The sequence below is a fragment of the Pseudomonas sp. BYT-1 genome, assembly GCF_023611805.1.
Classification (GTDB): domain Bacteria; phylum Pseudomonadota; class Gammaproteobacteria; order Pseudomonadales; family Pseudomonadaceae; genus Aquipseudomonas; species Aquipseudomonas guariconensis.
In genome coordinates this window covers 114161-170070 of the sequence record NZ_CP072559.1, presented here as the reverse complement: position 1 = coordinate 170070, position 55910 = coordinate 114161, and the positions used below count along the sequence as shown (strand labels likewise).

55 protein-coding genes (2 of these 55 running past the window's edge) are annotated in these 55910 nt (G+C 62.6%); 22 read left to right on the top strand and 33 right to left on the bottom strand.

The features are described from left to right. The 6 genes from J5X93_RS00825 to J5X93_RS00800 all read left to right on the top strand — a co-directional run. Positions 1 to 423, top strand: the 3' end of a protein-coding gene (locus tag J5X93_RS00825; RefSeq protein WP_250034278.1) for a M16 family metallopeptidase. It extends 984 nt beyond the left edge of the window; the window shows 423 of its 1407 coding nt (coding positions 985-1407); the start codon falls outside the window, past its left edge; it ends in the stop codon at positions 421 to 423. A gap of 104 nt (positions 424 to 527) precedes the next feature. Beyond that, positions 528 to 1550, top strand: a complete 1023-nt coding sequence (locus J5X93_RS00820; RefSeq protein ID WP_043207757.1) for a DUF5924 family protein — start codon at positions 528 to 530, stop codon at positions 1548 to 1550. Positions 1551 to 1698: 148 nt separating this feature from the next. Then, entirely contained in the window at positions 1699 to 2832 is a 1134-nt protein-coding gene (locus J5X93_RS00815; protein ID WP_043207755.1) for an ABC transporter permease, read from the top strand. Next, the gene (locus tag J5X93_RS00810; RefSeq protein WP_182816882.1) at positions 2829 to 3623 is read left to right on the top strand and encodes an ABC transporter ATP-binding protein; all 795 of its coding nucleotides are present in this window, start codon (positions 2829 to 2831) and stop codon (positions 3621 to 3623) included. The genes J5X93_RS00815 and J5X93_RS00810 overlap by 4 nt, the downstream gene beginning before the upstream one ends. A gap of 3 nt (positions 3624 to 3626) precedes the next feature. Then, the gene (locus J5X93_RS00805) at positions 3627 to 4565 is read left to right on the top strand and encodes an MlaD family protein (protein WP_250034277.1); all 939 of its coding nucleotides are present in this window, start codon (positions 3627 to 3629) and stop codon (positions 4563 to 4565) included. Continuing rightward, complete coding sequence (locus J5X93_RS00800; protein ID WP_250034274.1) at positions 4562 to 5185, top strand: ABC-type transport auxiliary lipoprotein family protein; 624 nt, start codon at positions 4562 to 4564, stop codon at positions 5183 to 5185. Before J5X93_RS00805 ends, J5X93_RS00800 begins: the two co-directional genes overlap by 4 nt. Here J5X93_RS00800 and J5X93_RS00795 read toward each other — a convergent pair. The 6 genes from J5X93_RS00795 to J5X93_RS00770 form a co-directional block, all read right to left on the bottom strand. After that, positions 5167 to 6396 (bottom strand): spore maturation protein, encoded by a 1230-nt coding sequence (locus J5X93_RS00795; RefSeq protein WP_043207747.1) that lies wholly within the window; start codon positions 6394 to 6396, stop codon positions 5167 to 5169. The two genes, J5X93_RS00800 and J5X93_RS00795, sit on opposite strands and share 19 nt — an antisense overlap. Before the next feature lie 173 nt (positions 6397 to 6569). Continuing rightward, on the bottom strand, positions 6570 to 7922 hold the full coding sequence (gltP, locus tag J5X93_RS00790) for a glutamate/aspartate:proton symporter GltP (RefSeq protein ID WP_043207745.1): 1353 nt from the start codon (positions 7920 to 7922) through the stop codon (positions 6570 to 6572). A gap of 731 nt (positions 7923 to 8653) precedes the next feature. Further along, on the bottom strand, positions 8654 to 9124 hold the full coding sequence (locus tag J5X93_RS00785) for an inhibitor of vertebrate lysozyme family protein (RefSeq protein WP_043207743.1): 471 nt from the start codon (positions 9122 to 9124) through the stop codon (positions 8654 to 8656). Between the two features lie 2 nt (positions 9125 to 9126). After that, entirely contained in the window at positions 9127 to 9288 is a 162-nt protein-coding gene (locus tag J5X93_RS00780; RefSeq protein ID WP_003252966.1) for a DUF1328 domain-containing protein, read from the bottom strand. Between the two features lie 41 nt (positions 9289 to 9329). Next, positions 9330 to 9614, bottom strand: a complete 285-nt coding sequence (locus J5X93_RS00775) for a hypothetical protein (RefSeq protein WP_043207741.1) — start codon at positions 9612 to 9614, stop codon at positions 9330 to 9332. Positions 9615 to 9787: 173 nt separating this feature from the next. Continuing rightward, complete coding sequence (locus J5X93_RS00770; RefSeq protein WP_250034273.1) at positions 9788 to 10609, bottom strand: BON domain-containing protein; 822 nt, start codon at positions 10607 to 10609, stop codon at positions 9788 to 9790. Positions 10610 to 10822: 213 nt separating this feature from the next. On the opposite strand from J5X93_RS00770, the gene algB reads away from it, so the two are divergent. Beyond that, entirely contained in the window at positions 10823 to 12169 is a 1347-nt protein-coding gene (gene algB / locus J5X93_RS00765; protein ID WP_043207739.1) for a sigma-54-dependent response regulator transcription factor AlgB, read from the top strand. After that, positions 12166 to 13944, top strand: a complete 1779-nt coding sequence (locus J5X93_RS00760) for a KinB sensor domain-containing domain (protein WP_182942108.1) — start codon at positions 12166 to 12168, stop codon at positions 13942 to 13944. The genes algB and J5X93_RS00760 overlap by 4 nt, the downstream gene beginning before the upstream one ends. 116 nt (positions 13945 to 14060) lie before the next feature. Here J5X93_RS00760 and J5X93_RS00755 read toward each other — a convergent pair whose 3' ends face one another. From J5X93_RS00755 to J5X93_RS00720, 8 genes are all read right to left on the bottom strand, one after another. Next, a complete protein-coding gene (locus tag J5X93_RS00755; RefSeq protein ID WP_043207735.1) occupies positions 14061 to 15662 on the bottom strand; it encodes an EAL domain-containing protein in 1602 nt (533 codons plus the stop codon). Between the two features lie 101 nt (positions 15663 to 15763). Then, entirely contained in the window at positions 15764 to 16540 is a 777-nt protein-coding gene (locus J5X93_RS00750; protein ID WP_043207733.1) for an N-acetylmuramoyl-L-alanine amidase, read from the bottom strand. Between the two features lie 81 nt (positions 16541 to 16621). Next, the gene (locus tag J5X93_RS00745) at positions 16622 to 17017 is read right to left on the bottom strand and encodes a hypothetical protein (protein WP_052352394.1); all 396 of its coding nucleotides are present in this window, start codon (positions 17015 to 17017) and stop codon (positions 16622 to 16624) included. Positions 17018 to 17113: 96 nt separating this feature from the next. Next, positions 17114 to 19084, bottom strand: a complete 1971-nt coding sequence (locus tag J5X93_RS00740) for a GGDEF domain-containing protein (RefSeq protein WP_250034270.1) — start codon at positions 19082 to 19084, stop codon at positions 17114 to 17116. A 28-nt stretch (positions 19085 to 19112) separates the two neighbouring features. After that, positions 19113 to 19967, bottom strand: coding sequence for an endonuclease/exonuclease/phosphatase family protein (locus tag J5X93_RS00735; RefSeq protein ID WP_043207730.1), 855 nt, complete (start codon positions 19965 to 19967; stop codon positions 19113 to 19115). Positions 19968 to 19979: 12 nt separating this feature from the next. Continuing rightward, the gene (gene dsbA / locus J5X93_RS00730) at positions 19980 to 20612 is read right to left on the bottom strand and encodes a thiol:disulfide interchange protein DsbA (RefSeq protein WP_043207728.1); all 633 of its coding nucleotides are present in this window, start codon (positions 20610 to 20612) and stop codon (positions 19980 to 19982) included. Between the two features lie 186 nt (positions 20613 to 20798). After that, positions 20799 to 21416 carry a c-type cytochrome gene (locus J5X93_RS00725; RefSeq protein ID WP_043207726.1) on the bottom strand — a complete coding sequence of 206 codons (618 nt, stop codon included), beginning with the start codon at positions 21414 to 21416 and terminating at the stop codon, positions 20799 to 20801. A 31-nt stretch (positions 21417 to 21447) separates the two neighbouring features. Continuing rightward, on the bottom strand, positions 21448 to 21750 hold the full coding sequence (locus tag J5X93_RS00720) for a c-type cytochrome (protein ID WP_043207724.1): 303 nt from the start codon (positions 21748 to 21750) through the stop codon (positions 21448 to 21450). A gap of 208 nt (positions 21751 to 21958) precedes the next feature. Between J5X93_RS00720 and yihA the strand changes: the two genes are divergently transcribed. Next, a complete protein-coding gene (yihA, locus tag J5X93_RS00715) occupies positions 21959 to 22588 on the top strand; it encodes a ribosome biogenesis GTP-binding protein YihA/YsxC (protein WP_070575832.1) in 630 nt (209 codons plus the stop codon). Between the two features lie 378 nt (positions 22589 to 22966). On the opposite strand, the gene polA is transcribed toward yihA, so the two are convergent. Further along, positions 22967 to 25732, bottom strand: a complete 2766-nt coding sequence (gene polA / locus J5X93_RS00710; protein ID WP_182816869.1) for a DNA polymerase I — start codon at positions 25730 to 25732, stop codon at positions 22967 to 22969. Between the two features lie 75 nt (positions 25733 to 25807). On the opposite strand from polA, the gene J5X93_RS00705 reads away from it, so the two are divergent. Both J5X93_RS00705 and J5X93_RS00700 read left to right on the top strand, forming a co-directional pair. Beyond that, positions 25808 to 26095 (top strand): DUF2782 domain-containing protein, encoded by a 288-nt coding sequence (locus J5X93_RS00705; protein WP_043207720.1) that lies wholly within the window; start codon positions 25808 to 25810, stop codon positions 26093 to 26095. 69 nt (positions 26096 to 26164) lie between these two features. Then, a complete protein-coding gene (locus J5X93_RS00700) occupies positions 26165 to 27115 on the top strand; it encodes a homoserine kinase (RefSeq protein ID WP_043207718.1) in 951 nt (316 codons plus the stop codon). 112 nt (positions 27116 to 27227) lie between these two features. Here the strand turns inward: J5X93_RS00700 and J5X93_RS00695 are convergent, their stop codons facing one another. Then, positions 27228 to 28133 carry a zinc ABC transporter substrate-binding protein gene (locus tag J5X93_RS00695; RefSeq protein ID WP_090344078.1) on the bottom strand — a complete coding sequence of 302 codons (906 nt, stop codon included), beginning with the start codon at positions 28131 to 28133 and terminating at the stop codon, positions 27228 to 27230. Between the two features lie 66 nt (positions 28134 to 28199). On the opposite strand from J5X93_RS00695, the gene zur reads away from it, so the two are divergent. The 4 genes from zur (at position 28200) to J5X93_RS00675 (ending at position 31067) form a co-directional block, all read left to right on the top strand. Continuing rightward, positions 28200 to 28685: a zinc uptake transcriptional repressor Zur gene (zur, locus tag J5X93_RS00690; RefSeq protein ID WP_043207713.1), complete on the top strand. Its 486-nt coding sequence runs from the start codon at positions 28200 to 28202 to the stop codon at positions 28683 to 28685. Next, positions 28682 to 29455 (top strand): zinc ABC transporter ATP-binding protein ZnuC, encoded by a 774-nt coding sequence (znuC, locus tag J5X93_RS00685; RefSeq protein WP_043207710.1) that lies wholly within the window; start codon positions 28682 to 28684, stop codon positions 29453 to 29455. Before zur ends, znuC begins: the two co-directional genes overlap by 4 nt. After that, positions 29448 to 30230, top strand: coding sequence for a zinc ABC transporter permease subunit ZnuB (gene znuB / locus J5X93_RS00680; RefSeq protein WP_043207707.1), 783 nt, complete (start codon positions 29448 to 29450; stop codon positions 30228 to 30230). The genes znuC and znuB overlap by 8 nt, the downstream gene beginning before the upstream one ends. A gap of 129 nt (positions 30231 to 30359) precedes the next feature. After that, complete coding sequence (locus tag J5X93_RS00675; RefSeq protein WP_250034268.1) at positions 30360 to 31067, top strand: PA5502 family lipoprotein; 708 nt, start codon at positions 30360 to 30362, stop codon at positions 31065 to 31067. An 81-nt stretch (positions 31068 to 31148) separates the two neighbouring features. On the opposite strand, the gene katE is transcribed toward J5X93_RS00675, so the two are convergent. Beyond that, positions 31149 to 33308, bottom strand: a complete 2160-nt coding sequence (gene katE, locus J5X93_RS00670) for a catalase HPII (protein ID WP_284454594.1) — start codon at positions 33306 to 33308, stop codon at positions 31149 to 31151. Positions 33309 to 33514: 206 nt separating this feature from the next. Between katE and J5X93_RS00665 the strand changes: the two genes are divergently transcribed. The 3 genes from J5X93_RS00665 (at position 33515) to J5X93_RS00655 (ending at position 36028) form a co-directional block, all read left to right on the top strand. Continuing rightward, positions 33515 to 34522 (top strand): methionine ABC transporter ATP-binding protein, encoded by a 1008-nt coding sequence (locus tag J5X93_RS00665; protein WP_043207700.1) that lies wholly within the window; start codon positions 33515 to 33517, stop codon positions 34520 to 34522. Continuing rightward, complete coding sequence (locus J5X93_RS00660; RefSeq protein WP_043207697.1) at positions 34522 to 35193, top strand: methionine ABC transporter permease; 672 nt, start codon at positions 34522 to 34524, stop codon at positions 35191 to 35193. Before J5X93_RS00665 ends, J5X93_RS00660 begins: the two co-directional genes overlap by 1 nt. A gap of 64 nt (positions 35194 to 35257) precedes the next feature. Next, complete coding sequence (locus tag J5X93_RS00655) at positions 35258 to 36028, top strand: MetQ/NlpA family ABC transporter substrate-binding protein (RefSeq protein ID WP_250034264.1); 771 nt, start codon at positions 35258 to 35260, stop codon at positions 36026 to 36028. A 118-nt stretch (positions 36029 to 36146) separates the two neighbouring features. On the opposite strand, the gene J5X93_RS00650 is transcribed toward J5X93_RS00655, so the two are convergent. Genes J5X93_RS00650 through J5X93_RS00630 form a run of 5 tightly spaced genes read right to left on the bottom strand, consistent with a single transcriptional unit; the run spans position 36147 to position 40033 of the window. Beyond that, positions 36147 to 36779 (bottom strand): SCO family protein, encoded by a 633-nt coding sequence (locus tag J5X93_RS00650; RefSeq protein ID WP_070575736.1) that lies wholly within the window; start codon positions 36777 to 36779, stop codon positions 36147 to 36149. Further along, positions 36776 to 37675 (bottom strand): heme o synthase, encoded by a 900-nt coding sequence (gene cyoE, locus J5X93_RS00645; protein ID WP_250034262.1) that lies wholly within the window; start codon positions 37673 to 37675, stop codon positions 36776 to 36778. The genes J5X93_RS00650 and cyoE overlap by 4 nt, the downstream gene beginning before the upstream one ends. Beyond that, the gene (locus J5X93_RS00640) at positions 37660 to 38733 is read right to left on the bottom strand and encodes a COX15/CtaA family protein (protein ID WP_090344084.1); all 1074 of its coding nucleotides are present in this window, start codon (positions 38731 to 38733) and stop codon (positions 37660 to 37662) included. Before J5X93_RS00640 ends, cyoE begins: the two co-directional genes overlap by 16 nt. A gap of 9 nt (positions 38734 to 38742) precedes the next feature. Then, entirely contained in the window at positions 38743 to 39327 is a 585-nt protein-coding gene (locus tag J5X93_RS00635; RefSeq protein WP_102082105.1) for a PA_0111/PP_0108 family redox-active disulfide protein, read from the bottom strand. Beyond that, positions 39293 to 40033, bottom strand: coding sequence for an SURF1 family protein (locus J5X93_RS00630; RefSeq protein ID WP_043207683.1), 741 nt, complete (start codon positions 40031 to 40033; stop codon positions 39293 to 39295). The genes J5X93_RS00635 and J5X93_RS00630 overlap by 35 nt, the downstream gene beginning before the upstream one ends. A 63-nt stretch (positions 40034 to 40096) precedes the next feature. Here J5X93_RS00630 and J5X93_RS00625 point away from each other — a divergent pair, with 63 nt between their 5' ends. Beyond that, positions 40097 to 40300 (top strand): twin transmembrane helix small protein, encoded by a 204-nt coding sequence (locus J5X93_RS00625; protein ID WP_043207682.1) that lies wholly within the window; start codon positions 40097 to 40099, stop codon positions 40298 to 40300. A 57-nt stretch (positions 40301 to 40357) separates the two neighbouring features. On the opposite strand, the gene J5X93_RS00620 is transcribed toward J5X93_RS00625, so the two are convergent. Genes J5X93_RS00620 through coxB form a run of 4 tightly spaced genes read right to left on the bottom strand, consistent with a single transcriptional unit; the run spans position 40358 to position 44599 of the window. After that, positions 40358 to 41245 carry a cytochrome c oxidase subunit 3 gene (locus J5X93_RS00620; protein ID WP_043207681.1) on the bottom strand — a complete coding sequence of 296 codons (888 nt, stop codon included), beginning with the start codon at positions 41243 to 41245 and terminating at the stop codon, positions 40358 to 40360. A 16-nt stretch (positions 41246 to 41261) separates the two neighbouring features. Then, positions 41262 to 41828 carry a cytochrome c oxidase assembly protein gene (locus tag J5X93_RS00615; RefSeq protein ID WP_070575720.1) on the bottom strand — a complete coding sequence of 189 codons (567 nt, stop codon included), beginning with the start codon at positions 41826 to 41828 and terminating at the stop codon, positions 41262 to 41264. 10 nt (positions 41829 to 41838) lie between these two features. Continuing rightward, the gene (ctaD, locus tag J5X93_RS00610) at positions 41839 to 43428 is read right to left on the bottom strand and encodes a cytochrome c oxidase subunit I (RefSeq protein WP_043207679.1); all 1590 of its coding nucleotides are present in this window, start codon (positions 43426 to 43428) and stop codon (positions 41839 to 41841) included. 43 nt (positions 43429 to 43471) lie between these two features. Next, a complete protein-coding gene (gene coxB / locus J5X93_RS00605) occupies positions 43472 to 44599 on the bottom strand; it encodes a cytochrome c oxidase subunit II (RefSeq protein ID WP_043207676.1) in 1128 nt (375 codons plus the stop codon). 376 nt (positions 44600 to 44975) lie between these two features. On the opposite strand from coxB, the gene J5X93_RS00600 reads away from it, so the two are divergent. After that, on the top strand, positions 44976 to 45617 hold the full coding sequence (locus J5X93_RS00600; protein WP_043207674.1) for a hypothetical protein: 642 nt from the start codon (positions 44976 to 44978) through the stop codon (positions 45615 to 45617). Positions 45618 to 45676: 59 nt separating this feature from the next. Here J5X93_RS00600 and J5X93_RS00595 read toward each other — a convergent pair whose 3' ends face one another. The 6 genes from J5X93_RS00595 to prlC form a co-directional block, all read right to left on the bottom strand. After that, the gene (locus tag J5X93_RS00595; RefSeq protein WP_250034260.1) at positions 45677 to 47212 is read right to left on the bottom strand and encodes a SulP family inorganic anion transporter; all 1536 of its coding nucleotides are present in this window, start codon (positions 47210 to 47212) and stop codon (positions 45677 to 45679) included. Positions 47213 to 47398: 186 nt separating this feature from the next. Next, positions 47399 to 48118, bottom strand: a complete 720-nt coding sequence (locus J5X93_RS00590) for a carbonic anhydrase (RefSeq protein ID WP_043207671.1) — start codon at positions 48116 to 48118, stop codon at positions 47399 to 47401. A gap of 283 nt (positions 48119 to 48401) precedes the next feature. Beyond that, positions 48402 to 49460, bottom strand: coding sequence for a PA0069 family radical SAM protein (locus J5X93_RS00585; protein WP_043207668.1), 1059 nt, complete (start codon positions 49458 to 49460; stop codon positions 48402 to 48404). Positions 49461 to 49541: 81 nt separating this feature from the next. Then, positions 49542 to 51542, bottom strand: a complete 2001-nt coding sequence (locus J5X93_RS00580; RefSeq protein WP_250034258.1) for a M3 family metallopeptidase — start codon at positions 51540 to 51542, stop codon at positions 49542 to 49544. Positions 51543 to 51670: 128 nt separating this feature from the next. Further along, positions 51671 to 51952: a YheV family putative zinc ribbon protein gene (locus J5X93_RS00575; RefSeq protein WP_043207663.1), complete on the bottom strand. Its 282-nt coding sequence runs from the start codon at positions 51950 to 51952 to the stop codon at positions 51671 to 51673. Beyond that, a complete protein-coding gene (prlC, locus tag J5X93_RS00570; RefSeq protein ID WP_250034257.1) occupies positions 51949 to 54000 on the bottom strand; it encodes an oligopeptidase A in 2052 nt (683 codons plus the stop codon). The genes J5X93_RS00575 and prlC overlap by 4 nt, the downstream gene beginning before the upstream one ends. Positions 54001 to 54103: 103 nt before the next feature. Between prlC and J5X93_RS00565 the strand changes: the two genes are divergently transcribed. Both J5X93_RS00565 and J5X93_RS00560 read left to right on the top strand, forming a co-directional pair. Further along, positions 54104 to 54652, top strand: coding sequence for a gamma carbonic anhydrase family protein (locus tag J5X93_RS00565; RefSeq protein ID WP_043207659.1), 549 nt, complete (start codon positions 54104 to 54106; stop codon positions 54650 to 54652). Between the two features lie 103 nt (positions 54653 to 54755). Continuing rightward, positions 54756 to 55406 (top strand): HAD family hydrolase, encoded by a 651-nt coding sequence (locus J5X93_RS00560; RefSeq protein WP_043207657.1) that lies wholly within the window; start codon positions 54756 to 54758, stop codon positions 55404 to 55406. Between the two features lie 96 nt (positions 55407 to 55502). Here J5X93_RS00560 and J5X93_RS00555 read toward each other — a convergent pair whose 3' ends face one another. Next, on the bottom strand, positions 55503 to 55910 hold the 3' portion of the coding sequence (locus J5X93_RS00555; RefSeq protein ID WP_250034256.1) for an aminopeptidase. Its footprint extends 684 nt past the window's final position; only the last 408 of its 1092 coding nucleotides appear in the window; its start codon lies beyond the right edge, outside the window; its stop codon occupies positions 55503 to 55505.

Genomic DNA, 55910 nt, shown 5'->3' with positions numbered 1-55910 from the left:
CGACAGGATGTCGACCAGGCGATCAAGGTAATGGAGCAGTTGTTCGATCATCTGCGCAAGAACGGCCTGGACCCGGACACCTTCGCTCGCATCAAGGACGCAGCCATCGCCCGGGAAAGCTGGAGCACCCAGGGCAACAGCGCCTTGGCGGACTATTACTGGGGTGCGCTCAACGACTACAACGACGGGCGCTTCCGTGACCCGGCGCGCAAGCTGCGCCAGGTGAGCCTCAAGCAGGCCGATGCCGCCTTGCGCGCCTTACTCAAGGAGCCCGGCTATTTGCGCATCGAAAAGCCGCTGCTGGGCTTCGACGAACTCTATGGGCTACTCGCTTTGCTGCTGGGAGTAATCCTGGCCGTTGGTCTGCTGCGTCTGCGACGCCATCGGGCAGCTGAGCCCGACGACGCTACACGCAAGCCCTGATTTGGCAGTATCCTGCGGCATCATCTTGCCAGTTCCATCCTGTCGCGAGCTTTTACCGCGATAGGGCCTGCCTGGCCTCACTCACGTTCTTGTCTGTTGCGTCCATGCCCCCGATACCCCATTTCGTCATCCGCGTGATCGAGCTGCTCAAGCGCTACCCCGGCGTCATCGCGCTGGGCGGTTTCTTGTCCGGCATCGGCAGTTTCATCCTTGTCGATCGCCAGGCCAGCCTGGCCAGCTGGGTTGCCGTGCTCATGCTGGTCAGCTGGGTCTGGCTGATGCTGGAGAATACCCTGACGGGCTTGTTCGCTAAGGTGTTCAAGCGCGAGATCCCACAGCCGTTGCTGCGTTACGCGACACAGATGATCCACCAGGAGAGCCTGTTCTTCGTCCTGCCGTTCTTCTTCATCACCACCACCTGGAACAGCGGCCAGCTGGTGTTCACGGGCTTGCTCGGCGCGGCCGGCCTCATCTCGATCATCGACCCGCTGTACTACAAGTGGCTGGCGCCCCGACGCTGGCTGTTCCTGGCGTTGCACACCCTGACGCTGTTCGCCGCCTTGCTGACCGCGTTGCCGATCATCCTGCACCTGACGACCGCGCAAAGCTTCAAGCTGGCATTGATTGCCGCAATGGCGCTGTCGTTCCCGAGCCTGGCCAGCAGTTTCCCGATCAACAACTGGCGCCGCGCGGTGGCGTTGGTGCTGGTGACGCTGACGGTCGGCGGCGGCGGTTGGCTGTTGCGCTCCTGGGTACCTCCGGCGACCCTGTGGATGACTGAAGTGGCCGTCAGTACTGAAGTGCAGAACCGCCAGCCCGGCGACTCTCTCGAAGAAGTCCCCGTCAGTCGCATCCGTAGCGGTGGCCTGTACGCCTACACCGCCATCAACGCCCCGCGCGGCCTGAACGAGCGCATCTATCATGTGTGGCAGTTGAACGGCAAAGAAGTCGACCGCATCGCCCTGGACATCCACGGCGGGCGTAAGGAAGGCTATCGAGCCTGGACCCACAAGCAGAACTTCCCACCCAACCCGGTGGGCAAGTGGCAGGTGAGGGTACTGACCGAGGATGGCCAGGTGATTGGCGTGCTGCGCTTCAAGGTGCTCGACGACGCACCAGCCCAGTGATGCTTGGGCGCGACTGTCTCGTGTTGCCTTCACCGATATGTTCGCGGGTGAACCCGCGCCCCAGTGCCGGTGGCAAGCGACAGCCCAGCAGCCCCAGCCGCTCTGGTGCGCTATGATCTGAGTCGACGCCTCGCGCCCTGTCAGATGCATGGAGCCTATGACCACCCCCAGCGCTACCCTGGACACCAGCAGCCAACCGGCCTGCCTGCGCATCGCCGGTGATTGGACCTTGGCCCACTACGCCAGCCTCAAGCGCGAGAGCGAACGGTTGCGCTCACAGTATGGCGACGACACGATCGCCGATCTGAGCCAGCTGGGTCGACTCGACACCGCCGGCGCCTCGCTGCTGGCCGAGTTGCTCGGCTCCGAGCGCCTGTCGCATTGCACCCATGACCTCCCCGAAGCCAGCCGCGCCTTGCTAAAGAACGTCTACTGCTCGGTGCAGGACTACTGCATCCCGGTCAAGGAAGCCGAGCGCCCCGTCTTGCTGCTGTTGCTCGAGCGCATCGGCTGCGCCGTCGCCACCCTCTGGGAGGACACCCGGCAATTGCTCGGCTTTATCGGCCTGATCCTCGAGACGCTCGCTCGCAGGGCCTGGCAGCCTCACCGCTGGCGGGTCACGCCGGTGGTCGCGCACATCGAGCAGACCGGCCTGGACGCCGCACCGATCGTGGCACTGCTGACCTTCCTGGTGGGCGCGGTGGTGGCGTTTCTCGGCGCCACGGTACTGGCGGATTTCGGCGCTACGGTGTTCACCGTGGACCTGGTAGCGTTTTCCTTCCTGCGGGAGTTCGCCGTGCTGCTGACCGCCATTCTCATGGCCGGACGCACCGCCAGCGCCTTTACCGCACAGATCGGCTCGATGAAAGCCAATGAAGAAATCGATGCCATCCGCACCCTGGGGCTCAATCCCATCGAACTGCTGGTGGTGCCGCGGGTGCTCGCCTTGCTGATCTCCCTGCCGCTGTTGACCTTCGTCGCGATGATCTGCGGCATCGTCGGCGGCGCCGTGGTCTGTGCCCTGTCCTTGGATATCTCGCCAGCGATGTTCCTTTCGCTGCTGCAGAGCGACATCGGCGTGCAGCATTTCATCGTCGGCCTGGTCAAAGCACCGTTCTTCGCCTTCCTGATCGCCGCCATTGGCTGCCTGGAAGGCTTCAAGGTCAGCGGCAGCGCCGAATCGGTGGGGGCGCACACCACCTCCAGCGTGGTCCAGTCGATTTTCGTGGTGATCGTGCTCGATGCGGTGGCCGCACTGTTCTTCATGGAGATGGGCTGGTGAGTGGCGTACCAGACGCAGTGATCGAAGCCCGGGGGCTATGCAACCGATTCGGCACCCAGAGCGTGCACGAGAATCTCGACCTGGACCTGTACCGCGGCGAAATCCTCGCCGTGGTCGGTGGCTCGGGCAGCGGCAAGTCGGTGTTGCTGCGCAGCATCATCGGGCTGCGCCGGCCCAACGCAGGGCAGGTCAACGTATTCGGCCAGGACCTGGCCACCCTGAACAGCGAGCAGCGCTCCCTGGTGGAACGACGCTTCGGCGTGCTGTTCCAGAAGGGCGCGCTGTTTTCCTCGCTCACGGTCACCGAGAACGTGGCCTTGCCCTTGATCGAGCACGCCGGCCTCTCGCGCGCCGACGCAGAGCACCTGGCGGGGGTCAAGCTGGCCCTGGCCGGCCTGCCGATCTCCGCCGCCGACAAGTATCCGTCCTCGCTGTCCGGCGGCATGATCAAGCGCGCCGCCCTGGCCCGCGCCCTGGCGCTCGATCCGGACATCCTGTTCCTCGACGAGCCCACCGCCGGCCTCGACCCGATCGGTGCCGCCGCATTCGATCAATTGATCCTGACCCTGCGCGATGCCCTGGGCCTCTCGGTGTTCCTGATCACTCACGATCTGGACACGCTCTATACCATCACCGACCGGGTCGCGGTGCTGTCACAGAAAAAGGTCCTGGTGGCCGGCCCCCTGGCCCAGGTCGAGCAGACCGACGATCCCTGGATCCACGAATACTTTCACGGCCCGCGCGGGCGGGCGGCGGAACAGGCCGCCGCTGGCGCCGGGCAGGAGCGCTGAACAATGGAAACCCGAGCTCATCATGTTTTGATCGGCCTAGTCACCGTCCTGGTGGTGGCCGGCGCCATGCTGTTCGGCCTATGGCTGACCAAGTCGAGCGTCGATGACACCTTCAAAGACTACGAAGTGGTGTTCAACGAAGCGGTGTCCGGCCTGTCCCGGGGCAGCCCGGTGCAGTACAACGGCATCAAGGTCGGCGACGTCAGCAACCTGCGCCTGGACCCCAAAGATCCGCGCCGGGTTCTGGCCCGCATCCGCCTGAGCGCCGACACGCCGGTCAAGGAAGACACCCAGGCCAAGCTGACGCTGGCTGGCGTCACCGGCAACTCGTTCATCCAGCTCAGCGGTGGTACGCCGAAAAGCCCTGAGCTCAAGGGCAAGGACGGCAAACTGCCGGTGATCGTCGCCTCACCATCGCCCATCTCGCGCCTGCTCAACGACAGCAGTGACCTGGTGACCAACATCAACCTGCTGCTGCACAACGCCAACCAGATGTTCTCCGATGACAATATCGAGCGCCTGAGCAACACCCTGGCGAACCTGGAGCAGACCACCGGCACCTTCGCCAGCCACAAGGGCGGTATCAGCCAAGCCATCGATCAATTGGCCCAGCTCGGCAAACAGGCCAATGCCACCTTGGCCGAGACCCAGGCCTTGATGCGCAACGCCAACAGCCTGGTCGGCAGCGAAGGCAAGCAGGCCATCGACAGCGCTGAACAGGCCATGCAGTCGCTGGCCGAGAGTACCCAGACCATCAACCAGATGCTCAATGACAACCGCGAGGCCATCGACGGTGGCGCCCAGGGCCTGAATCAACTGGCGCCGGCCATCCGAGAACTGCGCGAAACCCTCAACGCGCTCAAGGGCATATCCCGGCGTCTGGAGGCCGACCCGAGCGGCTATCTGCTGGGCCGAGACAACAACAAGGAGTTCCAGCCATGAGACCGACGCTGCGCCTTCTGGCTTGGGCCGCCACCTTGAGCCTGGCCACCGCCTGTTCGATCCTGCCCAAGACCGAGCCGGTGGACACCTATCGCCTGCCCGTGAACCAACCCAGCCGAACCGCCAGCGCGCTGGACTGGTCGTTGCGTCTGAACAAGCCCCTGGCCAGTGAGGTCTTGGCCACACCCCGTATCGCAGTGATCCCCCAGGGCGATGTGATCAGCAGCTACAAGGGCGCACGCTGGAGCGATCCAGCGCCCTTGCTGATACGCAACCGCTTGCTCGACGGTTTCCAGCGCGACGGACGGGTGCAGCGCCTGAGCGCCGATGACAGCAACCTGCAGGCCGATTACGAGCTGGCCGGCGAGTTGCAGGCATTCCAGAGCGAGTACCGTGCACAGGACACGGTGGAGGTGGTGGTGCGCTATGACGCGCGCCTGGTGGACGGACGCAGCCAGCGCATCCTTGCCAGCCATCGCTTCGAAGTGCGCCAGCCGCTGGCCGACAAACAGGTGTCAGCGGTAGTGGCGGGGTTCGGCAATGCCAGCGACCAGCTGGTAGGGCAAGTGGTGAACTGGACCGTCACCCAGGCCGGCCAGGGTCAGGCGAAGAACCAGTAGCAGACCAAAATCGCCGCGATCACCCCGGACAGCTCGGCGAGCAGGGCGCACCCCACGGCGTGCCGCACCCGCTGGATGCCCACCGCGCCGAAGTACACCGCCAGCACATAGAAGGTCGTCTCGGTGCTGCCCTGCACCGTCGCCGCCACTAGGGCAGGGAAGCTGTCGACGCCGTGGGTCTGCATGGTCTCGATCAGCATGGCGCGTGCCGCGCTGCCAGAGAACGGCTTGACCAGCGCCGTGGGCAGACCCTCGACGAAACGGGTGTCCAGGCCGATCCACTCTACTGTGTGGCGAATGCCATCCAGCGCCAACTCGAGGGCGCCGGACGCACGCAGCACACCGACCGCGCACAGCATGGCGACCAAGTAGGGCAGCAAGCCCTTGGCCACATCGAAACCTTCCTTGGCGCCCTCGACGAAGGCCTCGTAGACCTTGACCCGCCTCAGCGCACCAATGACCAGGAACAGAATGATCACGCCGAACAATGTCAAGTTGCCCAGGATCGACGACAGACTGGCCAGCGCCGTTGCCGAGAGGGTGCCGAGAAAAGCCATGAACGCCCCCAGCAACAAGGCGCCGGGCACCAGGTAGGCGAGCACCACCGGGTCCCACAGGCGCAGGCGCTGCATGACTGCCACCGAGAGCAGGCCGACCAGGGTCGAAGCACTGGTGGCCAGCAAGATCGGCAGGAACACCAAGGTCGGGTCCATGGCCCCTTGCTGGGCGCGGTACATGAAGATCGTCACCGGCAACAAGGTCAGGGACGAGGCATTGAGCACCAGGAACAGGATCTGCGCATTGCTCGCGGTGGTGCTGCTGGGGTTGAGCTCCTGCAGGGCGCGCATGGCCTTCAGGCCGATGGGTGTTGCCGCGTTGTCCAGGCCCAGGCCGTTGGCGGCGAAGTTCATGGTGATCAGGCCTAGGGCAGGGTGCCCAGGCGGCACTTCCGGCATCAGGCGAGCGAACAAGGGCCCCAGGACCTTGGCCAGCCACTCTACGATACCGGCCTGTTCGGCGATTTTCAGGAAGCCCAGCCAGAGAGTGAGGGTACCGAACAGCAGGACCATGACCTCCACCGACAGCTTGGCCATGGCGAAGATGCTCTCGACCATCGCCGCGAAGATGCCGGCATTGCCGCCCACCAGCCATTGGGCCAGGGCGCTGACCGCCGCCACCAGGAAAAAGCCGAGCCAAAGGCCGTTGAGCATCCGTGTGTTCCCCCTGAAAAATGCCCGAATGATAGCGTATCGCGCCAGTGGGCTGGAGCCAGGGCCAGGGCTTTGCCCTGGTCCACGGGTCAATCCGCTCCGGCAAAGCCCTGACAGATTGCCAGGCAACAAAAAGCCCCGATCGAGTCGGGGCTTTTTTTCAGCATGTGTGCTTAGTGGTTCTGCTGCACGGCCTTGGCAGGCTCGCTTGCAGTCGCAACCACGGCGTCATGCTTGTGGCCGGCCAGCAGCGAGCTGTAGTAGCGCTCGCCCTTGGCGGCGTCGTACATGCCTTCCCAACGGGCGATGACCAGGGCGGCCAAGGCATTGCCGATCACGTTCAGGGCGGTGCGGGCCATGTCCATGATGCGGTCGACACCGGCGATGAATGCCAGACCTTCCAGCGGAATGCCCACACTGCCCAAGGTCGCCAGCAAGACCACGAAGGAAACACCCGGCACACCGGCGATGCCCTTGGAGGTGACCATCAGGGTCAGCACCAGCAGCAGTTGCTGACTCCAGGACAGGTCGATGCCGTACAGCTGGGCAATGAAGATCGCAGCAATGCTCTGGTACAGGGTCGAGCCGTCGAGGTTGAAGGAGTAACCGGTCGGCACCACGAAACTGCAGATCGATTTCGGCGCGCCATAGGCTTCCATCTTCTCGATCACGCGCGGCAGGACGGTCTCGGAGCTGGAAGTGGAGTAAGCCAGGATCAGCTCGTCTTTCATGATGCGCATGATCTTGATGACCGAGAAGCCGAACAGGCGGGCAACCAGGCCCAGCACCATGAAGGCGAAGAAGGCGATGGCGAAGTACACCAGCAGGACCAGCTTTGCCAAAGGCAGCAACGAGGCGAAGCCAAAGTTGGCGACAGTGACCGCGATCAGGGCGAACACACCGATCGGCGCGTAGTTCATGATCATGTGAGTGACCTTGAACATGGTCTCCGACACAGCCTGGAAGGTGCGCACCAGCGGGTCGCGCAGATCACCCGGCAGGCTCGACAGGCCCAGGCCGAACATTACCGAGAAGAAGATGATCGGCAGCATCTCGCCGCGGGCGACAGCCGCGAAGATGTTCGACGGGATCAGGTTGAGCAGGGTTTCGATGAAGGCATGCTCATGCTGCACCTCGGCCGCAGTGGCCTGGTACTTGGAGATGTCGACGGTGCCCAGGGTGCTCATGTCGATACCGGCACCTGGGTGGAACAGGTTGGCCAGCACCAGGCCCACGACGATGGCGATGGTGGTCACTACCTCGAAGTAGATGATGGTCTTCAGGCCAATGCTGCCCAGTTTCTTCGCGTCGCCAACTCCGGCGATGCCCACGATCAGCGACGAAATCACGATCGGGACGACGATCATCTTGATCAGGCGAATGAAGATGTCACCGGCAGGCTGCAGGACATTACTGATCCACCATGCCTTTTCTGCACTGAAATGGTTCAGCAGCGCGCCGATCGCAACGCCCAGGACAAGTCCGATGAGGATCTGCCAGGCGAGGCTCAGTTTTGCCTTCTTCATGTCTTTACCCTTTCTTCTAGTGGTCATGGGTGCCAGGCGGAAAAACGCATCCCAGAGCCTTTGCCAGCGTATTGGGTAGCGTTGGACTTCCGTGCGGCGACGCCATCGAAGGTCACCGCAAGCGAGCGTCGGACGCTCCGGCCTGCGAAAAAAGGCGGCAACTATTGCGACGGGACGGGGGTCAGTCTAATGCCGTAAATGACTACCCTATGCCGAATCGGCATGAGGCTTGAGAGGAATTTCGCGCATCAGAAGGGGTTGGTTTTCCGGTGTTCGGATTCCCGAACAAGACCAAAGCGCCATTTTTCGGCCGATTTATCGGCATCCATACGAGGATTTTCTACCTTTGTTCGACAATCCGAATGGTGTCAAAGGCACTAAAGGTACGCGATGCGCCCATCGAAAAAATTTCGATATACGGTCGAGACAAAATGTGTCTTGAGGGAAAAATACTGAAAGCAACCAGACGTCTTTCTTATATAGGCGTCTCGGAAGTCTGACCTGGCTTTGCGCCTAATCTGACACCGCCGGTCAAAACTTCCGATACCGCCCTACCTGACCCGGCCCATTGCGGAGGTACTCCCTGTACCCCTAGGCCACTCCGATCCTGCAACAATCAGAACAGCCCAGCCCCTTGGTCATGCGTCACCCCTCCTCGGAGTGGCGCACCATAGAAGCCTGAAAGATAAAAAGGTTCAGCTTCTAGGACGTTACACATGCGTGACCCTTGGTCAGTACCACTTCGGATCCCGCTTGAGCTGCTCCTGCAGCATGGCTTTCATCCCATCGTCCGGATCACCCAGCCAGCGATACTGCGCATGTCGGGTGGGTGACTTGTCCGCGGGCAGGCCTTCGGGGACTTCGACAAGCATTCCGTAGGCATGATCCTTGTCCCAACTGAACGCCACCACGAGGCGCTTGTACGTGCAGTTGGACGGGGATTCGCATAAAGGGCCCACCAAGTACCGGTCACCATCCTCGGTAACCGCCGACATCTGGTGTTGCGAGCTGCCGGATAAATTGATGACCCAATCGGGCAGGCGCTCCTCGCCCTTGATCGTGTCCTGCCACGTTTCGCGGTAATCGGGGTCCGAACCGAGCAGCTGATCGACCCGAACCTGGCCGTCATTGGCCGCCATCGCCGCTGCGCTACCGCCCAGTAACAGGGCAGTAGCCAGGGCTTTGCATAGCATCCGGCTCATGCTCAACCTCTGCCGCGTCCGAAGAAGAAAGAAGCCACGAACAGCACCAGGAAGACGATGAACAGAATCTTCGCAATACCCGTGGCGGCGCCGGCGATACCACCGAAGCCCAGCACGGCAGCAACGATGGCGATGATCAGGAAAGTGATAGCCCAACTCAGCATGATGGTTCTCCTTTCTTTTTGAAATCGATCCGGTACGGCATTCAGAACACCCAGCGTTCTTCATGGACGACAGTGTCCAGATGGGCTGGCGAAGCCTTGGCAGCCGGCAACGGCGCGGTGGCTTTGACCAAGGTGTTGGCACGGCTCGCCTGGATCTGCGTCAACAGCGCGGTTTGCGCCGCCACCTGCTCGGCCAACCGCGCCGTCTGCCAGCTGTAGTAAAACTGGCCAGCGGCCAATGTCAGCAGTAGCGCAAGGCCCAGAAACAGGCACTGACGCCAGGGCGAATCGGCGATCTGCGGGCGGTTGACGAATGGGCGATTCATGCCGGCTCCTCCTGCTGTGTTTTTATTCGAACCTAGACAGGAAGTTGCAGCCTGCATGCCAGTCTTCGCCTTCTCTTAAAATCCTTTTAAATCAATCACTTATATAGCTCACCAAAGACCATCAAGCACGTATCCTGCACGATGGCCTATCTGGGGTCGTGCGTTTTGCACGATCAACCCTCAACCTTGCTCGCGACTTTCAACAGGTCGGCATCCACGCCTCGCACGCCGATGATCTGCCGTGCCACCTCCACGGCAATGGTCTTCTGCTCGCTGCTGACGACCTCACCGGAAAGCCGGACCATGCCTTGTTCGCTCGCCACCTTGAGGTTCAGGCCGTCGAGGTTACGGCTGTAGCGGTAACTGCTCTGGATCTTGTCGACGATCCAGTTGTCGCTGGGCTGCGGGCCGACCGGTGCATCCACGGGCTTCTCCCGCGCCTTGGCCATGGCGGCGCTGTCCAGGCTGACCAGGTTGTTGACCAGGTGCACCCCATCGGTGGTCCGCGCCAACACGCCCGCCAGCTCCTTGGCCTCGGTGCTGTCGACCTTGCCACGCAGGGTGACCACGCCCTCGCGGCTTTCCACTTCGATAGCTGCCTTTTCGGTAATACGGCTCCAAAGCAGCCGGGCTCGGATCACCGCTGCCAAGGTGGCGTCCTCCAGACGCTGGGCATAGGCACGCAGTTCAAGCGGCCGCTCGACCAGCGCCGGGTTTATCTGCAGTTGGTTGTCGACTTGCTCGATGCCGTGGGTGGCAAGCGCGACATGCTCGGCCAGCTGACGCTCGACATCGTTTTCCACCTCGCCGGTCAACCTGGCGTTCGCGCCATTGACTGTCACTTCGATGCGAAAGGGGTTGAGCACCCGGTTCAGCGACAGAGCTGTCTGCAGGGCGCCTTGCAGGCGCGCGTCCTGGACGGGATCGGCGAAAACCGGCGGCACGGCGGTCAGCATGCACGTCGTCAGCACCAGGATTCTCAGGGAAAAAGACATGTCAGCTCCTCCATCGGTGACATATAAAGAGAGAACCGTCGCAACCCCCATGCCAGTCCGCTGTCTTCTTTCTGAGCGCCTGCCCTGGCAGGGCCAGGAGGCAAGAAAGGCTATTGGCTAGCATGCAAAGGGCGGATTCCTTCAGAATTGACCATGCAACTTGCCCGATTTTTCCGACACTAATTGAGATCAATCCCGAAGGAGCGCAGGAAAATGGAATCAGCCCAGGACAACCAAGGCCGCATTCTGCTGGTGGATGACGAATCCGCGATCCTGCGAACCTTCCGTTATTGCCTGGAAGATGAAGGCTACAGCGTCGCCACGGCCAGCAGCGCCGCCCAGGCTGAAGCGTTGTTGCAACGCCAGGTGTTCGACTTGTGCTTTCTCGATCTACGCCTAGGCGAAGACAACGGCCTCGATGTCCTGGCGCAGATGCGCATTCAGGCACCGTGGATGCGCGTGGTCATCGTCACTGCCCATTCAGCGGTCGACACGGCGGTGGACGCAATCCAGGCCGGCGCTGCCGATTATCTGGTCAAACCCTGCAGCCCCGACCAACTGCGCCTGGCCACCGCCAAGCAGCTGGAGGTCCGTCAGTTGTCCGCCCGCCTGGAAGCGCTCGAAGGCGAGGTGCGCAAACCCAAGGACGGCCTCGACTCCCACAGCCCGGCCATGATGGCGGTGCTGGAAACTGCCCGGCAGGTGGCAAGCACCGATGCCAACATTCTGATCCTGGGTGAGTCCGGTACCGGTAAAGGTGAACTGGCCCGCGCCATCCATGGCTGGAGCAAGCGAATGCGCAAGGCCTGCGTGACCATCAATTGCCCCTCGCTCAATGCCGAATTGATGGAAAGCGAGTTGTTCGGCCACACCCGCGGCGCCTTCACCGGGGCCAGCGAGAGCACCCTCGGCCGCGTCAGCCAGGCGGACGGCGGGACGTTGTTTCTCGATGAAATCGGCGACTTCCCTCTGACCCTGCAGCCCAAGCTGCTGCGGTTCATCCAGGACAAGGAATACGAGCGGGTTGGCGATCCTGTCACCCGCCGCGCCGATGTACGTATCCTCGCGGCGACCAACCTCAACCTCGAAGAAATGGTTCGTGAAAGTCGCTTCCGCGAGGACTTGCTGTACCGCCTCAACGTCATCACCCTGCACCTGCCCCCCCTGCGTGAACGCAGCGAAGACATCCTCATGCTCGCCGAGCGCTTCCTGGCCCGCTTCGTCAAGGAATATGCCCGGCCCGCGCGAGTGTTCAGCGACGAGGCTCGCACGGCACTGCTCAACTACCGCTGGCCGGGCAACATCCGCGAACTGCGCAACGTAGTGGAGAGGGCGAGCATCATTTGTCCGCAGGAGCGCGTGGAAGTCAGCCATCTGGGCATGGCCGAGCCTCCCACCAGCAACGCACCACGCATCGGCGCCGCCCTGAGCCTGGACGAGCTAGAGCGCGCCCACATCGGCGCGGTGCTGGCGGCCAGCGATACCCTGGACCAGGCGGCCAAGACGCTGGGGATCGACGCCTCGACTCTGTACCGCAAACGCAAGCAGTACAACCTATGAAGTGGCCCATGAAGCTGCGCACGCGGCTTTTCCTGAGCATCTCGGCCCTGGTCACGGTCGCCTTGCTCGGCCTGCTGCTCGGGCTGGTCAGTGTGATGCAGATGGCTACAGTGCAACAGCGATTGGTGGGGGACACCACCCATACGCTGGAGATCGCCCTCAAGCTACGACAGAACCTTGGAGAGCAGTTGAAGCTCATCCTCGATGCGGACACCGACCCACGCAATCTGGTGACCCTGCAGGAAGACTTCCAATCCCTGCTCAACCAAGGCCTTGCCGAAGGCGGCGAGCGCACCGCCTTCAGCAAGGCCAGCAGCAATTACCAAGCCTTTCTCCAGGCCTACCGCGAAAGCGCGGCGCCCGCGCGCAGCATGGACACCGAGCAACCTTTGGGCGCCGCCTTCAATCAGGTCCGTACCGACCTGATCGACTCCCACAAGCAGGCCCTGGAGCGCATCACACGCAGCGAAGAACAAGCGCGCGACCGCGCCCTGCTGATCAGCGGCGTGCTCGGCTTGATGGGACTGTTGGTAGTGGTGCTCGGGTTCGTCACAGCGCACAACATCGCTCGCCGTTTCGGCCAACCCATCGAGGCCCTGGCCAAGGCCGCCGATCAGGTCGGCCAAGGCAATTTCGACGTCACCTTGCCAGTCACCCAGGCTACCGAGCTCAACCAGCTCACCCGGCGCTTCGGGTTGATGGCCGATGCCCTGCGCAAACACCAGGCCACCAACATCGATGAACTGCTGGCCGGCCAGCAGCGCCTGCAGGCCGTGCTCGACAGCATCGACGATGGTCTGCTGATCATCGACCGCCAAGGCCGCCTTGAACATTTGAACCCTGTGGCGCAACGCCAGTTGGGTTGGGACATCAGTCGAGTTGGAACGGGCCTTGCCGAAGCATTACAGCGCCCGGAGCTCGAGCCACAACTGCATCAGGTCTTGCGCGGCGGTAGCCTGGACCGACCGCCGGACGACCTGAGCATCGAGGTGGACGACGAAACCCGTCTGCTCACCTACAGCTTGACGCCGGTCAGCCACCCACAAGGGCCGATCCTTGGAGCCGTAATGGTGCTGCACGACGTCACCGAGCAGCGAGCGTTCGAGCGGGTGCGCAGTGAATTCGTCCTGCGGGCCTCCCACGAGCTGCGTACGCCGGTGACCGGCATGCACATGGCGTTTGGCCTGTTGCGAGAACGGGTGACGTTTCCACCCCAAGCGCGGGAGAACGACCTGTTGGACACCATCGGCGAGGAGATGCAGCGCCTGACCCAACTGATCAACGACCTGCTCAACTTTTCCCGCTACCAGAGCGGCCTGCAAAAGCTGGAGCTTTCGCCCTGCAGCATCGAAGAGCTACTCGAGCGTGCCCATTCACGCTTTGCCGAGCAGGCCGCGCAGAAGAACATCGAGCTGTTCATAGACGTCGAGCCCCCTCTACCACGCATCCCGGCAGACGCCGCGCAGCTGGACCGGGTGCTGGACAATCTGTTGCACAACGCGCTCCGTCATACCGCCAACGATGGGCGCATCCGGCTGCATGCGCGGCGGCATGCCGAACGAGTGATCATCGGGGTGGAGGACAACGGCGAAGGCATCGCCTATGGCCAGCAAGCCCGGATCTTCGAGCCCTTCGTCCAGGTCGGGCGCAAGAAAGGCGGAGCCGGTTTGGGCCTGGCGTTGTGCAAGGAGATCGTCCAGCTGCATGGCGGGCGGATGGGTGTGTATTCCCGTCCAGGGCAGGGGACGCAGTTCTACATGACCTTGCCCGTGTAGAACCTCCACCGCGGGCTGTGTGCTTCGCGAGTAACCTGCGCCCAGAGGATCCAGGCCGTTCTCGACAGCACCATTGAACTTGTAAGAGTGGGTTCACCCACAACGTTCGCCGCCGGCTATTTGCCTTTGCGCCGCTGACGAGTCACCAGTTCGGTGAACTGCCGGGCACTGAGCGGATGGGCAAACAGCCAGCCTTGCCCATAATTGACACCTTCGCTATTGAGTAACTCCGCCTGGTCCTCGCATTCGATCCCTTCGGCAATCACTCGCAGGTGCAGGGAGTGGGCCATGCGAATGATGTGCGGCGCCACGCCGCTGCTCGCAGCGTCATGCCCCAGCGCATCGATGAAAGCCTTGTCGATTTTCAGGCAGTCGACCGGGAGCGTCTGTAGGTAAGCCAGGCTGCAATAGCCTGTGCCAAAGTCGTCGATCAGGACCTGATGCCCCACCGCGCGCAAGGCCTGTAAATTGTCACGCGCCACCACCACATCGATCAGGCCCCGCTCGGTCACCTCGAAGGCGATCTGGCTGGCCGCCACCCGGTGATGCGCCAGCAATCGGGCCGCCACCCTTCCGATGCGTGGCACCATCACGTCACAGGCCGCCAGATTCACTGAGATGTACAGCGAAGGATTGGCCCGCAACAATTGGCCCAACTGCTCCAGCACCCGTTGCAACACGAAGTCCGTGATCTGGCGGATCTGCCCAGTGTTTTCAGCCAACGGGATGAACAGATCGGGACTGGTCAGCGAGCCATCCGGTCTGAGCCAGCGCACCAAGGCCTCAGCACCGACGCAACGGCGACTGTCGAGCTCGAAAATCGGCTGATAAAGCACCTGCAGCTCGCCCCGACGCAAGGCGTTCTGCAGCTCCGAACTCATCGAGCGCCGTTGCAGAATCAACTGCAGCACCAGCCAGCCGACGCAACAGGCCAATACCAGGCTGCCCGGAAACAGCAGCCAGAGCATCCCGTTCATCTTCAGAGGCAGGCCCGCCCGAGGCGCGATCAACACCAACTGGTAGTCGGGCGAGTTGGTCGGCATGTGATAGAGCAACCAGTCGTTCTTCTCCAGCAACGACTGGTTCGGTGGCGGCGGCCATTCCACTGTCGGCGGAGGCCAGCGCTGGGGCGGGCCGAGCACGGGGATCGCCCGGGTACCATGGTCGAGCACGACCAGCACGCTGCCACCCGGCGGCAAGTCGACCACATCGGAAAGATGACCCCGCGAGGTAGATACCAGGAACTTGCCGCGCCCCAGCATCAAGGCGGCCAGGTTCTCGTTCGGCTCGGTGCTGGTGTTGAGCCAATAGCTGTAGGTGGGCCCCTGGATGTCCGGAGCACGAAGGGGTTCGAGGGTGCTCTCGGCGCCACGGCTGGAGCAGACTACCGCGCCGTCCACATAGGCGGCCTCATAGATGAATCGCGAACTCAAGCCGATCTGCTGCAAGGCCGCGACCATCGCCGCATCACAACCGCGCAGAGGTTGCGCCTGCAATTGGTCCACGCCTTCGCGCAACTGGCCGAAGATCTGTTCAAGGCGCTCCAGGAAACGCTCGCCCCGGGCGTTCATCTGGGCGCTTTCGTTTTGTTTCATCTGCTGCAGCGCGACACCAAAGCTTCCTGCGAGCAGCACGATTGCGCTGGAAAATGCGGCCAGCCCAGCCAGCATCCAGGGACGGTGGAAAATTTGACGCAGTGTCGCAAGGAAGGCTGACATCACAGGCATCCAGTTGATTACCAAGAGGTATAGCAACTCTGCGAGAAGTCAGCCTGCCCGTTTGGCGTATGACACCATCAGAAAGGTTTCGTTACCGTTACTCAGCGCGAGCGATTCAAGACTTGCAGCATCGCCGCGGTCTGTGCATCCGGCATGCCGTCGAAGCGCTGAGGACGGAAGCGCATCTGGAAGGCCGCGATCACATGGCGAGTGGCAACATCCAGCTCGCCGGTCTGCTCGATCGCATAACCGAATCGCGCCAGTTGCTGCTGATACCAGCTGATGGTCGGAGGATTGACGCTGAAATATGCCTGTTGTCGTGCAACGGCATTTGCGTCTGGCCAAACGCCAAGGCCGGCATCGGCGAGACGTTTCCACGGGAACAGCGGGCCTGGATCAAGCTTGCGCAGCGGCGCGATATCACTGTGGCCGATGATGTGCCGTGGCTCGATGTGATTGCGCTTGACGATATCCTTGAGCAACGCGATCAAGGCCTGGATCTGAGCCTCGCTGTAGGGGTGCCAGACGCGCCCGTTGGGTGTGTCGGTGTAGCCTGGGTTGACGATCTCGATGCCAATGGAGCTGGAGTTGAGCCAAGTACGCCCTTGCCATTGGCTGTCGCCGGCATGCCAGGCCCGGCGGTTTTCATCAACCAGTTGATAAACGGTGGCTGGCCCATCGCCGACCAGGTAATGGCTGCTGACCTCGCCATGGGTCAGCAAGGCCAAGGAGCGCTCCAGGGATGCGTTGGTGTAATGCAGGACGATGAACTGGATACGGCTGTCATGGTTGACGGAAGGATGGTTACGGTCGATCCGCAGGCCGGTGGAGCAGCCAGCCACCATCAACAACATCAGCCCGGCAAAAAGCGTTTTCATGGGAGAGGGCACGTCAGTAAAGTAATCGGCAACAGCGCTACAGTATAACGTGCACTTCTCACTACAGCTCGAGAAACGCAATCACCGCGTGCACATCAAAAGAAACTCCAGGTCGTTGTCGCCACTGGGTCCTTTCTTGTCGACCAGCTGAGTCATCACGTCGACCTTTTCTGCCGAAGGCTTGCCCGTTACCTTGGCTTGTCCATGCAGCTGGCGATCGTAACTGCTGGCATCGATGGCAGAGACTGTGCAAAAGCCCGGGTCCTGCCGCACAACCTGCTTGTTCAACTTCAGCTTGTACAAGCTGAAGTAGTTGGGCTGGGGCTGATGGGTGATGTCGGAGATCCATTTCGGGGACTGCCGCAACAGCGTGCCATCCGCCGCCACATGAGCGGTAAACACATGTTCTTTGGCCATTGCGGTCGTCTGCACGGCCAGCACCATGGCAAACACGGCCAATCCGTTGAGTGCTTTCATCTGCTATTTCCTGTTCGATCAAGGGGCCGAAACCTGTCCATCAGGTTTCCGGTCGACCATTGTCAGCACCAGGGTCGCAGTGAATGCGGTAAATAATTATGCCTGCTCCACGCGATTGCGGCCCTGATCCTTGGCTCGGTACAGCGCGTCGTCCGCGCGCTTGAGAACCTGGTCGCCTCGCTCGCCAGAGCGGAAAGCGCTCAGGCCGATAGAGGTGGTGATCACCACCCGCTCGCCCTTGAAGTGGAACGGGCAGGCCTCGACGGCCGCTCGCAAGGTCTCGGCCAGCTTGAGGCCGACAGCAGGCGAGGTCTGCGGCAGCAGCACGACAAACTCCTCGCCGCCAAACCGGGCGATGAAATCCTGCCCTCGCAGACGCTTGCGCAACTGGTCGGCGACGATCTTGAGGACCTTGTCGCCAGCCAGGTGACCATAGTTGTCGTTGATCCGCTTGAAGTGGTCCAGGTCGAGAATAGCCATCAGCAGATGCCCGCCGTGGGCCTGCCAGTGCTGGACCTCCCGCTCGACGCGCTCCGACCAGGCCGCACGATTGGGCAGCCCCGTGAGGGGGTCGAGCAGGGCTTTCTGGCGCTGTTCCTCCAGGTGTTCGCGATAACCGAGGGCTTCCTGCTCCATGTTCGCCACTCGATCGGCCAGGCCCTTCAAGCGGTCCGCCAGCTCCTGCTCACGACGATCGCGCTCATGCTGGTGCTCATCCATGGTGTTCAGCAAGCCTTCGAGGCGGTTCTCCAGGATGAGCTTGAGGCTGTCCACGTCCGCGGCGCCCTGCACACTGCTTTGCAGGCCATCGACCTGCTCACGCAACTGGTTGTCCAGTTCACGCGCGGCGCAGCTGTTGTCGGCATGCCCGGCACTGGCCTCTTGCAGGTGGCTCTGGAAGGTTTCCAGGCGCCCGTTGAGCTGTTGCAGGTAGGCTTCGAATTCATGCTGGCCGCTATCGGTGATGGCCAGCATAAGCACGGCCAAGTCATCGAGCACCGGAATCAGCTCGTACCAGTTCAACCCACGCGATACCCGCTCGCGCATGGCCAACGCCTGTGCCTTATGGCGCTCCGGTAGGCTCAGGTCGTCGAGCAGGCCGATCAGCGTCTGCTCGATATGCGCCGCGACGGTGCTGTAGGGGGGTTCCACAGCGTCAGGGAGGGCATACGGGCCTTCTGCTTCCAATGTGCTTTGCACATGAGCAAGCTCTTGCTCCGCGACGACGGCAGACGCGTCGGCAGGCTCGATTTCAATGGGTGACGACGAAACCGCCTCAGGGCTTTCAGGCAGCGGCAGGGTTTCCAGCGCTCCTTCGTGCGGGCGAGGCTCGTCGGTACCGCTCAGCTCAGCTACTTCGACGTCCGTTTCAGGGGGCAGCGCATCGTCATCGCGCTCAGCAGCCTGCCCAGGGTCTATCTGCGGTTGCGCCAAGGGATGCAGTTCATCCACATCGGCCAGCGCCGCTGGTTCGGCCAGCGTTTTTTCGAGGATCTCGGCAGGCCTGGCCTCAGCAAGCTGGGTGGCCGGCTCCAAGTCCGCCTCGCGGCCGCCGAACAGCCGCTGGAGGAATCCTGGTCGCGGTTCTTCATCGGGCCTTTGCAGCACGCTCAGGGCGCGACCCTGCAGGCCGCTCAGCTCACCCAGCAGCGGCGGCAGCTCTCGGGACTGGCTAACCCCACCATCGAGTTTCTTTGAAAGTTTCTTCAGGGGCCGGGCGATATCACCGGGCAAGGGCAAGCGCTGCAGTTGCTCGACCAGTGAGGTCAGGGCTTCGCTGACCTGCGTCATGCGGGTCTCGCGGCGCTGCTCGGAGTCCAGCACGGCTTTTTCCAAGCGTGGCAACAGGCCCGCAAGCCCCGCGTCCATGTTGTCGCTGCGAATGACCTCGCGCATTTCCTTCATGCACTGGTCGACTGTCTTGTCGCTGCCCTCGGCCGCCAAGGTGCTGCGCACCAGGCCGCGACGCAGCAGATCGAGACGAGCTTCCCAACGGCGCTCCAGCTTCTCTTGCTGTTCGATGCTTTTGAGGTACTTCTCTTTCCAGCGCTCGCCTTCGTCTGTCATGCCTGGATCCGCAAACCGGTGATAGCAATCAGCCCAAAGCCGGCAGCGTATCCACAGTCAGTGCATCAGGCAAACGAATCTCGACGGCAACCGGAAGGTGGTCGGAAATTGGCTGGGCCAGCACCTCGACCCGTTCCAGGGTCAGGCTCGGGCTGAGCAGGATGTGATCCAGGCAGCGCTGGGGGCGCCAGCTGGGAAAGGTGGCCTCGACCTGCGGCGCGATGAGGCCCAGATCGCGAAGGGGCGAATGCTCGAGCAGGTCATTGGCATGGGTGTTCATGTCGCCCATTAGCACCTGATGGCGGTAGCCGCCGATCAACTCGCGGACATACGCCAATTGCCGGGCCCGTGTCTTGGCGCCGAGCGCCAGGTGCATCATCACCACGATCAGGGCGTCTTCGCCTTCGCCAAAACGTACCAGGATCGCACCTCGACCGGCTGGGCCAGGCAGGGGGTGATCTTCGAGATGCTGTGGCTTGAGGCGGCTGAGCACGCCGTTGCTGTGCTGGGCGAAACGCCCGAGGTTGCGGTTGAGCTGCTGGTACCAGTACGGAAATGCCCCGAGCTGGGCCAGATGTTCGACCTGATTGATGTAACCCGAGCGCAGGCTGCCGCCATCGGCTTCCTGCAAGGCCACCAGATCGAAGTCACCGAGCAGTTCGCCGATCCGCTGCAGGTTGCCGGCCCGCCCATTGTGCGGCAACAGGTGCTGCCAGCTGCGGGTCAGGTAGTGCCGATAGCGCTCGGTGCTGATACCGACCTGGATATTGAAGCTGAGCAGGCGCAGTCGCCCATCCGCCGGCAAGCCTGATGCCTGCAGGTGATGCTCGTTGACCTGCGGTTGCCGCAGGCCAACCAGGCGTGTGGAGCGAAAGCGGCTCATGGGCAACGCCGCTTATTTAGCGGCGCGCTCCTTGGCGATCAGCTGGTCGGCGACATCCAGCACGCCTTCCGGCCCGCCGGCGGTACCCAGGTCGAAGCGGTACTTGCCGTTGACGACCATGCTCGGCACGCCAGTGATTTCGTACTTCTTCGCCAGGTCCTTGGCCTGCTGCACCTGGCCCTTGATGGCGAACGAGTTGAAGGTGGCGAGGAACTTGTCTTTATCCACGCCCTGGGTGGCGAGGAAGTCGGCCATTTCTTCAGGCTTGGTCAGGCGCATGCGCTTGTTCTGGATGGCATCGAAGACCGCGGCATGGACGTTGTGCTCGACGCCCATGGCCTCGAGGGTCAGGAACATCTGACCGTGGGCATCCCAGGGGCCGCCGAACATGGCGGGCACGCGCTTGAAGTTGACGTCGGCCGGCAGTTTCTCAGCCCATGGATTGATGGTCGGTTCGAAGTGGTAGCAGTGCGGGCAGCCGTACCAGAACAATTCGACGACTTCGATCTTGCCCGGGACGGAAACAGGAACGGGGTTGCTCAGCTCGAAATACTGCTGACCTTCGACAGGCTCCGCGGCCTGTACGGCGGTCACTCCGAATACGCTGGCGGCGACCAGCGCAGCGCTGAGAATCAGTTTACGCATGCTTTACTCCTGAGCAGTCATTGGTCGCCTCGACGCGACCGGTAGCTAAGACCGGTCGGGAAGGGCTCGGGTTCTGTAGTGTAACGGCTATGGACAGAAAAAAGGGCGGTCCAGGCCGCCCTTTCATCTTTGCCAGGCAGCATTAACCGAACGTTAATGCGCAGGGCCTGCGAGGGCCTACAGGGTTCAGTGCAAGCCCTGGATGTAACTGGCCAAGGCCTCGATGTCCTTGTTGCTCAGCTTGCCTGCGATCGAACGCATGGTCATGGCATCACCGTCATTGGTGCGGTTGCCTTCGCGGAAGTCGGTGAGCTGCTTGGCCACGTACTGGGCGTGCTGGCCCCCCAAGTGCGGGAAGCCCGCCAGGGCGATGCCTGCGCCATTGGGCGAATGGCAACCGGTGCAGGCCGGCATGCCTTTCTCCAGGTCGCCACCGTTGAACAGCGCGCGGCCACGCTCGACCAGCTTGGGATCAGCCGCACCGACACTGCCCTTCTGGCTTGAGAAGTAGGCGGCGATATCGGCCAGGTCCTGATCGTTGAAGTTGGTCAGCATGCCGGTCATCTCCAGCACGGTACGCTTGCCGGACTTGATATCGTGCAGTTGTTTTTCGAGATAGCGCTGGCCTTGGCCGGCAAGTTTGGGGAAGTTCGGCGCCAGGCTGTTGCCGTCAGGGTTGTGGCAGGCTCCACAGACGGCTGTCTTGGCCTGACCGGCAGCAGCATCGCCTTTGATGGGTTCCGCAGCATTGGCCGCACCTGCGACACCCATGGTCAACAGCAGACTCACGAATAGTTTGTTCATCAGCTAATCCAACACGGCTAGGGGTGAAATGTTATGTATCGGGACTGTCGCTCATCCAGAGGATGACAGACCGGTAGTCCTCGGTACTGCAGTCCATGCACAATCCACGCGGCGGCATAGCCTTGAAACCCTGGGTAACATGCGCCACCAATACGTCCATACCTTGCGCAAGCCTCGGATTCCACGCTGCCCGATCACCCCGCTGGGGGGCCTGTGGCAACTGCCCGGCATGACAGGCCGCACACGTGCGGTTGTACAACGCCTCGGGATCCTGTGTAGCCTGAGCGCTTAAAAACGGCAGGAACATACCGACAGCAAGCAGCCATTTCGCCATGCGCAACGACCTTTCAGGGTTGGGGGCCGCGCTGCGTTCTAATGCGCGAGCTATTGTTCGACACCCCATGCACATCATCCTACGCCGGGATAATGCGCACACAAAAACTGGGGCATTATATACTTCCGCCATCCAAACGGAAACGACACAGCTTGCCGCGCCCGGCGCCTGAATGGCTGGCCTTGGCAACACCCATATCGGATATCCCATGCAAGTCAAAAACCCCATCCTCGGCCTCTGCCAGAAAGCCAAATTCGCCCTTAGCGCCGCCAAGGTCGAACAATGCCCTCAAGACCAGGGTTACGAGGTGGCTTTCGCCGGTCGTTCCAACGCCGGCAAATCCAGCGCCCTCAATACCCTGACCCATGCCAGCCTGGCGCGTACCTCCAAGACCCCCGGGCGCACCCAACTGTTGAATTTCTTCAGTCTGGACGATGAACGGCGTTTGGTCGACCTGCCAGGCTACGGATATGCAAAAGTCCCGATCCCACTCAAGCAGCACTGGCAGCATCACTTGGAAGCCTACCTGGGCAGCCGTGAGTGCCTGCGCGGAGTGATCCTGCTGATGGATGTGCGTCACCCGATGACCGATTTCGACAAGATGATGCTCGACTGGTCCAAGGCCAGCGCCATGCCAATGCACATCCTGCTCACCAAGGCCGACAAGCTCACCTTTGGCGCGGCCAAGAACACGCTGCTCAAGGTGCAGTCGGAAATCCGCAAGGGCTGGGGCGATGGGGTGACCATCCAGTTGTTCTCGGCCCCCAAGCGCCTCGGGCTCGAGGAAGCCTACGGCGTGTTGGCCGAGTGGATGGAGCTGGAAGACAAGCCCGCCTGAGGACAAGGCCGTGTCCGGTGGGAGCGTACGCTTGATACCCGATGGCGGGTAAAGCCGCTCCCACAGCGCCAGGCGCAAGTCGGTCGCCAAATTCCAGGCAAAAAAAACCCCGGACTTCGTATGGGGAGGGGGAAGTTCGGGGTTCAAGTCCGGACCGCTAGGGCGGGGTCCGGGTATCTGCCAACACTTAACACAACATAGGAGCATCGAAAGGCTTCACCAGCCATTCAGTTACTCTGAGTCCCGCTTCACCGGTTTAGTTCCAAGGCCCTGAAAACTATTTGCGATAGTTTCATGAAACCTCAGAACCGCCAGCGCTGAACCGACAGTGGATCCACGACTCTCGCCACACATCCTATCCTGCTTGCCCTGCTCGATTCAGTGAGCTTCGTCCCAATTCGAGCCAATGCCCACTTCCACCAGCAGCGGCACATCCAGCTGCGCGGCATTGCTCATGTAGGGACGGATCTGCTCCCGTACCTGTTCGACCAAGTCCTCACGCACCTCCAGCACCAGTTCATCGTGGACCTGCAGGATCACACGTGCATCCAGGCCGCTATCGGTCAGCCAGTTATCCACAGCCACCATGGCGCGCTTGATGATGTCCGCCGCGGTGCCCTGCATCGGCGCGTTGATCGCGGTGCGCTCGGCACCCTTGCGCAGCGCCGGGTTCTTCGCGTTGATGTCCGGCAAATACAGGCGGCGACCGAACAAGGTTTCGACGAAGCCCTGCTCGGCGGCCTGGGCGCGAGTGCGCTCCATGTACGCCAATACGCCAGGGTAGCGGGCGAAATAGCGGTCGATATAGTCTTGGGACTGCTTGCGATCGACACCGATCTGCTTGGCCAGGCCAAAAGCGCTCATGCCGTAGATCAGGCCAAAGTTGATGGCCTTGGCACTTCGGCGCTGGTCGTTGGTGACTTGCTCCAGCGGCACGCCGAAAACCTCCGCGGCGGTAGCCCGGTGCACGTCCAGGTCGTTGCGGAAGGCATGCAGCAGCCCTTCGTCCTTGGCCAGATGGGCCATGATGCGCAGTTCGATCTGTGAATAGTCGGCCGCCAGCAGCTTGTAGCCGGGGCTGGCGACGAACGCCTGACGAATCCGCCGGCCTTCGGCAGTGCGCACCGGAATGTTCTGCAGGTTCGGGTCGCTGGACGACAGGCGCCCGGTGGCGGCCACAGCCTGCTGGTAGGAGGTGTGGATCCGGCCGGTGCGCGGGTTGATCTGCTCTGGCAGCTTGTCGGTATAGGTGCTCTTGAGCTTGCTCAGGGAACGGTATTCCATCAGTACCGTAGGCAGTGGGTAATCCTGCTCGGCCAGTTCAGCCAGCACCGCTTCGGCCGTGGAGGGCTGGCCCTTGGCGGTCTTGCTCAGCACCGGCATGCCCAGCTTGTCGTAGAGAATCACACCCAACTGCTTGGGCGAGCCCAGGTTGAATTCCTCGCCTGCAAGCGCGAAGGCTTCACGCTCGAGCTCGGCCATCTTCACGCCCAGCTCACCGCTCTGCACCTTGAGCAGCTCGGCATCGACCAATGCCCCTTGGCGTTCGATCTTGGCCAGCACCGGCACCAGAGGCATCTCGATGTCCATCAAAACCGGCTGCACGCTGGGGGTCTTGGCCAGACGCTCCTGCAGGGCGTGGTGCAGGCGCAGGGTGATATCGGCGTCCTCGGCCGCGTAAGGGCCGGCCTTTTCCAGCGGGATCTGGTTGAAGGTCAGCTGCTTTGCGCCTTTACCGGCGATGTCCTCGAACGCGATGGTGCTGTGATCCAGGTACTTGAGCGCCAGGCTGTCCATGTCGTGGCGGGTGGCGGTCGAATCCAGCACGTAGGATTCGAGCATGGTGTCGTAGGTTACGCCGCGCATCTGGATGCCCTGCGCCGGGTCGCCGCCCAGGGCACAGTTGGCCAGGATATTGATGTCGTACTTGGCGTTCTGACCGATCTTGCCCTTGGCCGGGTCTTCCAGCAGCGGCTTGAGCGCCAACAATACGCTGTCGCGGTCCAGTTGCGTCGGAGCGCCCTCGTAGTCATGGGCCAGCGGCACATAGGCAGCCTCATGCGGCTCGACCGCGAACGACAGGCCGACCAGCTTCGCCTGCTGTGCGTCCAGGCTGGTGGTCTCGGTGTCGAAGGCGAACAACGGCGCCTGGCGCAGCTTGTCGAGCCAGACGTCGAAGCGCGCCTGGTCGAGAATGGTTTCGTACTTGGGCTCGATCTTGGCCTGCGACGCAGGGGGCGGTGCGACCACGTCACCGGCCTGGGCCGCATCGCGCTGAACCTCGGCGATCCAGCTCTTGAACTCCATCTCGGTATAGAGCGCCAGCAATGCGTCACGGTCCGGCTCGCCGCACACCAGCGCCTCGACTTCGATGTCCAGCGGCACATCGACCTTGATGGTCGCCAACTCGTAGGACAGGAACGCCGCCTCGCGGTGCTCCTCGAGCTTGGCCGGCAGGCCCTTGGCGCCACGAATCGGCAGCCCCGGTACCTTGTCGAGATTGGCGTACAAGTCGCTCAGGCCGCCACCGATACCCGTCAGCAAGCCGACCGCGGTCTTTTCGCCAACCCCCGGCACACCGGGGATGTTATCGACCTTGTCGCCCATCAGCGCGAGGAAGTCGATGATGTGCTCGGGACCGACACCGAATTTCTCGTGCACGCCAGCGACGTCCAGCACGCTACCGGTCATGGTATTGACCAGCGTAATGTGCCCGTCCACCAATTGCGCCATGTCCTTGTCGCCGGTCGAGATGATCACTGGCCGATTCAAGGCCGCGCTGCTGCGCGCCAGGGTGCCGATGACATCGTCGGCTTCGACACCTTCGACACACAGCAGGGGATAGCCCAAGGCCCTGACGCTGGCATGCAGCGGCTCGATCTGCACCCGCAGATCATCAGGCATGCTCGGGCGATTGGCCTTGTATTCGGCGAACATGGCATCGCGGAACGTGCCTCCCTTGGCGTCGAAGACCACCGCGAAGAGGCTGTCCGGATACTGCTTGCGCAGGCTCTTGAGCATGTTCAGCACACCCTTGACCGCACCCGTGGGCATGCCCTTTGAGGTGGTCAGCGGCGGCAGCGCATGAAAGGCGCGGTAGAGGTAGGAGGAACCGTCCACCAGGACGAGGGGCGCTTGGCTCATGAGGAGAATCAACCTTTTCGGCAGGTCCGGCGCTAGAATAGCGGGAACAATTGACGACAAAGGGACAAGGTTATCATGCGTACACTCAATCGCCTGTTACTGCTCGGTCTGTTGGCCACCATGCCAGTCGTCACCCTGGCGGCGGAAGACGCCCCATCGGCAGATCCCGATGTAACCATTCGCACGGAAGGCGACAAAACCATCCAGGAGTACCGGCAGAACGGTTTCCTGTATGCGATCAAGGTGACGCCCAAGCACGGCAAGCCTTATTTCCTGGTACGCGCCGATGGCTCCGAAGGTAACTTCATTCGATCCGACCAGCCGGACATGCTCATTCCGTCCTGGAAGATCTTCGAGTGGTAATCTGAGGCGTATCGTTCACATCAACCAGGCACTTCCGGGTGGAAGTGCCCGCATGGGCTTCTTTTCATCATGTCAGTCTTCACCCCTGTGACCCGGCCTGAGCTGGAAACCTTTCTGGCGCCGTATGAGCTGGGCCGCTTGCTCGACTTCCAGGGCATCGCCGCCGGCACCGAGAACAGCAATTTCTTCGTCAGCCTGGAGCAGGGGGAATTCGTCCTGACGCTGATCGAGCGCGGGCCAGCCGAGGACATGCCGTTCTTCATCGAATTGCTCGATGTGCTGCACGATGCCGACATGCCAGTGCCCTACGCCCTGCGCGACCGCGACGGCAATGCCCTGCGCGAACTGTGCGGCAAGCCCGCGCTGCTGCAGCCACGGCTGTCGGGCAAGCACATCAAGGCGCCGAACAACCAGCACTGCGCCCAGGTCGGCGAGTTGCTGGCGCATATCCACCTGGCCACCCGCGAGCACATCATCGAGCGTCGCACCGACCGCGGCCTGATCTGGATGCTCGAGGCCGGGGCCGAGCTGATGCCAGGCCTGGATACCGGGCAGGGCCAGATGCTGCAGGCTGCGCTGAACGAGATCGACGCGCACAAAGCGCAGATCCTGGCCTTGCCACGGGCCAACCTGCACGCCGACCTGTTCCGCGACAACGTGATGTTCGAAGGCACGCACCTGACCGGCGTGATCGACTTCTACAACGCCTGTTCGGGGCCGATGCTGTATGACATCGCCATCACCGTGAACGACTGGTGCCTGGATGAAGCCGGAGGCATCGATGTGCCACGCGCCCAAGCGCTGCTGGCCGCCTATGCTGCACTGCGTCCGTTCACCGCTGCCGAAGCCGAGTTGTGGCCGGTCATGCTGCGCGTGGCATGCGTGCGGTTCTGGCTGTCGCGCCTGATCGCGGCCCAGGCGTTTGCCGGAATGGACGTGATGATCCACGACCCGAGCGAGTTCGAGGTGCGCCTGGCGCACCGTCAGCAAGTGGCACTGGGCCTGCCGTTCGCCCTCTGACCTCGTCTGCTTCTTCGCGGGCTAGCCCGCTCCCAACAGCATCAGCGCCAGCCTTGAAAGGTGGCGCTATCCCTGTAGGAGCGGGTTTTCCCGCGAAAACGCCTCCATCGATTCACAGCTGCTCCAGGCACCCCGTCAGCTCATTGCCCAGCTTCTCCAGCAACCGCTCATAGCCTTTGGCATCCACAGGATCGTTCCCTCCCAAGGCATCGAGCTCGGCCAGACGCACCGGCAGACCAGCCGTCAGTGTTTCGGCCAAGCGCGGGCGCAGTGGCGGCTCACTGAACACACAGGTCTTGCCCACTTCCTGCAGGCGTTTGCGCATGGCCGCGACATGCTGCGCGCCCGGCTGTACCTCGGCGGCCACATTGAACACACCGGTGTGCTTGAGGCCATATGCCGCCTCGAAGTAATCGAAAGCCTCATGGAACACGAAGTACGGCTTGCTTTCGACACCTGCTACCCGGGCCTTGATGCGCAGGTCCAAGGCATCCAGACGGTCGATGAAGGCCTTGAGGTTGGCCTGGTAACGAGCGGCATTCGTCGGATCGGTGGCGGCCAGGTCGCTGGCCATCTTCGCCGCGATCACCCGCGCGTTGGCCGACGACAGCCACAAGTGCGCATCCAGGCTGCCCGGGCGGTGATCATGATCATGGTCATCGCCGTCATCCTCATGGGCATGGCTGTCCTCGCCAAAATGGCGCAGGTGCATGCCTTGGAGCGACTGCACCGCAACGCTAGGCTTGGTACGGCCGTTGATCACCCGGGGCAGGAAGCTTTCCATGTCCGGGCCGATCCAATACAAAAGGTCAGCATTGGCCACGCGCCGCACATCGGAAGGGCGCAAGGCATAGTTATGCGGCGAAGCGCCCGGCGGCAACAACACATCCGGGCTGCCAACGCCGTCCTGGACCGCCGCGGCGATCTGCTGCAATGGTTTGATACTGGTCAACACGCGCACCTCGGCGTGGGCCGAGAAGGCGATGAAAGCGACAAAAAGGGCAAGCAATCGGGACACGGTGAGTACTCGGCGGGCCAGAAAGAGGTAACATAATAACGTCTCTGTCCAGAACCGTCGCCGCCCATGTCCATCACGCCGCTGGCCAACCGTCCTCATGATCATTCCCACTGCGTGCACAGTGCACTGGCCGAGGCCGACGCCCTGTGCACACGCCAGGGCCTGCGCCTGACCGCCTTGCGCCGCCGGGTGCTGGAACTGGTCTGGCAGAGCCACAAGCCGCTGGGTGCCTACGACATCCTGGCCGTGCTGAGCGAACAGGACGGCCGCCGCGCTGCGCCGCCGACCGTGTACCGCGCCTTGGATTTTCTTTTGGAAAACGGCCTGGTCCACCGCATCGCCTCGCTCAATGCCTTCATCGGCTGCAGCCACCCCGAGCACGTGCATCAGGGCCAGTTCCTGATCTGCCGCGCCTGCCATGTGGCCATCGAGCTCGAACAGCAAAGCATCAGCGAGGCCATCATCACCAGCGCCAAGGGCGTAGGCTTCACCGTCGAAACGCAGACCGTCGAAGTGGTCGGCCTGTGCGGCAGCTGCCGGGGGCAGGCATGAGCGACGCGTTGATCCGCCTCGAACAGGTCGGCGTCACCTTTGCCGGCGAATCGGTGCTCGACAGCATCGACCTGTCGGTGGCACCTCGCCAGATTGTCACCCTCATCGGCCCCAACGGCGCCGGCAAGACCACGCTGGTGCGCGCCGTGCTCGGCCTGCTCAAACCGCACCGTGGCAAGGTCTGGCGCAAGCCTCGGCTGCGTATCGGCTACATGCCGCAAAAGATCCAGGTCGACCCCACCCTGCCGCTGTCGGTGCTGCGCTTCCTGCGCCTGGTACCGGGAGTGGACCGCGCCGCAGCGCTGGCGGCCTTGCAGGAAGTCGGCGCCGAACAGGTGATCGACAGCCCGATCCAGACCATCTCCGGCGGCGAGATGCAGCGTGTGCTGCTGGCTCGTGCGCTGCTACGCGAACCGGAGTTGCTGGTGCTCGATGAACCCGTGCAAGGCGTGGATGTGGCCGGCCAGGCCGAGCTGTACAGCTTGATAACCCGCCTGCGCGACCGCCACGGTTGCGGCGTGCTGATGGTCTCCCACGACCTGCACCTGGTCATGAGCACCACCGACCAGGTGGTGTGCCTGAACCGCCACGTGTGTTGTTCCGGGCATCCGGAGCAGGTCAGCGGCGATCCGGCGTTCGTCGAACTGTTCGGCCAGAACGCCCCGAGCCTGGCCATCTACCATCACCATCACGATCACCGCCACGACCTGCACGGCTCGGTGATCGCCCCTGGCGCCCACGTTCATGGAGAGCACTGCAAGCATGGCTGATTTTCTTCTCTACGCCCTGCTCGCAGGCTTGTCCCTGGCCCTGGTGGCCGGCCCCTTGGGATCGTTCGTCGTCTGGCGGCGCATGGCTTATTTCGGCGATACCCTGTCCCACGCGGCATTGCTTGGAGTCGCCCTGGGCCTGGCGCTGGATGTCAGCCCCGCCCTGGCGGTGACCGTCGGCTGCCTATTGCTGGCGATCCTGCTGGTCACCCTGCAACAACGCCAGCCGCTGGCCTCCGACACCCTGCTTGGCATCCTGGCACCGAGTACGTTGTCCCTGGGGCTGGTGGCATTGAGTTTCATGCACGACGTGCGCATCGACCTGATGGCCTACCTGTTTGGCGATCTGTTGGCCATCAGCCCCACCGACTTGGCCTGGATCCTGGGCGGCAGCGTCGTGGTCCTGCTGTTGCTCGCGGCCTTGTGGCGTCCGCTGCTGGCCGTGACCGTACATGAGGAACTGGCGATGGTCGAAGGCTTGCCGGTGGCGAGCCTGCGCCTGGCCTTGATGCTGTTGATTGCCGTGGTCATCGCCGTGGCCATGAAGATCGTCGGTGTACTGCTGATCACCTCGCTGCTGATCATTCCCGCCGCTGCGGCACAGCGTCACGCCCGCTCACCGGAGCAGATGGCCCTGGGCGCCAGCCTGTTAGGCGTGGTCGCCGTCTGTGGCGGGCTGGCGATGTCATGGTTCAAGGACACCCCGGCCGGCCCGTCGATCGTGGTGTGCGCCGCGGTGCTATTCTTGCTGAGCCTGGCGTTGCCCAAGCGCTGAAAATTTAAGGATGCGCGCAGGTGCATCCTGCAACCTTTTGTCAGGTAAAGGGTCTGTAAGACTTATTTTCGAGCGTGCGCACCAGGGTGTAGACTTGCTCGCTTTTTGCGCAAATAGAGAGTCGCAGGAATGAAGCCGTTCGCCTCCCGTTTTCTGCTTGTTGCCGTTTTTTCCCTGTTCTTGGCGGCCTGCTCCAGCACTCCGTCTGAACAGTCGAACGCGCCTGCCCAGACCGATGCCTGGCAAGCGCTGCAACAAAGCATTGCCAGCAATGAGCTGGCCACCGCTGAAGACCAGTTGGCCGCGTTGCAGGCACAATCGCCAGACGATGCACGCCTTGAGCAGTACCAACGCCAACTGGCCGAAGCCTACCTGCAGCGCAGCCAGATCGTGCTGCAGAAGGGCGACGTCAATGCTGCCGCGACCGCGCTGGCCCGTGCCCGCGCGCTGATGCCCCAGGCCCCGGCAATCACGGGGGGCGACGCCGTGGCCCAGGCGCGCAAGGCCGAACTTGAAAAGGCCGAGGCCGCGCTCAAGGCCGCCGAGGCCAAGCCCAAGGCCCGCGTCATCGACCCCAGTGCGCCGAGCACCGTGGTGGCGCTCAAGACCACCGACATCCGCGCCATGCGCCGCCAGCTCGATGACATCGCCGCCGATGTGGTGAACTACCAGTGCGATGTGGTGTTTCAGGTGCCGCGCACCGACGATGCACCCTGGCTCAAGACCTTGCTCGACAAGCGCGTGCGCAAGCTCGATAGCGGTTTCGAGCTGAACCAGCGCCATGAAATCCAGCGCTCGCTGCCTGCGCAGGTAGTGCTGGTCCCACGTCAGCCCTGAGCATTGCGGGGCGCGCTGCGCCCCAATCGCAGGCATGGCCAGCTCCCGCACAGCGCGGGAACTGGCTAAACACAGCCTGGCCTACGCCGGGATTGCCTCGGCCACCGCCTCCCGCGCCCACACCCGATGTTGCTCCAGCGCTTTCACGAAGGCATCTACCGCCTGCTGATCATCCCCCAGCAGCAAGCCTGCATCCTCGTTCAAGCCCAAGGCATTGAGCAATGCCTTGCCCTCGCTGGCCATTCCCATGGGCTTGAGGTGCTTGTAGGCCTCAAGCAGATAATGCTTGGCCAAACCACTTTTCCCCAGCGCCTCCAGCGCCGCCTTGCCGGCCGGCACCCATAATCCATCGATCATTACCGATGGCATCCCCTCCATGGAGGCATCCACCGCCAACGCCTTGCCCTCGGCAGTCGTCACCGGCGCCGACGTCGGCCCCAGAACAAGCACGCGTGCGCTTTGGGCTTCGAAAGCCTTCACCAGCCGATCGACACTGGCGCCTTCCACCCCATCGGCCACCAACAAGGCAATCTTGCGTCCCTTGATGCCCACACTGCCGGGGTGGTTCATCTGGCTCAGCGCCGGTGATTGCGCTGGCGTCGATCCCTTGACCTGCACCGTTGCGGCCTTGGGCGCCGGCAAGCCGAGGTTGGTCGCCACGGCTGCGGCGAGGTCCAAGTCGATGTTGGCCAGGATCTCGTTCACCTCCCGCACCCGGATCGCCTCGCGCTCGACCTTGCCCAGCTCGAAGCTGTAGGCCTTGATGATGTGCTGCTGCTCGGTCGGGCTCATGCTCTGGAAGAACAACCGCGCCTGGGAGAAATGGTCGCTGAAAGAGTCGCTACGCTGACGGATCTTGTGCCCGTCGATGCGCTCCTGATAACTCTCGAAGCCACCGCCATGGGGTGCTGGCGGCGTTTCCTTGGGCCAACCGCCATCGATGGAATTGGGCTCATAGGAGGCACGCCCCTTGTCGATGGTCATGCGGTGCATGGCATCACGCTGGCTGCTGTGGTTGGGTACGATCGGCCGGTTGATCGGAATTTCATGGAAGTTCGGCCCGCCCAGGCGGCTGAGCTGGGTATCGGTGTAGGAGAACAGACGCCCCTGCAGCAACGGGTCGTTGGTGAAGTCGATTCCCGGCACAATATGCCCGGGACAGAAGGCGATCTGCTCGACTTCAGCGAAGAAGTTGTCCGGATTGCGGTTGAGCACCATCTTGCCCAGCGGCGTCACGGGCACCAGTTCTTCGGGAATGATCTTGGTCGGGTCGAGCAGGTCGAAGTCAAAATTGTGCTCGTCTGCCTCCGGCACGATCTGCACGCCCAGCTCCCACTCGGGATAATCACCGGTCTCGATCGCCTCCCACAGGTCGCGGCGATGGAAGTCCGGGTCCTTGCCGCCAAGTTTCTGCGCCTCGTCCCAGAGCACCGAGTGCACGCCCTGGCGCGGCTTCCAGTGGAACTTCACGAATGTGGCCTCGCCCTGGGCATTGATCAGGCGGAAGGTGTGTACGCCAAAGCCTTCCATCATGCGCAGGCTGCGCGGAATGGCCCGATCGGACATCGCCCACATGACCATGTGCGCCGATTCCGGTACCAGTGAGACGAAATCCCAGAAGGTGTCGTGGGCCGACGCCCCGGTGGGAACTTCGTTGTGCGGTTCGGGTTTCACCGCATGGACGAAATCCGGGAACTTGATCGCATCCTGGATGAAGAACACCGGCATGTTGTTCCCCACCAGGTCGAAGTTGCCCTCGTCGGTGTAGAACTTGACGGCAAAGCCGCGCACGTCGCGCACGGTGTCACCCGAGCCGCGCGGGCCCTGCACAGTGGAAAACCGCACGAACACAGGCGTGATTTTCTGCGGATCCTGCAGGAAGCCTGCCTTGGTCAACTGCGCGTGGCAGCCATAGCTCTGAAAGTAGCCATGAGCACCGGTGCCACGGGCATGGACGATGCGCTCGGGGATCCGCTCATGGTCGAAGTGAGTGATCTTCTCGCGCATGATGAAGTCTTCGAGCAGCGAAGGCCCACGCACGCCGGCCTTGAGGGTGTTCTGGTTGTCGGCAATCTTCACACCTTGATTGGTGCGCAGGGCCTGGCCGGTGGCATCGCTGCGCACGCTTTCCAGGCTTTGCACCTTGGCGTTGGTGTTGGCCCGGTCAGGCGTGTGGGTTCCGGCCAGCTGGCTGTCCCTGGGCGAATCCGGAGTCTTTGGCATGTCGGTTCTCCTCGTCATGGCTTTCAGGCGCCCCGTTCGGGCTCGTTCCTGTAGTGACTGGAGGCGCCCCGTGAGCGTTCAATCGGATTACCGGTTGTCGCGTTATGCCCAGCGGATTGGTTGATGACGAAATAAATGCTAAGAACAACTATGGGAAAAGGCTAAAATGCGCGACCCCGGCTAACCGCTGACCCAAATTCCATGCGCCCCACAAGGTTCGCTCAGTGATCGAGTTTCAACATGTCCACAAGACCTACCGCGTCGCCGGTAGGGATATCCCCGCCCTGAACCCGACCAGCCTGACCATTGAAAATGGCCAGGTGTTCGGCCTGATCGGGCATTCCGGCGCCGGCAAGAGCACCTTGCTGCGCCTGATCAACCGCCTGGAGGCCCCAAGCGGCGGCAAGATCATCGTCGACGGTGAAGATGTCACCGCCTTCGACGCCAACCAGCTGCGCCGCTTCCGCCAGCAGGTCGGGATGATCTTCCAGCACTTCAACCTGCTGGCCTCCAAGACCGTCGCCGACAACGTCGCGCTGCCATTGACCTTGGCTGGCGAGCTGTCGCGTAGCGAGATCGACAAGCGTGTGACCGAACTGCTGGCTCGCGTCGGGCTGTCGGACCACGCCAAGAAGTACCCCGCCCAGCTTTCCGGTGGCCAGAAGCAGCGCGTGGGTATCGCCCGTGCCTTGTCCACCAACCCCAAGATCCTCCTGTGCGACGAGGCCACCAGCGCTCTGGATCCGCAAACCACGGCCCAGGTGCTGCAGTTGCTGGCCGAGATCAACCGTGAGCTGAAGCTGACCATCGTGCTGATCACCCACGAAATGGACGTGATCCGCCGGGTCTGCGACCGCGTGGCAGTGATGGATGCCGGGCAGATCGTCGAGCAAGGCGCGGTGGCCGATGTGTTCCTGCATCCGCAGCACCCGACCACCAAGCGCTTCGTCCAGGAAGATGAGCAGGTGGACGAAAGCGAGCAGCGCGATGACTTCGCCCACGTACCAGGGCGTATCGTGCGCCTGACCTTCCAGGGCGATGCCACCTACGCACCGCTTCTGGGCACCGTGGCCCGGGAGACTGGCGTTGACTACAGCATCCTGGCCGGACGTATCGACCGTATCAAGGACGTCCCCTATGGACAGCTCACGCTCGCCGTCACTGGCGGCGACATGGAAGCGGCGTTCGCCCGCTTCAAGGCTGCTGATGTTCATATGGAGGTACTGCGTTGATGGACGCTCTTAATTTCTTCGCCAACGTCGACTGGGCCGAAATCTGGCTGGCCAGCATCGACACCATGATCATGTTGTTCGGCTCGCTGTTCTTCACCGTGCTGCTGGGCTTGCCCCTGGGCGTGCTGCTGTTCCTCTGCGGACCGCGGCAGATGTTCGAACAAAAAGGCGTTTATGCGCTGCTATCGCTGGTGGTCAACGTGTTGCGCTCGCTGCCGTTCATCATCCTGCTCATCGTCATGATCCCGATCACCGTGCTGATCACCGGCACTTCGCTGGGTGTCGCCGGTGCAATCCCGCCGCTGGTGGTGGGTGCGACGCCATTCTTCGCACGCTTGGTGGAAACCGCCCTGCGTGAAGTAGACCGCGGCATCATCGAGGCCACCCAGTCGATGGGCGCCACCACCCGCCAGATCATCACCAATGCCCTGCTGCCCGAAGCCCGGCCAGGCATCTTCGCCGCCATCACCGTCACTGCCATCACCCTGGTGTCCTATACCGCCATGGCCGGCGTGGTCGGTGCCGGCGGTCTGGGCGACCTGGCCATCCGCTTCGGCTACCAGCGTTTCCAGACCGATGTGATGGTGGTCACCGTGATCCTGCTGCTGATCCTGGTTCAAGTTCTGCAAAGTGTCGGCGACAAACTGGTCGTGCATTTTTCCCGTAAGTAACCCCAATGGGGTCGGCCTGGCCGACCCGTTCGGGGGCCGTCGCGGCCCTCACAAGGAGTGATCAATGAAGAAGCTGCTTGCTGTCGTCGCCGCTGTCGCGGCCTTCTCGGCCAACGCCGAGTCCCTCACCGTCGCGGCCACCCCGGTTCCGCATGCCGAGATCCTCAACTTCGTGAAGCCGCAACTGGCCAAGGAAGGGGTGGAGCTGAAGGTGAAGGAATTCACCGACTACATCCAGCCGAACGTGCAAGTGGTCGAAAAGCGCCTGGACGCCAACTTCTTCCAGCACCAGCCGTACCTGGATGAGTTCAACAAGGCCAAGGGCACGAATCTGGTCAGCGTCGCCGGCGTACACCTGGAGCCGCTGGGCGCCTACTCGAGCAAGCTCAAGAAGCTCGACGAACTGCCGTCCGGCGCCACTGTGGTCATCCCCAACGATGCCACCAACGGTGGCCGCGCCCTGTTGCTGCTGGACAAGGCCGGTGTGATCAAGCTCAAGGACAACAAGAACATCCTCTCGACCGTCAAGGACATCACCGGCAACGACAAGGGCCTGAAGTTCCGCGAGCTGGAGGCGGCCACCATCCCACGCGTGCTGACCCAGGTCGACCTGGCGCTGATCAACACCAACTACGCGCTGGAGGCCAAACTCAACCCTGAGAAGGACGCCCTGGTCATCGAAGGCAGCGATTCGCCCTACGTGAACATCCTGGTTGCCCGTCCGGACAACAAGGATGCCGACGCCATCAAGAAACTGGCTGCCGCCCTGCATTCGCCCGAGGTGAAGCAGTTCATCACCGAGAAGTACAAAGGTGCGGTGATTCCGGCGTTCTAAGCCGTCTGCGCGCTGAATGTTTCGCGGGTAAACCCGCTCCCACAGAGACGCCACAGGCCAAAGCGCCGCGGTGAACCTGGGGGAGCGGGTTTACCCGCGAAGCTTTTCAGCCGCGGGTTCAGTCCCGCTTGACCAACCCTGGCAGCTGCGCCACCAGCTTCTGGTTGTTCATCGGCGCACGGATGAAACCACGCTGGCGACCATCCGGGCCGACCACCGCCAGGTTGCCGCTGTGATCGACCGTATATCCAGGCTTGCTGGTATCAGCCGGAATGAACGGAATGCTTAGCCCATTGGCCAGCGCCTGGGTATCTTCGATCGACCCCGTCAACCCCACGAAGTCCTTGTCGAAATAGCCCAGGTACTGCTTGAGCTGGTTCGGTGTGTCCCGGTTCGGGTCCACGCTCACCAACACCACTTGCAAGCGCTCCAGCGCCTCCTTGGGCAACTCGCTCTTGACCTGACGCAACTGGGCCAGGGTAGTCGGGCAGATGTCGGGGCAGTAGGTGTAGCCGAAGAACAGCAGCGACCACTTGCCCTTGAGCTGATCCAGCGCCACGGGCCGGCCGTCCTGGTCGGTCATGGTCACGTCCGGCACGGTGCGGCTCTGAGGTAGCAGAATGATGCCGGCGTCGATCAGCTCGGCCGGGTTCGCCTCGCTGCGACCATTGAGCACCTTGTTGACGGTCAGGCCGAGGATCAAGGCGACGACGGCGACGAGGATGAAGACGGTTTTCTGGGTTCGGGTCATAGGTTCGGCAACAGGTAGTGGTCCAAAAGCAGTGCGATGAACAGCAGGAACAAGTACCCGATAGAGTACTTGAAGGTCTTGATCGCAGCGTGCGGCCTGGTGCCACGGTACAACACCCAGGCCCAGTGGAGAAAGCGCAGGCCCAGGGCCAAGGCACAGATCAAGTAGAGCGGGCCGCTCATGTGGATGACGTATGGCAGCAGGCTCACCGCCAGCAGCACCAGGGTATAGAGCAGAATGTGCAGCTTGGTGTAGCGCTCGCCGTGGGTCACCGGCAGCATGGGGATGTCCGCCTTGGCGTACTCCTGCTTGCGGTGGATGGCCAGGGCCCAGAAGTGCGGCGGGGTCCAGGCGAAAATGATCAGCACCAGCAGCAACGGCTCGGCGCTCACATGCCCACTGACCGCCACCCAGCCCAGCAACGGCGGCGTTGCACCCGCCAGGCCACCGATGACGATATTCTGCGGCGTGGCGCGCTTGAGAAACCCGGTGTAGATCACCGCATAGCCCAGCAACGAGGCAAGGGTGAGCCAGGCGGTGAGGGCGTTGGTGAAGACCAGCAGCACGGCCATACCCGTCAGCGACAAGGCCAGTGCGAAGCCCAGCGCCGGCAAGGGCGCGACCCGGCCGTCAGCCAGCGGTCGCTTGTGGGTACGGGCCATCAGTGCATCGATGCGCCGGTCCACCACATGGTTGACCACCGCCGCGCCCCCGGCGCAGAGGGCTATGCCTAGGTTGCCGAACAACAGGATGGGCCAAGGCACCCCGGCCCGGGTGGCCAAGAACATTCCCGCCAGCGAGGTGATCAGCATCAGGAGCACCACCTTGGGCTTGGTCAGCTCCAGGTAGTCGCGCCACCCGGCTCGCGCCGGGCGTTCACTCAGAAGCGTCGCCACGCGTCAGCCCTCGTGTGCACGGTGCCACCTGCACTGGTGACCGGTGTGAGTCGCCAGCCATGGCCAACACGGACCTTGTCCACCACGCGAATCCGGTAATTCACCAGCACCATGCTCAGCAGCAAAAGAGCACCGCCCGCGTTGTGCGCAACGGCCACCCCCAACGGCAGATGGAACAGTACGTTGCTGATACCCAGGCTGACCTGCACGCCCAGCACCAGCAGCACCAGACGAGCCAGCCCGGTGAGACCGTTGCGGTGCAGCTTCCAGCTCAACATCAGCAACACCGCAACGACCATCAGCGCGCCGAGCCGGTGACTGATGTGAATGGCGGTGCGGGCATCACTGTCCAGTTGTCCACCGAGGTAGTTGGGCCCCACGTGCTGGGTCAGGTGAAAGCCGTTGCTGAAGTCCGCCGCCGGCCACCATTGACCGTGGCAGGTGGGCAGATCGATGCAGGCCACCGCGGCATAGTTGGCACTGACCCAGCCCCCCAAGGCGATCTGCCCGATCACCACCAGCAGCGCCAGCGCCGCCACCCGACGCAGACTCAAAGGCAGCTTGGGCAACGGCGCAAACGCGCGAGATAGACGCAGCGATAGCAGGAACAGCAGACTGAGCGTGGTGAAGCCGCCCAGCAAATGGGCAGTGACCACCTGCGGCCATAGCTTGAGCGTGACCGTCCACATGCCGAACGCCGCCTGGGCGAGCACCACCCCTAGCAACAGCACCGGCAGGCGGTACGGCTGGCCGTCCCGGGCATGACGGCGCACCGCCTGGAAGGCCAGCAGCGCGATCACCGTCGCCAGTGTGCCGGCAAAGTAGCGGTGGACCATCTCGGCCCAGCCCTTGGCCTCCTCCACCGGATGGTCCGGGAAGCGCAGCTCGGCGTGTGCCAGTTGGGCTTCGGTCTTGGGCACGCCAATGAAGCCGTAGCAGCCAGGCCAGTCGGGACAACCCAGGCCAGCGTGGGTCAGGCGAGTATAAGCACCGAGCAGCACGACCAGCAGCGCCAGCACGGTGGCAAACACAGCAAGGCGGTATCCGGGTCTGGCCATGGCGGCCTCCTAGCCGATGTTGGACAGCTTGAGCAGATGGCGCAGGTCGTCGAGCACCTGTTTACCGTTGACCTTGGCGTCGTAGCGCAGCACCAGGTTGCCGTGGGGATCGACAATCCACAGCTGCGGACCGGGTACATCGACCTTCTGGCCATAACGCTGGGTATCCAGCGGGTAACGTTGCAATTGCGGGTATTCACGCTCGAGCGTGCCCTGGAATTCGCCGGGCAATGGCTGGGCGGCGGCCAGGGCATGGCTGGCGCGGCTTGCATCGCGGCCCAGGCCAATCTGGATCTGCCGGGCCAGATAGACCAGTCGCTGGCAATCCTCGATGCAGGTAGCCGGGGCGCTGACCAGCAATTGCCAGCGTGCCTCTTGGGCATCGATGCCGATATCCGCGCGGCTTTGGCCGTTGCCGATCATCTCGCCGTGGTAGCTGCGCCCCTCTGGCACCCAGAACTGCAGCTTGTACATGCTGGTGGCCAGGATCATTGGGCCCAACACCACCAACAGGATCAGGATCAGCTGCAAACGCCCGCGGCTTCTGGGTTTGCCACGTTCAGGCACGTCCAGTGGACTCGTTACGCCGCCCATGGGGGTTCTCCTTTTTGTCATGCCAGCCGAAGTAGAGGTAAAGCAGCACCAGCGCCGTGGCCAGGGCGAACCACTGCACGGCGTAGCCCAGGTGTTTTTCCGGACCCAAGGCGACCACCGGCCAGTCCAGCCGGTAGCTGGCCGGGCCGTGTTCCAGACGCAGTTCATGGGCAAAACCCTCACGGCCGAGCTGTTGCCACAGTTGGGCAGGGTCGACGGCGGTCAGTAGATGTGGCCACTGGCCGCCGACCGGGTCTGGGTGCAGCTGGAAGGTGGCGCCCGGCGCGACATAGACCCAGGCCTCGAGCGCCAAGGCTTGGGCAGGTGTCTCGAAACGGACCGGCTCGCGACGATCCGGCCAGGGCAGCCAGCCCCGGTTGACCAGCAGCCACAGGCCGCTGGCCTGGTCATGAAACGGTTGCAGCACCTCCACACCCGCCCGGCCGTCGCGAATGCTGTTGTCCAGCAGTAGGCTGTGTTCACCATCGAAGCGGCCATACAGGTGCACGCGACGATAGGCCGGGTTGGCCACCTGTGGCAGTTGGCCGCCGGCCAGGGGCGCCTCGATCCTGCGTTCGGCGAAGGTTGCCAGCAGTGCACGTTTTTCATCGGCACGGCCCAGTTGCCAACAGCCGAGCGCGATCAGGCCCGGCAGCAGCGCGAGCACCACCAAGGTTGGTACCAGGCCTGGGCGAAACGGCTTCACCGTGTCCTCGCCAGGTCGATCGCTATACTTGATTTCATCACCGCATCCCCCCGGAGTTTCGCCATGCTCAAGGCCGCGATTGTCCTGATGCTGTTGGCCACCATTGCCAGCCTGTTCAGCGGGCTGGTGTTCCTGGTCAAGGACGACGAACACTCGACCCGCTTGCTCAAAGCCCTGACCGTGCGAGTCACCCTGGCCACCTTGACAATCGCCCTGGTGGCCTGGGGCCTGATCAGCGGCCAACTGGTCTCCCACGCCCCCTTCTAAGTTTTCACCCGCTCCCATCTGGTCCGTCGGAGTTCTCTAAAGGCAGTTGCCCTCAGTTCAGAGCACGTACACGAAGATGAACAACCCGACCCACACCACATCGACAAAGTGCCAGTACCAGCTCGCCGCCTCGAAACCAAAGTGCTTGTCCGGATCGAAATGCCCGCGTAGCACGCGGCAGAACATCACGATCAGGATCAGCGTGCCCAAGGTCACGTGGGCACCGTGGAAGCCGGTGAGCATGAAGAAGGTCGCGCCGTAGATCCCTGAACCCAGCGTCAAGCCCAGTTCGGTATAGGCCTCGTGGTACTCGAAGGCCTGCAACGCCAGGAACGACAAGCCCAGCAGGATGGTCAGCCCCAGCCACAGCTTGAGCGGCCCACGATGGTTCTTGCGCAGGGCATGGTGGGCGATGGTGATGGTCACGCTGGAGCTCACCAGCAAGATGGTGTTGATCAGTGGCAGGTGCCACGGATCGATGATTTCCTTCGGTGGCGGAAACAGCTTCGGATCCGGTGTATGCAACAACGGCCAGGCGAACTCGAACGTTGGCCACAGCATATGGGCGATGCCCTTGTGTCCCTCGCCGCCGAGCCAGGGGCCGGCCAGAACTCGCACGTAGAACAGCGCGCCGAAGAACGCCAGGAAGAACATCACCTCCGAGAAGATGAACCAGCTCATGCCCCAGCGGAACGAGCGGTCCATCTGCGCGCTATAGAGCCCGGCGTGGCTTTCCTTGACCACCGCACCGAACCAGCCGAACAGCATGTAGGCCAGAAACAGCGCGCCGACGAAGAAGATCAGTGGCCCATGGGACTCGGGGTGACCGGCCTTGAGATCGTTGAACCAGGTCCCCAGGCCGAACACCGTGATGAACATCCCGATGGTCGCGATGATCGGCCACTTGCTCTGCGCCGGGACGTAATAGTGCTCATGACTTGCCATTGCTGTTCTCCTTCCCTTAGCGGGCGCCCTGGACGTCCTGGGCCGCGACATGAGCGACCGGTGGGTGGCGAGCGGTGATGTCGAACAAGGTGTAGGCCAGTGTCAGGTGCTTCACATTGGCCGGCAGGTCGCGATCGACGATGAACCGCACGGGCATCTCGATGCGCTCACCGGGTTGCAGCACCTGCTGGGTGAAGCAGAAGCACTCGGTCTTGTGGAAATACGCCGCGGCCTCGGCCGGGGTGATGCTGGGTATGGCTTGGGCACTCATGGGCCGGTCGGTGGGGTTGCGGGCGATGAAAATCATCTGGTTGACCGCGCCCGGATTGACCTCCAGCTGATCGGCGGTGGAATAGAAGTCCCAGACCATGTCGCTGGCGTTGGTGGACATGAACTGCACCCGCACCGTGCGCGACGGGTCACTCACCTGGCTGCCCTCGTATTGCCCGCCGGTCTTGCCATTGATGCCGAAGGCCTTGCACATCACGTCGTAGATGGGCACCAGGGCAAAACCAAAGGCGAACATCAGCACCGCCAGCATCAAGAGGCGCGTGACCAGGCGTCTGAGCGAAAGGCCGTTCATGCCCGGCGCCTCACTTCACATCCGGTGGTGTCTGGAAGGTGTGGTAAGGCGCCGGCGAAGGCACCGTCCACTCCAGGCCATCGGCGCCATCCCAAGGCTTGGCCGGTGCCGGCGCGCCGCCGCGGATGCACTTGATGACGATGAACAGGAACAGGATCTGCGTGGCACCGAAGGTGAAGGCCCCGATCGACGACACCATGTTGAAGTCGGCGAACTGCAGGTTGTAATCCGGAATACGCCGAGGCATGCCGGCCAGCCCCACGAAGTGCATCGGGAAGAAGGCCAGGTTCATGCCCACGAACGAAAGCCAGAAATGCAGCTTGGCCAGGGTTTCGTCGTACATGTGTCCGGTCCATTTCGGCAGCCAGTAGTAGGCCGAGGCGAAGATGCCGAAGATCGCCCCGGGCACCAGTACGTAGTGGAAATGGGCCACGACGAAGTAGGTGTCGTGATACTGGAAGTCCGCCGGGGCGATGGCCAGCATCAGCCCGGAGAACCCACCGATGGTGAACAGGATGACGAACGCGATGGCGAACAGCATCGGCGCCTCGAAGGTCAGTGCACCCTGCCACATGGTGCTGACCCAGTTGAACACCTTCACCCCCGTGGGCACGGCGATGAGCATGGTGGCGTACATGAAGAACAGCTCGCCAACCACCGGAATTCCGACCACAAACATGTGGTGGGCCCAAACAATGAACGACAGGAAGGCGATCGCGCCAGTGGCATAGACCATCGAGGTGTAGCCGAAAAGCGGCTTGCGCGAAAAGGCCGGAATGATCGAGCTGACCGCACCGAAGGCCGGCAGGATCATGATGTACACCTCAGGGTGCCCGAAGAACCAGAACACGTGCTGGAACAACACCGGATCGCCCCCGCCGGCAGCGCTGAAGAAGCTTGTGCCGAAGTGGATGTCCATCAGCATCATGGTTACCACGCCAGCCAGCACCGGCATCACCGCAATCAGCAAGAACGCGGTGATCAGCCAGGTCCAGACGAACAGCGGCATCTTCATGAGCGTCATGCCCGGGGCACGCAAGTTGAGGATGGTGGCGATCACGTTGATCGCGCCCATGATCGAGCTGATCCCCATCAGGTGGATGGCGAAGATGAAGAACGTCACGCTGGCCGGCGCGTAGGTGGTGGACAGCGGGGCATAGAAAGTCCAGCCGAAGTTGGGGCCTCCGCCTGGGCTGAACAGGGTCGAGACCAGCAGCAGGAAGGCCGCTGGCAACAGCCAGAAGCTGAAGTTGTTCATCCGCGGCAAGGCCATGTCCGGCGCGCCGATCATCAGCGGAATCATCCAGTTGGCCAGGCCGACGAAGGCCGGCATCACCGCGCCGAACACCATGATCAGGCCGTGCATGGTGGTCATCTGGTTGAAGAACGCCGGTTCCACGATCTGCAGCCCCGGCTGGAACAGCTCGGCGCGGATCACCATGGCAAAGGAGCCACCGAGCAGGAACATGGTGAAGGCGAACCACAGGTACATCGTGCCGATGTCCTTGTGGTTGGTGGTCAGCACCCAGCGCATCAGGCCCTTGGCCGGGCCGTGGGCGTGGTCATGGCCGTGGGCGTGGTCGTCGATCACTGCACTCATGTCCTGTCTCCTGCAATCCATTGATTGCCGCGAGTTACCCGGTTCATTGCGCGTCTGCCTGCTTGAGCGCCAGCACGTCTTTCGGCGTGACCATGTCACCTTTGTTGTTGCCCCAGGCGTTGCGCTCGTAGGTCACCACGGCGGCGATGTCGACTTCCGAAAGTTGCTTGCCGAACGCAGCCATGGCGGTACCGGGACGGCCGTGGAACACAATGTTCAGGTGTTCTTCCTTAGGCCCTGTGGCGACCTTCGAGCCCTTGAGCGCTGGGAACATCGGCGGCAGGCCCTGGCCCTCGGCCTGGTGACAGGACACGCAGGTGGTGTGGTAGACCTTGTCGCCGCGCTCGACCAATTCCTCAAGCGTCCACTCCTTGCTGGTCAGCTCCTTGAGCTTGGCAGCCTCGGCTTTTCGCTCGCCCAGCCAGGCGTCGTAGTCGGCCTTGGACTTGACCTCGACCACCACCGGCATGAAGCCATGGTCCTTGCCGCACAGTTCGGTGCACTGGCCGCGGTAGATGCCGGGTTTCTCGATGCGCGTCCAGGCCTCGTTGACGAAGCCCGGAATGGCGTCACGCTTGACCGCGAAGGCCGGCACCCACCAGGAGTGGATGACATCGGCGGCAGTCACCAGGAACCGCACCTTGGCCCCGACCGGCAGCACCAGCGGCTGGTCGACTTCCAGCAGGTAATGCTCGTCCTTGGGCGCCTTGTTGTGGATCTGGTCAGTGGGCGTGGCCAAGTTGCTGAAGAACTCTACGTCCTGGCCTAGGTACTTGTAGTGCCACTTCCATTGGTAGCCGGTGACCTGGATGTCGAGGTCCGACTCGCTGGCGTCATAGATGTCGATCAGGGTCTTAGTGGCCGGGATGGCCATGGCCACGAGAATCAGGAAGGGAACGACGGTCCAGAGGATCTCGACCCAGGTGTGCTCGTGGAAATGCGCAGGCTCCTGGCCGGTGGAGCGGCGGTGGATGACCATCGACCAGAACATCGCGCCGAACACCACGATGCCGATGACCACGCAGATCCAGAAAATGGTCATGTGCAGGTCGAACACGGCGTTGGAAACTTCCGTCGCCCCCGGTGCCATGTTCACGGTCCAGGCGGCTTGTGCCTGGCCAAACACCAACCACAACAGGAGGCCCATCCAGACATGTGGATGTCGCATCATTGCGGGTTCCCCTTATCGTTCTTGTTGTCCCGGAGGCGTGGACGACCGTACGGCTAAGGAGGGGATGGCGGCCAAGACTGCCTGGCTTCGACGACCGAGCCCCTGCAAATGGCAGTCGGGCCTCATCAACGAATCACGTTCAACCCGAGTATAGACAGCGACCAATGGCACGCAACGAAGGCCATGAAAACAACTTCACCGATTGACGTAATCGCTTGAAAGGCTTGCAGTTACAGGGATAGAGCAAAATGGTGGCATATTGATATAACCACGCAGACAGACGTGCCTCGGGGTTATAACAAATGCGTCTTAGGCATTCTGGTAAGCGAGCTAACTTAGTGTCTTCCGTTTGTAACGCCTTGTCCCTGGAGTTGTCATGAACATCGCTGCTGTCCGCGAGCAGATCACCCACGCCCACCAACACGAGGGCCAGACCGGCCAACTGAAACAGCGCCTGGAACAACAACTGCCGCATCTGCATCCATCGATCCAACTGCCTGAGCAGGATGCCCAGGGTACTCTGGCGCGCTTCGTCAGCGCCTACATCGATCAGGTTCCGGAACTGCTGGAGGCCGCCCATGAGGTGGCCCGCGAAGCCGGGATCGAGTCGCAGATCAAGCCGGTGCTGAAAATCGCCGAAGCCTACTTCCTGCAACCGCCCAGCGTCATGCAAGGCCATGTCGGCCTGGATTGCCTGCTGGACGAAGCCTACCTGGCCCATCGCCTGGTCGAAGAGGTCAATGACCTGTACATCCGTCACTTCCAGCAGCCGCTGATCCCGGTGGACACCACCGTGGCCAACCTGATCGCCCATCAGTTGATCGGCGAAACCTTCGCCAACCAGTTGGATGAAGTGGTGCACCACTCGGTGGACGAAATGCTCGACGACGAGAGTTTTGCCGTGGAGTCGGTCGAGACTTACCGGGAGAAACTCTGCAGCCCCGAAACCGGCGCGGCCTGGAAGCGCTGGCCCTGCCTGTCCCGCCAGCTGGGCGTGGAGCTCGGCCAGCCGGTCTGATCCACCTGACGCATGGGCGGGTTTACCCGCGAACGGGCCGCAAAGCGGCCCCTTTTGTGTCAGGCCCCAACACCCGCCGTCGTGCGCAGGCGCCCCTCGATACGCCGCTTGAGCCTGCGCTGCTCGATCACCAAGCGAGACCCCTTGGCCGCATTGCTGCGCCCCCAGTCTTCGAGCAGTTCAAGGCAGGAGTGGTCGATATAGCTCAGGTTGCCCAACGGCACGTGCAGCGTGGTCCCTTGCGGCACGCGCTCCAGCACCTGGGTCAGCGCCGGTACTTTGAGGAACGTCGCCGCGCCGCTCAGGCGCAGCTCCATGTGCCCGGGTTGCGCCAGGGTGACCAGGCCGATCTTCAGCCGCGCCGCCTTGAGCGCCAGCTTGAGCAGGGTCAGGGCAAAGCCCAGCAGCACGCCAGTCAGCAAGTCGGTGAAGATGATCGCCAGCGCCGTCGCGGCATAGGTGAACATCGGCATGCGGCCATAGCGGCCCAGCCCCCGGAATGCCTTGAAGTCCACCAGTTTGATACCGGTGTACACCAGCACACCCGCCAGGCTGGCCACCGGGATCTGCTGCAGCACACTGCTAAGCGCCACCACGAAGGCCAGCAGCCACAGGCCATGGAAAATCGCCGACCAGCGGGTCTGCGCACCGGCCTGGACATTGGCCGAGCTGCGCACGATGACCCCGGTCATCGGCAGCGCACCGAGCACGCCGCACAACATGTTGCCCAGCCCCTGCGCCGACAGTTCCCGATCGAAGTCCGAGCGCTGGCCGCTGTGCATGCGGTCCACCGCAGCGGCGGACAGCAGGGTTTCGGCGCTGGCGATGAAGGCCAGTGCGAAGGCCGCGACCAGCAGGGAAGGGTCGGCCAGCCTGAGCAGATCATCCGGGCGCAGCCAGTCGATGGCTTCGGACAAATCCGCCGGCACCTGCACCCGGTTCACCGGCAGGGCCAGCCACAGGCTGACAGCGGTCATCGCCGCGACGCCCAACAGCGCGCCAGGTACAAAGCGCAGGTGCTGCGGCCGCCACCGTTCCCATGCCCACATCAAAGCAATGGTGCCCAGGCCTAGGGCACCGGCCTGCCAGCCATTGCCCGCGCGCTCCAAGGGCAGCGCCGAGGCCAGTGTTGCCGGGAAGCCCAGCAGGTTTTCCACACCCGAGGGCTGTGGCGCGCTGTCGAACATCACGTGCACTTGGGACAGCACGATCAGCACACCGATACCCGCGAGCATCCCATACACCACCGCAGGCGCCGTGACCCGGAACCAGCAGCCCAGGCGCAGGCGTCCTGCCACCAACTGCAACAGCCCCGCCAGCAACAGGATAGGCCCCAGCATGGCCATGCCATGCTGGCGCACCAGCTCGAACACCAGCACCGCCAGGCCTGCCGCCGGCCCACTGACCTGCAGGGGCGAGCCGGCCAAAAAGCCCACTACGATGCCGCCGATGATGCCGGTGATCAGGCCCTTGGCAGGTGGCATGCCAGAAGCGATCGCGATGCCCATGCACAGGGGCAGCGCCACCAGGAAGACCACCACCGAGGCCAACAACTCTCGCGGCAATGCCGCTTTGATCTGTGTCTTGTTCACCATGAAGCTCCTTTCTCAAGTTTGGCGGCCACTCCAAGGCCGCAGGCACGGGGAACCCTGACACGCGCGCAGGCGCGGGCCGCCAGCAAGCCGGCAGGTCTGTCAGGGAAATTCAAGGCAGCCGACAGCCAGGCCACACCCCGCAGGGGTGCGACCGGCTATCAAGAACAACGCAGGTGTTCGGGTCGCTTAGTAGCGGCCTCTCGGTGTAGCGCAGGGGATTGGCTCACCGGCAGTGAGCGGCAGGAAGCTGTCGGAAGCGGCGTCGTAGGCTTCGATCTGGCTGGTCTCGATGTCGTAGACCCAGCCATGGATGAACAGCTGGCCGGCTGCCAGGCGCGAGGCGACCGAAGGATGGGTGCGCAGGTGATGCAACTGGGCGATGACGTTTTCCTTGGTCAGCACCTGCATGCTTTCGTGCTCGCTGCCGCAGGAGCAGTTGTCCTCGACCACGGTACGGGCCACTTCGGCATGCCGCAGCCAGGCCTTGACCGTGGGCATCTTCTCCAGCGAGTTGGGGTTGAGCACCGCACGCATGGCGCCGCAGTCGGAATGACCACAGACAATGATGTGGTGCACGCCCAGGGCCATCACGGCGTATTCGATGGCGGTGGAAACACCACCGTTCATTTGACCATAAGGCGGAACGACGTTGCCGACGTTACGGGTCACGAACAGATCGCCCGGCGAGCTTTGAGTGATCAGCTCCGGAACGATGCGTGAGTCGGCACAAGTGATGAACATCGCGCGTGGCTTCTGCGCGGTGGCGAGCTTCTTGAACAGCTCTTGCTGCTCGGGGAAGACGTCATGGTGAAAACGCAGGAAGCCGTCGACGATATGCTTCAGGGCAGCATCGGCGCTTTCGGCAGGTGCAGCCGGGACGACCTTGTTTGGGTCCTTGACGGGCATGATTCATCCTCTTGGCGGTTGTAGGTAAGGTCCATTTTACCGGGGAAAGATTCTGGCTATGCAGGGCGTTAGATGACACGCACAGGCGATAAATCACAATCTCTTGTCGACTTACGCTACGGGAGAAAACTTAACTGAAACTGAATTCGGAGGCTCTAGAACGGGCGTTCTAGCTTCATGAGGCGGGACGTCGATAGTAGCAAAAAAATATCAATCGCCACTACTCCTGAATAAAAATCTCAGCTTGCATGAGCCAGGCTGAGGATGGCCATGGGACCGCACCTCAAAACAACGCCATCTGCCCACCCGGTGGGCAAAAGGCCGTGCAATCGAGCGCCTGCGCCTCGCGCCCCTCGAACCCCAGCCGCTTTGCCGCCTTGCGAAACCGCTGCGCCAGTAATTCAGCGAACACCCCCTCGCCACGCATGCGCGTCCCGAACCGGCTGTCGTACAGCTCGCCCCCGCGGCTCTGGCGAATCAGGCTCAATACGTGGGCGGCACGTTGCGGGTAGTGATCCTGCAGCCACTGCTCGAACAACGGCGCCACCTCCAACGGCAGGCGCAACATCATGTAGGCCGCGCTCTGGGCGCCGGCATCCTTCGCCGCCTCCAGCAGGTGTTCCAGCTCGCTGTCGTTGACCATGGGAATCATCGGCGAGCACAGCACCCCCACCGGCACCCCGGCCTCACGCAGGACGCGGATCGCCCGCAGACGTGCCTTGGGCGCCGCCGCTCTCGGCTCGAGGATGCGCTTGAGCGTGTCGTCGAGCGTGGTAAGGCTGATCATCACCCGCGCCAGGCGCTGGCTGGCCAGCTCGGCCAGCAGGTCAAGGTCACGCAGCACCAATGCTCCCTTGGTGACGATGGTCACCGGATGGCGATAGCGCAGCAGCACCTGAAGCAGCCGCCGGGTCAATTGCTGCTCCCGTTCGATGGGTTGATAGGGGTCGGTGTTGGAACCCAGGTTGATGGGGGCGCAGACATAGCCTGGCTTGCTCAGCTGTTGCTCGAGCACCTCGGCGGCGTTGGTCTTGGCGATCAGCTTGGTCTCGAAATCCAGGCCAGGGGAGAGGTCCCAGTAGGCATGGCTGGGTCGGGCGTAGCAGTAAATGCAGCCATGCTCGCAACCCCGGTAGGGGTTGATCGAGCGGTCGAAGGGCAGATCGGGCGAGGTGTTGCGGGTGATGATGGTCTTGGCGGTCTCGATGCGGATCTCGGTGCCTTGGGTCGCCGGCACGTCCTGGTACCAGCCATCGTCTTCCACAGTCGAATGGCTGGGAGAAAAACGATTGAGCGGATTGTGGGTCGTGCCTCGACCTTTTTGCGGCGCTGGGGAATACATCGCAGGCTCCAAATCACTGTATCCATGTACAGTACATCTGGATGATCATCCGTTCTAGCGCCTTACGTCAGCCAGTGCGCCTCATTCGAGACCGTACCAGTCCAACAGTGCCTCGATCTGCATAGGTCGTCCCAGAAACTCCTCGCATCCTTCGGGCATCGCCTTGGCATTGGCCCAGTTGGCGAATGCCGCCCGGAAGCGCTTACCCGCCCTGTTGTCGAACAACCCCCATTTTTCGAAGTGGGTGAATACGTCGATGGCATGTGCTTCGCCCCAGACGTAGCTGTAATAACCCGCCTCGTAACCGGCCACCAGATAGTCGAACGCGTGCGCCGGCTTCTCGAAGCTCGCCAAAGGCCAGCAGCCGCAACGTTCGCGGCATTCAGACAGGCGCTGCTGGATGGACTTGCCGTCGCCGGGCGAGCTGTGCAGCTCCAGATCGAACAGCGCCATGCTCACGTCGAAGGCGCACTTCTCCAACTGCGCCTCGCGCAGGTTGGCCAGGGCCGCCTGAGCCTGCGCCAGCGTGAGCGGCTCACCGGTCAGGTAATGGCTGGAGATGTCCGCCAGGTACTGCGCGTTCCACAGCCAACGCTCAAGAAACTTGCCGAAGAACTCCTGGCTATCCGAGCCTGCCCGGTTTGGATCGGACAGCAAATGGTTGGTGGCGGGCATCAGCAGGATGTGCAGCCCGTGGCCGAACTCGTGGAACAGTTTGCGCAGGGCCAGATGATCGAGCAGGGCTGGCTCGCCCCCCAAGCCTGGCTCGCCGTCGCTGACCACCATTACCGAAGCGCCATGCGTCCGGCCCTGTTCGTCCCGACGCCGATGGCGCACGGCAATAGTGTGAGCTCCGTCTTGCTTGCCTGGGTGCATCAGGACATCCAGATACAGCATGCCGACTTCCACGCCTTCCTGGTGCACGGTGAAGCTGCGCACGCTGGGATGCCACGCCGAGACAGAGCAGGGCGCAAGCGTCAGGTCGAAGACCCGCTCGGCCAGATCGACCAAGGCGTGCACCACCTTGTCCAGCGTGAAGTAGCCGCGCAGCGCTTCATTGCTCATGGCCTGCTTGCGGGCTCGCAGGTACCGGACGTCCCATGGTTGGACTGCATCCAAATCATGCTGCGCAGCCAGGCCCTGAAGCGCGGTGCGCGCTTTGAGCATGGCGGGCCGCAGCTTTTGCGCCAGCGTCTGGAGCAACTGATGAACAGGCTCGACGCTGCCTGCGGCCTTGCCCTGCAAGATCAGCTGCGCGTAGCTGGTGTTTCCGATCAGTTGCCCTTTCTGCTCCCGCAGAAGCGCCAGCTGCTGCAGGCGGGTGCCATTGTCTTGCTGTTCATCCGAATGAACACCCCGGGAGTGGTAGGCCGTATAGACAGCCTCGCGCAGACGCCGATCATCGGCGAATTCGAGAATGGCCTTGGCGTTGCGTTCATTGCAGAGAATCTGCCAGCCCTCCAGGCCGGCATCCTTGGCTTGCCGGGCCATCAGGTCGCGCAAGCGCTGGGGCACCCCTTGCAGGCGCGCCTCATCCTCGATCTGAATACTCGATCGTTCACTCGTTTCATCGAGCGTCTGATAGAAGCCCCCGATCTGTTCGTTGATGTCATCTTCCAGCTGCGCCAACGTGGCGTTTTGCTGCGCATCCAGATGTACACCGGCCAAGCGGTACTCCAGAAGGATCCTGCGCAGCGTGGCCTTTTCATAGACATCCAGGCTGGACTCATCCGTGGCCAGGCGTTGATAGAGGGCGTGCAGGGGCTTGTTTCTGCGGTTTTCCATGAACAGGCGCTGCGCTCGACGATAGCCTTCGCCAAACGCGGTATGCCAGGCCTCACCTTTGTTGGCCAGGGGCAGGGTCGCAAAGACGGTCGCCTGCAGATCGGCTATGACGTTGTCCATCGCCAACACCAACCCATCCCAGCTGGGCTGTTTTTGCTGACCTTCCAGCACTTGCGACAGACCGGTTTCATAGGCTCCGGCCACAGTGTCGAGGGCCGACTTAACGTGCTCGAGCGTCACGCTGTCGTAATCGATGGGCGCACGATTGTCGTTCAGTAGGGGATTGCGGGCTTGCATGGGAGGTTCCTGCTCGGTTGATGATCAACGCGAGCATGGAACGCAAGGCCCTGCGCAGGTGGCTGCATAACTACCACCTGCCTGGGCAGGCACGCACCACCGGGCCTTGGCCCAGCGGTGCGGCGGCCTCATTCGGCCGGTTTCTTCAGCTTAGGATTGGGGAAGAACTGCACGGTCTGCACCTTGGCCGGCGCGGCCTTGGGCGCCAAGTGGTTGACCCGGGTGCCCAGCTCGGTCGGCACCGACAGGCCCTGCTCGTTCAGGGTGTCGGTGAAACCGCAGGCTACGCACTCGCGGTGCGGCACACCGTCTTCATTCCACATCATCAGCTTGTCGGGCTCGCTGCACGCCGGGCAGACCGCCCCGGCGATGAAGCGCTTCTTGGTTTTGCTCACAGGAACCTCGCTCATGCCGCCGCATCCTCGGTCAGGCCACTATGGCGCAGCAGCGCATCGATGGAGGGCTCGCGGCCACGGAAGTCGACGAACAGCACCATCGGCTCGCGGGAGCCGCCACGGGCCAGGATTGCTTCGCGGAAGGCACGGCCGGTCTCGGCATTGAACACGCCTTCTTCCTCGAAGCGCGAGAAGGCATCCGCCGAAAGCACTTCTGCCCACTTGTAGCTGTAATAACCGGCCGCGTAACCACCCGCGAAGATGTGGGCGAAGCTGTTCGGGAAGCGGTTGTACGCCGGCGGGCGCATCACCGACACCTCGTCGCGCACACCTTCGAGCACCTGCAGCACGCTGCGCCCATCGCCATGGTTGGCGTGCAGTTCGAAGTCGAACAGCGAAAACTCCAGCTGACGCACCATCATCATGCCCGACTGGAAGTTCTTGGCCGCCAGCATCTTGTCCAGCAGGTCCTGAGGCAGAGGCTCGCCGGTCTCGTAGTGGCCGGAGATCAGCGCCAGGCCTTCAGGCTCCCAGCACCAGTTCTCCATGAACTGGCTCGGCAGCTCCACGGCATCCCAGGCCACACCATTGATGCCGGAGACGCCCGCATGCTCGATGCGGGTGAGCAGGTGGTGCAGGCCATGGCCGAACTCATGGAACAGGGTGGTGACTTCGTCGTGGGTCAACAGCGCCGGCTTGCCAGGCGCGGCCGGGGTAAAGTTGCACACCAGGTTCGCCACCGGGCTCTGCAGGCTGCCGGCGGCAGTACGGCGACGGTCGCGAGCGCCGTCCATCCAGGCACCGCCACGCTTGTTGGCGCGGGCGTACAGGTCGAAGAAGAAGCGGCCCACGTGCTGGCCGTTTTCCTTGATCTCGAACAGGCGTACGTCCGGATGCCAGGTGTCGAAGCCCTTGAGCTCGGCAATCTCGATGCCGTACAGGCGCTGCACGATGGTGAACAGGCCCGAAAGCACCCTGTCGATCGGGAAGTAGGCGCGCAGGGCCTCCTGGGAGACGCTGTAGCGCTGCTCGCGCAGCTTCTCGCCGTAATAGCCGGCGTCCCAGCTCGAAAGCTCCTGGCAGCCCTGCTCGGCGGCGTAGGCCTTGAGCTGCTCCAGATCCTGAGCGGCGAACGGTTTGCTGCGTTTGGCCAGATCGCGCAGGAAGCTCAGCACCTGGTCGCTGGACTCGGCCATCTTGGTGGCCAGGCTCAGCTCGGCGTAGTTCTTGTAGCCCAGAAGCTCAGCGAGCTCCTGGCGCAGGTCGAGGATTTCGCTCATCACCGGGCCATTGTCGAACTGGCCGGCGTTCGGGCCTTGATCGGAGGCGCGGGTGCAGTAGGCGGCGTAGAGTTCTTCGCGCAAGGCGCGGTCATTGGCGTAGGTCATCACCGCGTAGTAGCTGGGGAACTCCAGGGTGATCAACCAACCGTCCAGGCCCTTGGCCTGGGCAGCGGCGGCCATCTGCGCCTTGGCCGAGTCGGTCAGGCCGGCGAGCTGCGCTTCGTCGGTGACGTGTTTGGTCCAGGCCTGGGTGGCGTCCAGCAATTGGTTGGAGAAGCGGCTGCCCAGCTCGCTCAGGCGGCTTTGCACCTCGGCGTAGCGCTGCTGCTTGTCGGCCGGCAGGTCGATACCCGACAGACGGAAGTCCCGCAGGGCGTGGTCGATGATGGTCTTCTGCGCCACATCAAAGCCCGCGGCTTCGGGGCTCTTGGCCAGGGCTTCATACGCTTCGAACAGGGCGCGGTTCTGCCCCAGCTCGGTGGAATAGGCGCTCAGCGCAGGCAAGCAGGACTCGTAGGCCTCACGCAGTTCCTTGCTGTTGCACACCGCATTGAGGTGGCTGACCGGGCTCCAGGCGGCGCCCAGGCGGTCGTTAAGCTCGTCCATCGCCAGCACCAGGCCGGCCCAGGTCGGGTTCTGGCCTTGCTGTTCAAGGATCTGTGCAATGGCTTTTCGGTTATCGGCCAGGATCTGCTCGATCGCCGGCAGCACGTGTTCGGCACGGATCGCCGAGAAGGGCGGCAGATCGTAGGACTGCAGAAGCGGGTTGTTCGCACTCACGGTTTAGATACCTTGGCAGGAGGAAACACGGGACCATCTTAATTACAATCGACGCCGACCGCAGCAGGCAGCCCGCCTATCGGCATTCAAGAGGGGCGCTATCATGGCCATCCGACGCTTTGCACAACACACTCCGAAAGTTGGACCCAGGGTTTTCATCGATCGTTCGGCGGTGGTGCTGGGCGACGTGGAGATCGGCGAGGACAGCTCGGTCTGGCCGCTGACCGTCATTCGCGGCGACATGCACCGCATCCGCATCGGCGCACGCACCAGCGTGCAGGACGCCAGCGTGCTGCACATTACCCACGCCGGCCCCTTCAACCCTGACGGTTTTCCACTGCTGATCGGCGACGATGTGACGATCGGTCACAAAGTGATGCTGCATGGCTGTACCCTTGGCAACCGCATCCTGGTCGGCATGGGCTGCACGATCATGGATGGCGCGGTGGTAGAGGACGAAGTGATCATCGGTGCTGGCAGCCTGGTCCCCCCCGGCAAACGCCTGGAGAGCGGCTACCTGTACGTCGGCAGCCCGGCCAAGCAAGCCCGCCCGCTGACCGACAAGGAACGGGCGTTCTTTACCTACAGCGCCGCCAATTACGTCAAGCTCAAGGACCAGCACCTGGCCGAAGGCTACGACCGGCCCGAATGACCGTCTTCGCGACTAACCGCGCCACAAGCCCTACGATTGACCTTGTGGGAGCGGGTCTACCCGCGAACAACGCCACGCAGCATTCAAGTGGAACCCTTTGTACATGCACCAACAGAACATTCTCTTCGACCTCGACGGCACCCTGACCGACCCACGCCTGGGCATCACCCGTTCGATCCAGTACGCCCTGGCCAAGCTGGGCATCGACGAGCCGGACCTGACCCGCCTCGAACACTTCATCGGCCCACCTTTACTGCAAGCCTTCATGCAGTTCTATGGCTTCGACGAAGCCAAAGCCTGGGAGGCGGTGAACTTCTATCGTGAGCGCTTCCGTGTCACGGGCCTGTACGAGAACCTGGTGTTCGACGGCGTGCCAGAACTGCTCGAAACCCTCAACAGCCAAGGCCGCACGCTTTACATCGCCACCTCCAAGCCCTGGGAGTTCGCCCGGGAGATCGCCCGGCACTTTGCCTTCGACCACCACTTCAAGGTGATCTACGGCAGCGAACTGGATGGCACCCGCACCAACAAGGTCGAGCTGATTCGCCACCTGCTGGACGAGGAAGGGCTGGACCCGGCCCAGACGCTGATGATCGGGGACCGCAAGCACGACCTGATCGGTGCGCGCAGCAACGGCTTGCAGGCGGTGGCGGTGGGGTATGGCTTCGGCAGCCGTGAAGAGCTCACAGCCGAAGCGCCGGCATTTCATTTCGAGACCCTGGCGCAGATGCACCAGGCATTCGTCGGTCATTAAGTGCAGGGGGCGGCTGCTGTTGCAGCCCGTTCGCAGGCTCCTACAGGGCAGCGGTGACCCTTGTAGAAGCCTGCAAAGGGCGCAAGCCGGCCCCACTCACCGGCTTGCAGCCAATCGCGCCAACCGCGTCTTGCGCTCTTCGAGCGGCAACCGCCCCAGCGCCTCGACCTGCCGGTAGAACCGGCTCCAGTCTCCGCCCGCTTGCCTAAACAACGCCGCAAACGCCGGCACCCACTGGTCATACAGCCCGAACGGCAACAGCTTGGCGTTGTTCATCGGCCCATACATCCAGGCGTCATAGCGTTTGTCCCCTTGCCACTGCTCATCGCGCACCTGCCGATAGGCCTGGCGCAGCCGTGCGAACTCCGCCTGCTTGGCCGCCCGCTTGGCTGGCTCATTGCGTGGGCTTGCGTAGATCGCCTCGAGCCGCGCTCGACTGTCCAGCACCAGTTGGATGAACTGCTCGCGCTGGCGCAGCGAATCCTCCCGAATCGCTGCAAGCCC

What these genes read in the sequence shown, in the direction of transcription:
- J5X93_RS00815 (WP_043207755.1), top strand. Translation starts at nt 1,699, where the DNA reads ATGGAGCCTATGACCACCCCCAGCGCTACCCTGGACACCAGCAGCCAA.
- polA (WP_182816869.1), bottom strand. Translation starts at nt 25,732, where the DNA reads ATGAGCCAAGCGCCCCTCGTCCTGGTGGACGGTTCCTCCTACCTCTAC.
- znuB (WP_043207707.1), top strand. Translation starts at nt 29,448, where the DNA reads ATGGCTGATTTTCTTCTCTACGCCCTGCTCGCAGGCTTGTCCCTGGCC.
- J5X93_RS00800 (WP_250034274.1), top strand. Translation starts at nt 4,562, where the DNA reads ATGAGACCGACGCTGCGCCTTCTGGCTTGGGCCGCCACCTTGAGCCTG.
- J5X93_RS00655 (WP_250034264.1), top strand. Translation starts at nt 35,258, where the DNA reads ATGAAGAAGCTGCTTGCTGTCGTCGCCGCTGTCGCGGCCTTCTCGGCC.
- J5X93_RS00660 (WP_043207697.1), top strand. Translation starts at nt 34,522, where the DNA reads ATGGACGCTCTTAATTTCTTCGCCAACGTCGACTGGGCCGAAATCTGG.
- katE (WP_284454594.1), bottom strand. Translation starts at nt 33,308, where the DNA reads ATGACGAGGAGAACCGACATGCCAAAGACTCCGGATTCGCCCAGGGAC.
- J5X93_RS00805 (WP_250034277.1), top strand. Translation starts at nt 3,627, where the DNA reads ATGGAAACCCGAGCTCATCATGTTTTGATCGGCCTAGTCACCGTCCTG.
- J5X93_RS00720 (WP_043207724.1), bottom strand. Translation starts at nt 21,750, where the DNA reads ATGGCGAAATGGCTGCTTGCTGTCGGTATGTTCCTGCCGTTTTTAAGC.
- J5X93_RS00565 (WP_043207659.1), top strand. Translation starts at nt 54,104, where the DNA reads ATGGCCATCCGACGCTTTGCACAACACACTCCGAAAGTTGGACCCAGG.
- gltP (WP_043207745.1), bottom strand. Translation starts at nt 7,922, where the DNA reads ATGAAGAAGGCAAAACTGAGCCTCGCCTGGCAGATCCTCATCGGACTT.
- J5X93_RS00595 (WP_250034260.1), bottom strand. Translation starts at nt 47,212, where the DNA reads ATGGTGAACAAGACACAGATCAAAGCGGCATTGCCGCGAGAGTTGTTG.
- J5X93_RS00650 (WP_070575736.1), bottom strand. Translation starts at nt 36,779, where the DNA reads ATGACCCGAACCCAGAAAACCGTCTTCATCCTCGTCGCCGTCGTCGCC.
- J5X93_RS00615 (WP_070575720.1), bottom strand. Translation starts at nt 41,828, where the DNA reads ATGAACGGCCTTTCGCTCAGACGCCTGGTCACGCGCCTCTTGATGCTG.
- J5X93_RS00580 (WP_250034258.1), bottom strand. Translation starts at nt 51,542, where the DNA reads ATGCAAGCCCGCAATCCCCTACTGAACGACAATCGTGCGCCCATCGAT.
- J5X93_RS00625 (WP_043207682.1), top strand. Translation starts at nt 40,097, where the DNA reads ATGCTCAAGGCCGCGATTGTCCTGATGCTGTTGGCCACCATTGCCAGC.
- J5X93_RS00770 (WP_250034273.1), bottom strand. Translation starts at nt 10,609, where the DNA reads ATGTCTTTTTCCCTGAGAATCCTGGTGCTGACGACGTGCATGCTGACC.
- J5X93_RS00600 (WP_043207674.1), top strand. Translation starts at nt 44,976, where the DNA reads ATGAACATCGCTGCTGTCCGCGAGCAGATCACCCACGCCCACCAACAC.
- J5X93_RS00775 (WP_043207741.1), bottom strand. Translation starts at nt 9,614, where the DNA reads ATGAATCGCCCATTCGTCAACCGCCCGCAGATCGCCGATTCGCCCTGG.
- yihA (WP_070575832.1), top strand. Translation starts at nt 21,959, where the DNA reads ATGCAAGTCAAAAACCCCATCCTCGGCCTCTGCCAGAAAGCCAAATTC.
- dsbA (WP_043207728.1), bottom strand. Translation starts at nt 20,612, where the DNA reads ATGCGTAAACTGATTCTCAGCGCTGCGCTGGTCGCCGCCAGCGTATTC.
- J5X93_RS00675 (WP_250034268.1), top strand. Translation starts at nt 30,360, where the DNA reads ATGAAGCCGTTCGCCTCCCGTTTTCTGCTTGTTGCCGTTTTTTCCCTG.
- ctaD (WP_043207679.1), bottom strand. Translation starts at nt 43,428, where the DNA reads ATGAGTGCAGTGATCGACGACCACGCCCACGGCCATGACCACGCCCAC.
- znuC (WP_043207710.1), top strand. Translation starts at nt 28,682, where the DNA reads ATGAGCGACGCGTTGATCCGCCTCGAACAGGTCGGCGTCACCTTTGCC.
- J5X93_RS00585 (WP_043207668.1), bottom strand. Translation starts at nt 49,460, where the DNA reads ATGTATTCCCCAGCGCCGCAAAAAGGTCGAGGCACGACCCACAATCCG.
- J5X93_RS00795 (WP_043207747.1), bottom strand. Translation starts at nt 6,396, where the DNA reads ATGCTCAACGGCCTTTGGCTCGGCTTTTTCCTGGTGGCGGCGGTCAGC.
- J5X93_RS00560 (WP_043207657.1), top strand. Translation starts at nt 54,756, where the DNA reads ATGCACCAACAGAACATTCTCTTCGACCTCGACGGCACCCTGACCGAC.
- coxB (WP_043207676.1), bottom strand. Translation starts at nt 44,599, where the DNA reads ATGATGCGACATCCACATGTCTGGATGGGCCTCCTGTTGTGGTTGGTG.
- J5X93_RS00750 (WP_043207733.1), bottom strand. Translation starts at nt 16,540, where the DNA reads ATGAAAACGCTTTTTGCCGGGCTGATGTTGTTGATGGTGGCTGGCTGC.
- J5X93_RS00745 (WP_052352394.1), bottom strand. Translation starts at nt 17,017, where the DNA reads ATGAAAGCACTCAACGGATTGGCCGTGTTTGCCATGGTGCTGGCCGTG.
- J5X93_RS00785 (WP_043207743.1), bottom strand. Translation starts at nt 9,124, where the DNA reads ATGAGCCGGATGCTATGCAAAGCCCTGGCTACTGCCCTGTTACTGGGC.
- J5X93_RS00700 (WP_043207718.1), top strand. Translation starts at nt 26,165, where the DNA reads ATGTCAGTCTTCACCCCTGTGACCCGGCCTGAGCTGGAAACCTTTCTG.
- J5X93_RS00725 (WP_043207726.1), bottom strand. Translation starts at nt 21,416, where the DNA reads ATGAACAAACTATTCGTGAGTCTGCTGTTGACCATGGGTGTCGCAGGT.
- J5X93_RS00705 (WP_043207720.1), top strand. Translation starts at nt 25,808, where the DNA reads ATGCGTACACTCAATCGCCTGTTACTGCTCGGTCTGTTGGCCACCATG.
- J5X93_RS00760 (WP_182942108.1), top strand. Translation starts at nt 12,166, where the DNA reads ATGAAGTGGCCCATGAAGCTGCGCACGCGGCTTTTCCTGAGCATCTCG.
- J5X93_RS00755 (WP_043207735.1), bottom strand. Translation starts at nt 15,662, where the DNA reads ATGTCAGCCTTCCTTGCGACACTGCGTCAAATTTTCCACCGTCCCTGG.
- J5X93_RS00820 (WP_043207757.1), top strand. Translation starts at nt 528, where the DNA reads ATGCCCCCGATACCCCATTTCGTCATCCGCGTGATCGAGCTGCTCAAG.
- J5X93_RS00635 (WP_102082105.1), bottom strand. Translation starts at nt 39,327, where the DNA reads ATGGGCGGCGTAACGAGTCCACTGGACGTGCCTGAACGTGGCAAACCC.
- J5X93_RS00780 (WP_003252966.1), bottom strand. Translation starts at nt 9,288, where the DNA reads ATGCTGAGTTGGGCTATCACTTTCCTGATCATCGCCATCGTTGCTGCC.
- J5X93_RS00640 (WP_090344084.1), bottom strand. Translation starts at nt 38,733, where the DNA reads ATGGCCAGACCCGGATACCGCCTTGCTGTGTTTGCCACCGTGCTGGCG.
- J5X93_RS00735 (WP_043207730.1), bottom strand. Translation starts at nt 19,967, where the DNA reads ATGAGCCGCTTTCGCTCCACACGCCTGGTTGGCCTGCGGCAACCGCAG.
- algB (WP_043207739.1), top strand. Translation starts at nt 10,823, where the DNA reads ATGGAATCAGCCCAGGACAACCAAGGCCGCATTCTGCTGGTGGATGAC.
- J5X93_RS00575 (WP_043207663.1), bottom strand. Translation starts at nt 51,952, where the DNA reads ATGAGCGAGGTTCCTGTGAGCAAAACCAAGAAGCGCTTCATCGCCGGG.
- J5X93_RS00590 (WP_043207671.1), bottom strand. Translation starts at nt 48,118, where the DNA reads ATGCCCGTCAAGGACCCAAACAAGGTCGTCCCGGCTGCACCTGCCGAA.
- J5X93_RS00740 (WP_250034270.1), bottom strand. Translation starts at nt 19,084, where the DNA reads ATGACAGACGAAGGCGAGCGCTGGAAAGAGAAGTACCTCAAAAGCATC.
- J5X93_RS00620 (WP_043207681.1), bottom strand. Translation starts at nt 41,245, where the DNA reads ATGGCAAGTCATGAGCACTATTACGTCCCGGCGCAGAGCAAGTGGCCG.
- zur (WP_043207713.1), top strand. Translation starts at nt 28,200, where the DNA reads ATGTCCATCACGCCGCTGGCCAACCGTCCTCATGATCATTCCCACTGC.